This window comes from Tsukamurella sp. PLM1, from assembly GCF_023168325.1.
Classification (GTDB): Bacteria; Actinomycetota; Actinomycetes; order Mycobacteriales; family Mycobacteriaceae; genus Tsukamurella.
This window is the reverse complement of sequence record NZ_AP025688.1, coordinates 2,046,532-2,104,202: the sequence shown is the minus strand read 5'-3', so window position 1 is coordinate 2,104,202 and position 57,671 is coordinate 2,046,532. Positions and strand designations below refer to the sequence as shown.

General features: G+C 69.9%; 44 protein-coding genes and 11 pseudogenes (2 of these 55 only partly in view). 27 read left to right on the top strand and 28 right to left on the bottom strand.

Annotated elements, in window-relative coordinates:
* From MTP03_RS10890 to MTP03_RS10880, 3 genes are all read right to left on the bottom strand, one after another.
* On the bottom strand, positions 1-506 hold the beginning of the coding sequence (locus tag MTP03_RS10890; RefSeq protein WP_248491913.1) for a MoxR family ATPase. 583 nt of this gene lie to the left of the window's left edge; the window shows 506 of its 1,089 coding nt (coding positions 1-506); its start codon is at positions 504-506; the stop codon falls past the left edge of the window.
* A gap of 72 nt (positions 507-578) precedes the next feature.
* Entirely contained in the window at positions 579-2,066 is a 1,488-nt protein-coding gene (locus MTP03_RS10885; protein ID WP_248491912.1) for a C40 family peptidase, read from the bottom strand.
* 242 nt (positions 2,067-2,308) lie between these two features.
* Positions 2,309-2,938, bottom strand: a complete 630-nt coding sequence (locus MTP03_RS10880) for a DUF6676 family protein (RefSeq protein ID WP_248491911.1) — start codon at positions 2,936-2,938, stop codon at positions 2,309-2,311.
* Between the two features lie 168 nt (positions 2,939-3,106).
* Here MTP03_RS10880 and acnA point away from each other — a divergent pair.
* Both acnA and MTP03_RS10870 read left to right on the top strand, forming a co-directional pair.
* Positions 3,107-5,932 (top strand): annotated as a pseudogene (gene acnA, locus MTP03_RS10875) (aconitate hydratase AcnA).
* Positions 5,933-6,037: 105 nt separating this feature from the next.
* Positions 6,038-6,604 carry a TetR/AcrR family transcriptional regulator gene (locus MTP03_RS10870; protein ID WP_248491910.1) on the top strand — a complete coding sequence of 189 codons (567 nt, stop codon included), beginning with the start codon at positions 6,038-6,040 and terminating at the stop codon, positions 6,602-6,604.
* A gap of 5 nt (positions 6,605-6,609) precedes the next feature.
* Here the strand turns inward: MTP03_RS10870 and MTP03_RS10865 are convergent, their stop codons facing one another.
* Positions 6,610-7,191: a VOC family protein gene (locus tag MTP03_RS10865; protein WP_248491909.1), complete on the bottom strand. Its 582-nt coding sequence runs from the start codon at positions 7,189-7,191 to the stop codon at positions 6,610-6,612.
* Between the two features lie 3 nt (positions 7,192-7,194).
* On the bottom strand, positions 7,195-7,944 hold the full coding sequence (locus tag MTP03_RS10860) for a YdcF family protein (RefSeq protein WP_248491908.1): 750 nt from the start codon (positions 7,942-7,944) through the stop codon (positions 7,195-7,197).
* Between the two features lie 205 nt (positions 7,945-8,149).
* On the opposite strand from MTP03_RS10860, the gene MTP03_RS10855 reads away from it, so the two are divergent.
* From MTP03_RS10855 to MTP03_RS10830, 6 genes and pseudogenes are all read left to right on the top strand, one after another.
* On the top strand, positions 8,150-8,506 hold the full coding sequence (locus MTP03_RS10855) for an SWIM zinc finger family protein (RefSeq protein ID WP_248491907.1): 357 nt from the start codon (positions 8,150-8,152) through the stop codon (positions 8,504-8,506).
* A complete protein-coding gene (locus MTP03_RS10850; RefSeq protein WP_248491906.1) occupies positions 8,503-9,360 on the top strand; it encodes a hypothetical protein in 858 nt (285 codons plus the stop codon). The genes MTP03_RS10855 and MTP03_RS10850 overlap by 4 nt, the downstream gene beginning before the upstream one ends.
* A gap of 313 nt (positions 9,361-9,673) precedes the next feature.
* A pseudogene (locus MTP03_RS23635) lies at positions 9,674-10,135 on the top strand (DUF5691 domain-containing protein); the annotation flags it as partial.
* Between the two features lie 546 nt (positions 10,136-10,681).
* Positions 10,682-11,781, top strand: a pseudogene (locus MTP03_RS10840) (AAA family ATPase).
* A gap of 8 nt (positions 11,782-11,789) precedes the next feature.
* Positions 11,790-14,014: pseudogene (locus tag MTP03_RS10835) on the top strand (DUF5682 family protein).
* A pseudogene (locus tag MTP03_RS10830) lies at positions 14,011-15,154 on the top strand (VWA domain-containing protein). The pseudogenes MTP03_RS10835 and MTP03_RS10830 overlap by 4 nt, the downstream one beginning before the upstream one ends.
* 40 nt (positions 15,155-15,194) lie before the next feature.
* Here the strand turns inward: MTP03_RS10830 and MTP03_RS10825 are convergent.
* From MTP03_RS10825 to MTP03_RS10775, 12 genes and pseudogenes are all read right to left on the bottom strand, one after another.
* Complete coding sequence (locus MTP03_RS10825; protein ID WP_248491904.1) at positions 15,195-15,716, bottom strand: DUF4333 domain-containing protein; 522 nt, start codon at positions 15,714-15,716, stop codon at positions 15,195-15,197.
* 55 nt (positions 15,717-15,771) lie between these two features.
* Positions 15,772-15,966 carry a glycerophosphodiester phosphodiesterase gene (locus MTP03_RS23630; RefSeq protein WP_371820943.1) on the bottom strand — a complete coding sequence of 65 codons (195 nt, stop codon included), beginning with the start codon at positions 15,964-15,966 and terminating at the stop codon, positions 15,772-15,774.
* On the bottom strand, positions 15,942-16,778 hold the full coding sequence (locus MTP03_RS10820; RefSeq protein WP_371820942.1) for a glycerophosphodiester phosphodiesterase family protein: 837 nt from the start codon (positions 16,776-16,778) through the stop codon (positions 15,942-15,944). Before MTP03_RS10820 ends, MTP03_RS23630 begins: the two co-directional genes overlap by 25 nt.
* Before the next feature lie 183 nt (positions 16,779-16,961).
* A complete protein-coding gene (locus MTP03_RS10815; RefSeq protein ID WP_248491903.1) occupies positions 16,962-17,393 on the bottom strand; it encodes an MIT C-terminal domain-containing protein in 432 nt (143 codons plus the stop codon).
* Positions 17,375-18,901: pseudogene (gene brxL, locus MTP03_RS10810) on the bottom strand (BREX system Lon protease-like protein BrxL); the annotation flags it as partial. The pseudogene brxL and the gene MTP03_RS10815, both read right to left, overlap by 19 nt.
* Positions 18,902-19,114: 213 nt before the next feature.
* A complete protein-coding gene (locus tag MTP03_RS10805; protein ID WP_248491902.1) occupies positions 19,115-19,804 on the bottom strand; it encodes a hypothetical protein in 690 nt (229 codons plus the stop codon).
* On the bottom strand, positions 19,738-21,651 hold the full coding sequence (pglZ, locus tag MTP03_RS10800) for a BREX-1 system phosphatase PglZ type A (protein ID WP_248491901.1): 1,914 nt from the start codon (positions 21,649-21,651) through the stop codon (positions 19,738-19,740). Before pglZ ends, MTP03_RS10805 begins: the two co-directional genes overlap by 67 nt.
* Positions 21,648-23,993 carry a BREX-1 system adenine-specific DNA-methyltransferase PglX gene (gene pglX, locus MTP03_RS10795; protein WP_248492125.1) on the bottom strand — a complete coding sequence of 782 codons (2,346 nt, stop codon included), beginning with the start codon at positions 23,991-23,993 and terminating at the stop codon, positions 21,648-21,650. The genes pglZ and pglX overlap by 4 nt, the downstream gene beginning before the upstream one ends.
* Complete coding sequence (locus tag MTP03_RS10790) at positions 23,909-25,195, bottom strand: BREX-1 system adenine-specific DNA-methyltransferase PglX (protein WP_248491900.1); 1,287 nt, start codon at positions 25,193-25,195, stop codon at positions 23,909-23,911. Before MTP03_RS10790 ends, pglX begins: the two co-directional genes overlap by 85 nt.
* The gene (gene brxC / locus MTP03_RS10785) at positions 25,195-28,737 is read right to left on the bottom strand and encodes a BREX system P-loop protein BrxC (protein WP_248491899.1); all 3,543 of its coding nucleotides are present in this window, start codon (positions 28,735-28,737) and stop codon (positions 25,195-25,197) included. The genes MTP03_RS10790 and brxC overlap by 1 nt, the downstream gene beginning before the upstream one ends.
* Positions 28,734-29,354 (bottom strand): DUF1788 domain-containing protein, encoded by a 621-nt coding sequence (locus MTP03_RS10780; RefSeq protein WP_248491898.1) that lies wholly within the window; start codon positions 29,352-29,354, stop codon positions 28,734-28,736. The genes brxC and MTP03_RS10780 overlap by 4 nt, the downstream gene beginning before the upstream one ends.
* Positions 29,351-29,986 (bottom strand): DUF1819 family protein, encoded by a 636-nt coding sequence (locus MTP03_RS10775; protein ID WP_248491897.1) that lies wholly within the window; start codon positions 29,984-29,986, stop codon positions 29,351-29,353. Before MTP03_RS10775 ends, MTP03_RS10780 begins: the two co-directional genes overlap by 4 nt.
* A 45-nt stretch (positions 29,987-30,031) precedes the next feature.
* Between MTP03_RS10775 and MTP03_RS10770 the strand changes: the two genes are divergently transcribed.
* The 14 genes and pseudogenes from MTP03_RS10770 (at position 30,032) to MTP03_RS10705 (ending at position 43,079) form a co-directional block, all read left to right on the top strand.
* Entirely contained in the window at positions 30,032-30,346 is a 315-nt protein-coding gene (locus MTP03_RS10770; RefSeq protein WP_248491896.1) for a helix-turn-helix domain-containing protein, read from the top strand.
* A gap of 44 nt (positions 30,347-30,390) precedes the next feature.
* Positions 30,391-30,651, top strand: a complete 261-nt coding sequence (locus tag MTP03_RS10765) for a helix-turn-helix transcriptional regulator (protein WP_248491895.1) — start codon at positions 30,391-30,393, stop codon at positions 30,649-30,651.
* A 9-nt stretch (positions 30,652-30,660) separates the two neighbouring features.
* Positions 30,661-30,984 (top strand): HipA N-terminal domain-containing protein, encoded by a 324-nt coding sequence (locus MTP03_RS10760; RefSeq protein WP_248491894.1) that lies wholly within the window; start codon positions 30,661-30,663, stop codon positions 30,982-30,984.
* A 34-nt stretch (positions 30,985-31,018) separates the two neighbouring features.
* Entirely contained in the window at positions 31,019-31,831 is an 813-nt protein-coding gene (locus MTP03_RS10755; RefSeq protein WP_248491893.1) for a HipA domain-containing protein, read from the top strand.
* Positions 31,832-31,984: 153 nt separating this feature from the next.
* Positions 31,985-33,397 carry a DUF3375 domain-containing protein gene (locus tag MTP03_RS10750; RefSeq protein WP_248491892.1) on the top strand — a complete coding sequence of 471 codons (1,413 nt, stop codon included), beginning with the start codon at positions 31,985-31,987 and terminating at the stop codon, positions 33,395-33,397.
* Positions 33,398-33,488: 91 nt separating this feature from the next.
* Positions 33,489-34,268, top strand: a complete 780-nt coding sequence (locus MTP03_RS10745) for a DUF4194 domain-containing protein (protein WP_248491891.1) — start codon at positions 33,489-33,491, stop codon at positions 34,266-34,268.
* Positions 34,265-35,914: an ATP-binding protein gene (locus tag MTP03_RS10740; RefSeq protein WP_248491890.1), complete on the top strand. Its 1,650-nt coding sequence runs from the start codon at positions 34,265-34,267 to the stop codon at positions 35,912-35,914. The genes MTP03_RS10745 and MTP03_RS10740 overlap by 4 nt, the downstream gene beginning before the upstream one ends.
* Positions 35,915-36,003: 89 nt before the next feature.
* Entirely contained in the window at positions 36,004-37,626 is a 1,623-nt protein-coding gene (locus tag MTP03_RS10735; RefSeq protein WP_248491889.1) for an SbcC/MukB-like Walker B domain-containing protein, read from the top strand.
* A 12-nt stretch (positions 37,627-37,638) separates the two neighbouring features.
* Positions 37,639-38,319: a PIG-L deacetylase family protein gene (locus tag MTP03_RS10730; protein WP_248491888.1), complete on the top strand. Its 681-nt coding sequence runs from the start codon at positions 37,639-37,641 to the stop codon at positions 38,317-38,319.
* Between the two features lie 160 nt (positions 38,320-38,479).
* A complete protein-coding gene (locus MTP03_RS10725; RefSeq protein WP_248491887.1) occupies positions 38,480-39,094 on the top strand; it encodes a TetR/AcrR family transcriptional regulator in 615 nt (204 codons plus the stop codon).
* A 20-nt stretch (positions 39,095-39,114) separates the two neighbouring features.
* Positions 39,115-41,304 (top strand): glycosyltransferase, encoded by a 2,190-nt coding sequence (locus MTP03_RS10720; protein WP_248491886.1) that lies wholly within the window; start codon positions 39,115-39,117, stop codon positions 41,302-41,304.
* Positions 41,301-41,669 carry a prealbumin-like fold domain-containing protein gene (locus tag MTP03_RS10715; RefSeq protein WP_248491885.1) on the top strand — a complete coding sequence of 123 codons (369 nt, stop codon included), beginning with the start codon at positions 41,301-41,303 and terminating at the stop codon, positions 41,667-41,669. Before MTP03_RS10720 ends, MTP03_RS10715 begins: the two co-directional genes overlap by 4 nt.
* A complete protein-coding gene (locus MTP03_RS10710; protein ID WP_248491884.1) occupies positions 41,669-42,259 on the top strand; it encodes a class F sortase in 591 nt (196 codons plus the stop codon). The genes MTP03_RS10715 and MTP03_RS10710 overlap by 1 nt, the downstream gene beginning before the upstream one ends.
* Positions 42,260-42,285: 26 nt before the next feature.
* Positions 42,286-43,079, top strand: a pseudogene (locus MTP03_RS10705) (SDR family NAD(P)-dependent oxidoreductase).
* Between the two features lie 3 nt (positions 43,080-43,082).
* Here the strand turns inward: MTP03_RS10705 and MTP03_RS10700 are convergent.
* The 3 genes and pseudogenes from MTP03_RS10700 to trpB all read right to left on the bottom strand — a co-directional run bounded on the left by MTP03_RS10700 (position 43,083) and on the right by trpB (position 47,052).
* Positions 43,083-44,711, bottom strand: a complete 1,629-nt coding sequence (locus MTP03_RS10700) for an ABC-F family ATP-binding cassette domain-containing protein (RefSeq protein WP_248491883.1) — start codon at positions 44,709-44,711, stop codon at positions 43,083-43,085.
* A 245-nt stretch (positions 44,712-44,956) separates the two neighbouring features.
* Positions 44,957-45,734, bottom strand: a pseudogene (trpA, locus tag MTP03_RS10695) (tryptophan synthase subunit alpha).
* Positions 45,731-47,052: pseudogene (trpB, locus tag MTP03_RS10690) on the bottom strand (tryptophan synthase subunit beta). The pseudogenes trpA and trpB overlap by 4 nt, the downstream one beginning before the upstream one ends.
* Positions 47,053-47,188: 136 nt before the next feature.
* Between trpB and MTP03_RS10685 the strand changes: the two are divergent.
* Both MTP03_RS10685 and MTP03_RS10680 read left to right on the top strand, forming a co-directional pair.
* Positions 47,189-47,974, top strand: coding sequence for a hypothetical protein (locus tag MTP03_RS10685; protein WP_248491882.1), 786 nt, complete (start codon positions 47,189-47,191; stop codon positions 47,972-47,974).
* Positions 47,975-48,049: 75 nt separating this feature from the next.
* Positions 48,050-48,742: a hypothetical protein gene (locus MTP03_RS10680; RefSeq protein WP_248491881.1), complete on the top strand. Its 693-nt coding sequence runs from the start codon at positions 48,050-48,052 to the stop codon at positions 48,740-48,742.
* Here the strand turns inward: MTP03_RS10680 and MTP03_RS10675 are convergent.
* A complete protein-coding gene (locus MTP03_RS10675; RefSeq protein WP_248492124.1) occupies positions 48,675-49,382 on the bottom strand; it encodes a GntR family transcriptional regulator in 708 nt (235 codons plus the stop codon). The genes MTP03_RS10680 and MTP03_RS10675 overlap by 68 nt on opposite strands.
* A gap of 160 nt (positions 49,383-49,542) precedes the next feature.
* Here MTP03_RS10675 and MTP03_RS10670 point away from each other — a divergent pair, with 160 nt between their 5' ends.
* Entirely contained in the window at positions 49,543-50,979 is a 1,437-nt protein-coding gene (locus tag MTP03_RS10670; protein ID WP_248491880.1) for a sugar porter family MFS transporter, read from the top strand.
* On the top strand, positions 50,976-51,872 hold the full coding sequence (locus MTP03_RS10665; RefSeq protein ID WP_248491879.1) for an N-acetylglucosamine kinase: 897 nt from the start codon (positions 50,976-50,978) through the stop codon (positions 51,870-51,872). The genes MTP03_RS10670 and MTP03_RS10665 overlap by 4 nt, the downstream gene beginning before the upstream one ends.
* Positions 51,873-51,874: 2 nt before the next feature.
* Here the strand turns inward: MTP03_RS10665 and trpC are convergent, their stop codons facing one another.
* The 3 genes and pseudogenes from trpC to MTP03_RS10650 all read right to left on the bottom strand — a co-directional run bounded on the left by trpC (position 51,875) and on the right by MTP03_RS10650 (position 54,932).
* Positions 51,875-52,693, bottom strand: coding sequence for an indole-3-glycerol phosphate synthase TrpC (gene trpC / locus MTP03_RS10660; RefSeq protein ID WP_248491878.1), 819 nt, complete (start codon positions 52,691-52,693; stop codon positions 51,875-51,877).
* A gap of 40 nt (positions 52,694-52,733) precedes the next feature.
* Complete coding sequence (locus MTP03_RS10655; protein WP_248491877.1) at positions 52,734-53,381, bottom strand: TIGR02234 family membrane protein; 648 nt, start codon at positions 53,379-53,381, stop codon at positions 52,734-52,736.
* Positions 53,378-54,932, bottom strand: a pseudogene (locus MTP03_RS10650) (anthranilate synthase component I). Before MTP03_RS10650 ends, MTP03_RS10655 begins: the two are co-directional and overlap by 4 nt.
* A 37-nt stretch (positions 54,933-54,969) precedes the next feature.
* Between MTP03_RS10650 and MTP03_RS10645 the strand changes: the two are divergent.
* Positions 54,970-55,428, top strand: a complete 459-nt coding sequence (locus tag MTP03_RS10645) for a peroxiredoxin (RefSeq protein ID WP_248491876.1) — start codon at positions 54,970-54,972, stop codon at positions 55,426-55,428.
* A gap of 3 nt (positions 55,429-55,431) precedes the next feature.
* Here MTP03_RS10645 and hisI read toward each other — a convergent pair whose 3' ends face one another.
* The 4 genes and pseudogenes from hisI to priA form a co-directional block, all read right to left on the bottom strand.
* Entirely contained in the window at positions 55,432-55,782 is a 351-nt protein-coding gene (gene hisI, locus MTP03_RS10640; RefSeq protein WP_248491875.1) for a phosphoribosyl-AMP cyclohydrolase, read from the bottom strand.
* Positions 55,779-56,554: pseudogene (gene hisF / locus MTP03_RS10635) on the bottom strand (imidazole glycerol phosphate synthase subunit HisF). The gene hisI and the pseudogene hisF overlap by 4 nt, the downstream one beginning before the upstream one ends.
* A gap of 25 nt (positions 56,555-56,579) precedes the next feature.
* On the bottom strand, positions 56,580-57,443 hold the full coding sequence (locus MTP03_RS10630; RefSeq protein WP_248491874.1) for an inositol monophosphatase: 864 nt from the start codon (positions 57,441-57,443) through the stop codon (positions 56,580-56,582).
* Positions 57,443-57,671, bottom strand: partial view of a bifunctional 1-(5-phosphoribosyl)-5-((5-phosphoribosylamino)methylideneamino)imidazole-4-carboxamide isomerase/phosphoribosylanthranilate isomerase PriA gene (gene priA / locus MTP03_RS10625; RefSeq protein ID WP_248491873.1) — the 3' portion only. It continues 506 nt past the right edge of the window; only the last 229 of its 735 coding nucleotides appear in the window; its start codon lies off the right edge, out of view — the gene reads right to left on this strand; its stop codon occupies positions 57,443-57,445. The genes MTP03_RS10630 and priA overlap by 1 nt, the downstream gene beginning before the upstream one ends.

Sequence of the window (57,671 nt, the reverse complement as noted above, 5' to 3'; positions counted from 1 at the left end):
GGCAGCGGGTAGACGCCCTCGTTCTCGATCGGGTTCTGCGTCGCGAGGACCAGGAAGGGGTCGGGCATCGGATACGTCTGGCCGCCGATGGAGACCTTCCGCTCGGCCATGACCTCCAGTAGCGCCGACTGCACCTTGGCGGGTGCGCGGTTGATCTCGTCGGCGAGCAGGAAGTTCGCGGAGACCGGGCCGATCTCGGTGTCGAACTGCTCCTTGCCCTGCCGGTAGATGCGCGTGCCGACGAGGTCGGAAGGCACCAGGTCCGGCGTGAACTGGATGCGGGAGAACGAGCCGCCGACCACGGTGGCGAACGTCTCGACCGCGAGGGTCTTGGCGACACCCGGGACGCCTTCGAGCAGCACGTGGCCCTTCGCGAGCATGCCCACGAGGATCCGTTCGACCAGTTGGTCCTGGCCGACGATCACGCGCTTGACCTCGTAGACCGCCCGCTCGAGCAGCTTCACCTCGTCTTTCGAGGCGATCTGTGGTCCCTGCGAGTGCGTCACGTGAAGTCCCCTTCGTCGTCGTTTCCCCGGCCTGCCGGCCCGCTCTCACCGAGAGTACTGAATCCCCGCGGGTCAGCTGTTGATGACGCGGACGGCCTGCGACAGGAACGTCGACGAGTCGAACGGGGCGATCCGGACCGCGCCACCCGACTGCGGCGCCTCGAGGATCTGGTTGTTGCCCAGGTACATGGCCACGTGCTGGGTGCCGCCGGGACCGCGGAAGACCATGTCACCGCGCTTGAGCTGGCTGATCGGCACCTTGTTCCCGGTGGTGAACTGGTAGCCCGAGTACTTCGGCAGCGCGATGCCGACGGCCGCGTACATGTACGCCATCAGGCCCGAGCAGTCGAAGCCGACGCGGTTGAAGTCGCCGTAGCTGTCGGCGACGCCGCCGTCGCGGACGCCCTTCGTCGCACCCCAGGCGTTGCCGCCGCCCCAGGCGTACTGCACGCCGATGACCGACATGCCGCGCTGGATGACGGTCTCGATCATCTGCGCTCCGGACATGCCGGAGGTGCTCGTCGCGGCCTGCCCGGCGGGCGCCGCGGGCTGCGGGGCCGGGTTGGCCTGGCCGGTCACCGCGGCGAACGGGTTGGTGAACAGCGAGGAGGCCTGGCCGACGATGCCCTGCGCGAAGGTCCGTGCCGCGGCCAACGGGTCCGCCTGGTCGACGGTGCCGCCCGTCGCGGGCGCGGCCGGAGCTGCGGCCTGCGCGGTCGGGGCGGCGGCGGCCCCGGCGGCGGGCGCGGCGGGTGCCGCGATCTGCTGGGTCTGCTGCTCGTCCACCACGTACTGGGCGTAGATCCGCTGCTGCGCGGCGCGGTCCTCCGCCTTCTTGGCGTCGTCGAGGGCCTTCTGCGCGAGCTCGCGTTGCGCCACCAGCCTGGTCTGCTCCTGCTCCTGGGTGGTGAGGGCCGCGACGGTCGTCGTGATCGAATCCTCGGCGAGCTTCTTGCGGTCGGCGGCGGCCGCAGCGGCCGCGTCCGCCTGCACCTTGGCCGCGCGGGCGGCGGTCTGCGATGCCTCGGCGCGCTTCTTCGCCGCCTGCAGGTCGCCGAGGGCGACCCGCTGCTTGTCGGCGACGATGCGCAGCGCGGTGGCGCGATCGATCGCGTCGCCGGGGTCGTTGCCGCCGAGCGTGTTGACCAGCGCTCCGGCGCTGTTCCCCTGCTGGTAGGCGGCGCGGACGACCTGGTCGAACGCGTCCTGCGCCGTCTTGATCTTGGCGTTGGACTGGGTGACTGCGGTGTCGGAGACCTTGACCGCGCCGGCGGCGGCGGTCGCGGCGTTGCGCGCGGACTGCAGGTCCACGACCGCGCGGTTGACGGACTGGCGCTTGGCCGCGACGTCTCCCCGCAGGTCGGCGATCCGCTGATCGGCCTGGGCCAGCCGGTCGACGAGGGCGGCGACGACGTTCGCGGGGTTCGAGGAACCGCCCGCGGGCTCGGCGAGCGCCTGACCGGCGGTCGCTACGGTGCCGGCCAGCAACGAGCCCGTGGCCACCACCGCGAGCAACGACCGCGCAGCGTGATTCGTGGCGGTGGGTGCTGTACGCCTCAAGGTGTCTCCCTCACTCAAGACTGCGTTCACGCCGGATGAGTACGCGACTGCCCCACGCACAACATTGGCTTCAGACGTACCGTACGGCACTCCCACAACAATGGAAAACAGTAATCACAAATTACACCCTTGTGAGTAGCATGAGAACCGACCGCGACCTGCGTGAACACCGAAACGATCGACGCATTCGAAATCGGACACCGAATCGAAATCACACAGCTGGAATTTCGAATGAATGTGCGTTATTCCCTGTTCGAGACGGCGGAGACGCCATTCTCTTCGACGGGCTTCTCGTCGGCGGACTCCGCCGATCCGCGCAGGCCCGCAGCCCGACGGGCCGCGTCCACCTCGCGGCTGCGCCGGCGGGTCACGACGCGCGCCACACCGGCGAGTGCCGCGACCAGGAGGACGAGGAAGACGGTGAACGCCGCGAACGGGAAGGTCGCCCCGTGTGCGACGTCGACGAAGTCCTGAGTCGCCTTGGGCGGGTCGTTCAGGGCTAACCGGCCCGTGTGGCCGTCCTGACCCTTCTCGACCTGGAAGCGGGTCAGCTGGGTCGAGTACCCGGCCACCTGGCTGGGCGACATCACGAGCACCGTCATCGTCTCCTCGCCCTGCGCCGCGAGATCCCTGCCCAGTTGCGTGCCGAGGTCGCGTAGCGACGTGTCGGGGTTGTAGTCGTGCGCCAGCACGACCACCTTGAAGTTCTCGATGCCCTTGTCGCGCGCGTCGCGCACGACCTGCGCCAGTTGGGGCGCGGTTCCGGCGTGCGCGGGGTTCAGCACGGCGACGCCGTCGTCCGCGAGGTCCGCCTGCAGCGCGGACATGTCCACGTCGGTCGGCACTTCGGTCAGAATCGGCAGCGGCCCCATGGCCTCACAGTACGACACACCCACGGCGCCGCCAGGAACGAGGCAGAATGAGCAGCGTCCGACGAGTGTCAGCCCGATGACCCCTCACAGGACAAGCGTACTGTATTATGGACTTCAGGCACCGACACAGCCCGTCGGTGCACACCACAAACGTTGAGTGGAGCTGACGTGAGCAAGAGCATCGATTCCTTCTCGTCGCGCGGCACGCTCGAGGTGGGCGATCAGTCGTACGAGATCTTCCGCCTCAGCGCCGTGCCCGGCACCGAGAAGTTGCCCTACGCCTTGAAGGTCCTCGCGGAGAACCTGCTGCGGACCGAGGACGGCGCGAACATCACAACCGATCACATCAACGCCCTGGCGAACTGGGACCCTCGGCACAGCCGAGCGTCGAGATCCAGTTCACTCCGGCGCGTGTGATCATGCAGGACTTCACGGGCGTGCCCTGCGTCGTCGACCTCGCCACCATGCGCGAGGCCGTCACTGCGCTGGGCGGCGATCCGAACAAGGTCAACCCGCTCTCCCCCGCCGAGATGGTGATCGACCACTCGGTGATCCTCGACGTCTTCGGCACGGCCGACGCGTTCACCCGCAACGTCGACCTCGAGTACCAGCGCAACGGTGAGCGCTACCAGTTCCTGCGCTGGGGCCGGGCGCGTTCGACGACTTCAAGGTCGTCCCCCCGGGCACCGGCATCGTCCACCAGGTGAACATCGAGTACCTCGCCCGCGTCGTCATGGTCCGCGACGGCCAGGCCTACCCGGACACCTGCGTCGGTACCGACTCGCACACCACGATGGAGAACGGCCTGGGCGTCCTGGGCTGGGGCGTCGGCGGCATCGAGGCCGAGGCGGCCATGCTGGGTCAGCCCGTCTCCATGCTCATCCCGCGCGTCGTCGGTTTCAAGCTCACCGGCGAGATCAAGCCGGGCGTGACCGCGACCGACGTGGTGCTCACCGTGACCGACATGCTGCGTCAGCACGGCGTCGTCGGCAAGTTCGTCGAGTTCTACGGCAAGGGCGTCGCCGAGGTGCCGCTGGCGAACCGCGCCACCCTGGGCAACATGAGCCCCGAGTTCGGCTCGACCTGCGCGATCTTCCCGATCGACGAGGAGACCATCAACTACCTGCGCCTCACCGGCCGTACCGACGAGCAGCTCGCGCTCGTCGAGGCCTACGCCAAGGAGCAGGGCATGTGGCACGATCCGGCGCACGAGCCCGCCTACTCGGAATACCTGGAGTTGGACCTCGGCACCGTCGTCCCGTCGATCGCCGGCCCGAAGCGCCCGCAGGACCGCATCCTGCTCTCGGAGTCGAAGGTCGCATTCCGCAAGGACATCCACAACTACGTGGAGGAGCAGCACCCCGCCGAGCACACCCAGCTCGACGAGGCGGTCGAGGAGTCGTTCCCCGCGTCCGACCCCGCCGCCCTGTCGTTCGCGGACGACGGTGCCGTGCGCGTCGAGTCCGCAGCGAACGGCGCCGAGGGCCGTCCCAGCAAGCCGGTCACCGTCACCGGCGAGCGCGGCACCTTCGTGCTCGACCACGGCGCGGTCGCGGTCGCGGGCATCACGTCGTGCACCAACACGTCGAACCCGTCGGTCATGATCGGCGCGGGCCTGCTGGCGCGCAACGCCGTCGAGAAGGGCCTCGCCAGCAAGCCGTGGGTCAAGACCAACATGGCGCCGGGCTCGCAGGTCGTCACCGACTACTACGAGAAGGCCGGGCTGTGGCCCTACCTCGAGAAGCTCGGCTTCTACCTGGGCGGTTACGGCTGCACCACCTGCATCGGTAACACCGGTCCCCTCGAGGACCCGATCTCGAAGGCGGTCAACGAGGAGGACCTCACCGTCACGGCCGTCCTCTCGGGCAACCGCAACTTCGAGGGCCGCATCTCCCCCGACGTCAAGATGAACTACCTGGCCTCGCCGCCGCTGGTCATCGCGTACGCGCTCGCGGGCACGATGGACTTCGACTTCGAGACGGACGCGCTGGGCGAGGACAAGGACGGCAACGACGTCTTCCTCAAGGACATCTGGCCGTCGGCGCAGGAGATCGACGACACCATCAAGAACGCGATCAACCAGGACATGTTCCGCAAGTCCTACGCCGACGTGTTCAAGGGCGACGAGAACTGGCAGAACCTCTCCACCCCCGAGGGCGAGACCTTCACCTGGGACGAGAACTCCACCTACGTCCGCAAGGCTCCGTACTTCGACGGCATGGAGCTCGAGCCCTCGCCGGTCAGCGACATCAAGGGCGCCCGCGTCATGGCGCTGCTGGGCGATTCGGTCACCACCGACCACATCAGCCCCGCCGGCCCGATCAAGCCCGGCACCCTGCGGCGCAGTACCTCGACTCCCACGGCGTGGCCCGCAAGGACTACAACTCGCTGGGTTCGCGACGCGGTAACCACGAGGTGATGATCCGCGGCACGTTCGCGAACATCCGCCTGCAGAACCGCGTGCTCGACACCATCGGGCTCGAGGGCACCCAGGGCGGCTACACCCGCGACTTCACCCAGGAGGGCGGCCCGCAGTCGTTCATCTACGACGCCTGCGAGAACTACAAGAAGGCGGGCACCCCGCTGGTCGTCTTCGGCGGCAAGGAGTACGGCTCCGGCTCGTCGCGCGACTGGGCCGCGAAGGGCACCGTGCTGCTGGGCGTCAAGGCCGTCGTCACCGAGTCGTTCGAGCGCATCCACCGCTCGAACCTGATCGGCATGGGCGTCGTCCCGCTGCAGTTCCCGGAGGGCGAGTCGGCCAAGAGCCTCGGCCTCGACGGCACGGAGATCGTGGACATCGAGGGCATCGAGAAGCTCAACGAGGGCGTCACGCCGAAGACGGTCCACGTGACCGCCACCAAGACCGAGGGCGACAAGGCCGGCGAGAAGATCGAGTTCGACGCCGTGGTCCGGATCGACACCCCCGGCGAGGCGGACTACTACCGCAACGGCGGCATCCTGCAGTACGTGCTGCGGAACATGATCAACAACTGATCCAGTTCCTCGAGCACTCGTGACGGCGGGTCCGGCCCCTCGGGCCGGGCCCGCCGTTCGCGCAGGTGGACACCGATTCAGTCCCCCGTAGATCAGGAGAAGACCTTGCCCAAGGTCAGCGACGACCATCTCGCCGCCCGCCGCCGCCAGATCCTCGACGGTGCGCGGACCTGTTTCGCCGAATACGGCTACGACGGTGCCACCGTGCGCCGCCTGGAAGCCTCGACCGGCCTGTCGCGGGGTGCGATCTTCCACCACTTCCGCGACAAGGACGCGCTGTTCCTCGCCCTGGCCCGCGAGGACGCGGAGCGGATGGCCGACATCGCGGCCGAGGAGGGGCTCGTCCAGGTCATGCGCGACATGCTCAGCCATCCGGAGCGGTTCGACTGGTTGGGCACCCGGCTGGAGATCGCCCGGCGCTTGAAGAACGACGCCGATTTCCGCGGCGAATGGACCGAGCGCAGCGCCGAGCTCACCGACGCCACGCTGCGCCGACTGGAGCGGCAGAAGCAGCGCGGCCGGCTGCGCGAGGACCTGCCGACGGACGTGATCCTCAGCTACCTCGACCTCGTCCTCGACGGGCTCGTCACCCACCTCGCGTCCGGCCGCTCGACCGCGGGCATGGAGGCCGTCCTCGATCTCGTCGAGGCGAGCGTCCGCCGACCGGACTGAAGCGCCTACATCCCCGCGGGCGGGGTCGCGTAGAGGAAGACCGCGCCGCCGGGGTCCTGCGCCGAGCCGAGGGTCCCCCACGGGGTCTTCTCAGCGGGCCGGAGGATCTCCCCGCCGGCCTCGACGATCCGCCGCGCCGCGGCGCCGGTGTCCTCGACCGTGATGTACACCTGCCAGAACGACGGCGTACCGTCGCCGAACACGCCGGAGGCGAACAGCGGTGCCGCGTCCATGATCCCGGCCACGCCGTCGCGTTCCGCATCGGAGCCGACGAGCACCTGGCTGTACCGGTCCGGACCGAATGAGCCCTCCTTGCCGCCGCTGCCGATCTCCTCGAGCGTCCACCCGAAGACGCCGCGGTAGAACGCGCAGGACGCGTCGTAACTGCGGCTCATGCAGTCGAACCAGTACGGCGTGCCGGGCGCGCCCCGCTCGACGAATCCGGGGTGCGATCCCGGCTCCCAGATCCCGATCGCGGCGCCCACCGGGTCGATCAGGAACGCGAACCGGCCCGTTTCACCCACCGAGGCGACCGGGACCACCACGGACGCACCCGCATCCGTCGCCGCGCGCAGCGAGGCCGACAACTGCTACAGCTTCGCCACGCCGCGGGCATCGCGGTAGACACCCGCGACCCCGGACGCCGACATCGGGGCGGACTGGATCTTCGCGTCGGAGGCCACCACGGCCTGCAGCGTCACGCCCGCGACCAGGAAGTCGGCGACGGAGCGGCGCGTGTGATCCGCCGACGTCACCAGCACGGCACCGTTCGTGAATCCGTTCTGCCGCATGAGCTCCGCCGTGTTGATGGCGTTGCCCTGCGTGGATCCGGCCTTCTCCTCGGTGTAGATCCGCGTACCGGAAACGCCCTGGGCGAGCAGCCACTCCTTCATCGCGGCGGCCTCGGTCTTGCCCGCCTTGGGTGCGCCGCCCGTCACGACGATCGGGAACGCCGGGTAGGCCTGGGCCACCGCGAGGCCCTTCGTCAGCCGCTCCACGAGAATCGGCCGCATCGCCCCGTTGTTCTCGAGCCCGAAGCCCAGGATCACGATCGCGGTGCCCGCGGCCACGCCACCCGGCACCTGATCGGTCAGCGGGAAGGTCAGCGCCTTGTTCACGTTCGTCATCAGAGCGACCACCTTCTGAGCCTGGTCGATCGGCATCTGGTTGATCGCCGCCTGCGCGCCCGCGGTGTCACCCGCCGCCTGGCGCTCGAACGCCTCGTTCGTCAGGGACGAGGTCGACGGTGCCGCTCCCGCGGTGCCGACGGCGAGGGTCGTCGCGACGGCGACGGCCGCCGTGAGCGAAACGACGGAACGAAAGAAACCAGAGACACGCATGTTGCCCTCCGTGACAAATGAGTCTATCGATGGAAAACTACACCACTGATTCCTGTGTTGCACACGTGACTGCAACTTCCGGGCGTTCCGCCAGGTTCACCGATGATGTGCTTTAGTGGATCCGTGGGGGTCGGACGGTGGACGCGGGAGCAGGTGCTCGGGCTCGCGCCGGACGCCGCCTCGGCCAAGGCCGGCACGAAACTCGGTGCCGGCGCCCTGGTCGAACAGTGGCGCGACCGACCTCGCGATCTGGGGCGCCTGCCAGGGCAGCGGGTCGCGGCCGTATCAGACGATCGTCGAACTGGCCGGCCCCGCGTACAAGTGCTCCTGCCCGTCCCGCAAGTTCCCGTGCAAGCACGCCCTCGGCCTGCTGCTCCTCTGGGCCGACGGTGGGGTCCCCGACGCGGACGCGCCCGCCGACTTCGCGGCCGAGTGGCTCGCCGCCCGCGTGCAGCGCGCGGATCGCTCCGCGCAGCGGACGGAACAGCCCCGCGACCCGGAACGTGCCGCCCGCACCGCGGCGCAGCGCACGGACGCGGTCGCCGGGGCGTCGCGGAGTTGACCCTGTGGCTCACCGACCAGATCCACGCCGGGCTCGCCGGTATCGATGCCGCGGCCTACGAGCGCGTGGATCCCCTGGCCCGGCGGCTCATCGACGCGAAGGCCCCGGGCCTCGCGGGCCGGGTCCGTGCGCTCCCCGCCGCGGTGATCGGCGCCGGGTGGCCCGAACGCCTCGTCCGTGAGCTCGGCCTGCTCTGGCTGCTGGCCCGCGCGCACGATCGCATGGACGCGCTCGACGCCCCGGTCGCGGCCGCGGTGCGCAGGCACGTCGGCTACCCGACGGCCACCGCCGACGTCCTGGCCGGGCCCACGCAGGCGGACGACTGGACCGTGCTGGGCAGCACCGAGTCCGAGGAGGACCGGATCACCACGCGCACCACCTGGCTCCGCGGCGCCGCCTCCACGCGGTGGGCCGCCATCTTCGACTTCAAGGCCCCGGGCGGCCCGCCGCTGCCGATGCGGCCGCCGGTGGGCGCGACGGTCCGCGGAGCCCTCGCCTTCTACCCCGACGGTCGCCGCGCGCTCCCGACCGGCGATCTGACCCCGACGGACCCGGCCGGGGCACCGGCACCGTCGGGCTGCGCGGCCGCGCGGGCCGACCGGGCCGCGCGCTGCGCGATCGACCCCTGGCACGTCCACCACCCCGTCCTCGTGACCGGCCGGCCGGCGCAGGCGCCGACCCCGCACCTCGTCGACGCCGACGGCGCGGCCGTGCCCGTGCGCCTGAGCGACGACGCGTGGTGGCTCCTCCTCGCGGCATCCGGCGGCGCCGAGGTCACCGTCGCGGGGCTGATGGGCGCCGACGCGCTGGAACCGCTCTCGGTGATCGCCGGCGGGGAGGTGATCGCGCTGTGACCGAACCGTCGCCGCTCTGGCCGCGGATCGTCTCCGCGGCGCTGCTCGGGACGGCCACCCGGCCGGTCCCCTCCGGCGGGGCGGATCCCGTGCTCATCGAGTACCTCGAGAGCCTTTCTCCCGGAACCCCTCCCGCCGAGCGCGTGCTCCACGTCGCGGCGCTCACGGCCGTCGCGGCGAACGTCTCGGGGCCGACGCCCGTGGCAGGGCTCGAGCCGGTGCCGTGCGCCGATGACGATGCGCGTCCCCTGATGTCGCCGTACCTCGCCGGGGTCGTGCTCGCGGCGCTGCCGTATCCGCACGCGGACCGCTGGTGCCTGCATCCGGTGGCGGCGGCGGGGCTGCGCGCCCCGTCCGGCTCATCCCGCCCCTGCTGCGCCACACGGTCGCCCACCCCGAGGCCGGCCCGGCCGTCGCCGCGCTCACCGGGCCGCGCGGCGCGTGGCTGGCCGGGGTCGCGCCCGGCATCGGCGCGCGCCTCACCGGCCCCGACGGTGCCGCCGGCCCCGTTCCCGCGCAGGCCGACTGGGACGCGCTCCGCGCGGCGGACCGCGCAACCGCCCTGCAGGACCTCGGTGCGTTCCCCGCGGGCGGCGCCGCCGAGGCGCTGTGCGAGCGCGGTCTCGACGACCGCACGGCGACGGTCCGCGCGGCCGCGGTGCACGCGCTGCGCGGCACCGTCGGGACGGCGTACGAGGGCCGGATGCGGGCCCGCGCCGCCGCCCTGGTGCGCAGGCGCCGCGCCCTGCTCGGCGACAAGCTCGACATCGCGCCCCTGGGCGAGCCGGATGCCGCGGCGCTGCGCGACGGCGTCGCCTGGCCGCCGCCGCAGGATCTCGCCCTCCGCGTACTGGGTGGAACAGCTGTCCGCAGCCCTGCCGCTGGCCGCCTGGGAGGAGATCCTCGACGCGCCGCCCGAGCGCCTCGTCGGGGCGTCCGGCGAGTTCGGCACCGAGTTCCGGACCGGGTGGCGCGTCCGCGCCGCCCGCGAGCGGGAGCCCCGCTGGGCCGCCGCGCTGGCCCGCAGCGGCGAACCGGCCGACCTCGCGCTGGTCCCGGGGCCGTGGAGCGACGCGTTGTCCGAGAACGTGATCCGCGCGTTCTCCACGATGCTCAGGTCCGACGACTGGCATCCCCTCCCGGCGGGCGACACCGCGCTGATCGACGCGGCCGCGAGGAACCTGCCGGTCGGCCGGCGGTCGCCGTGGCCGCACCGCGTCGGGGTGCTCATGGCCCAGAGCCCCGGCCCGCGCGCCCAGTACTTCGCCCCGCTCACCGAGATCCTTCGTCTCCGCACCGCCATCGCAGAGGAGCTGCCCCAGTGACCCGAAACCCGACCGAGACCACCGACCTGCTGCGCCCGCACGCCGAGCAGGTGTACGCCGCCGAGCTCGCCGCGCTCGCAGAGCAGGACCGCGGCAGCCGGCCCACCCGCTGGCGGCTCTCCCCCGCCGCGGTCGTCGACTACCTCTGCGGCACGACGCTCGCCGACGGCACGGTCGTCGCGCCCAAGTACATCGGCCCGCGCCGGCTGATGGAGGTGGCCGTGGCGACGCTGGCCACCGACCGGGCGCTGCTCCTGCTGGGCGTGCCGGGCACCGCGAAGACCTGGGTGTCCGAGCACCTGGCCGCCGCGATCAGCGGCGATTCGACGCTGCTGGTGCAGGGCACGGCCGGCACGCCGGAAGAGGCCATCCGCTACGGCTGGAACTACGCGCGCCTCATCGCCGAGGGGCCGAGCCGGGAGGCGCTGGTGCCCTCGCCGATCATGACGGCGATGGCCGAGGCCGCGTGGCGCGGCTCGAGGAACTCACGCGCATCCCGTCCGACGTGCAGGACGCGCTCATCACCGTCCTGTCGGAGAAGACGCTGCCCGTGCCGGAACTGGGTGTCGAGGTGCAGGCGGCCAAGGGGTTCACCCTGATCGCCACGGCCAACGACCGGGACCGCGGCGTCAACGAACTCTCCTCGGCGCTGCGCCGCCGCTTCAACACCGTGGTGCTGCCGCTACCCGCGACCGCCGACGACGAGGTGCGCATCGTCTCCGACCGCGTCGCCTCCCTGGGCCGGGCGCTGGAACTGCCGGAGCTCCCCGCCGCGGCGGAGGAGATCCGCCGCGTGGTCACGGTGTTCCGCGAGCTCCGCTCCGGGGTCACCGAGGACGGCCGCACCAAGGTCAAGCAGCCCAGCGGCACCCTCTCGACCGCGGAGGCGATCTCGGTGCTCACCCACGGCACGGCGATGGCGGCGCACTTCGGCGACGGGACGCTGCGAGCCCGCGACGTCGCGGCGTCGATCCGGGGCGCGGTGGTCAAGGATCCGGTGTCCGACGGCGTCGCCTGGACCGAGTACCTGGAGTCGGTGGTGCGGGAGCGACCGGGCTGGCAGGACTTCTACCGCGCCGCCCGCGACGCCGGTTAGGACCGACGGTGACCGCTGTCCACGTGCTCGGGATCCGGCACCACGGGCCGGGTTCGGCCCGCGCGGTGGTGGCGGAGCTGGAGCGGCTGCGCCCGCAGGTCGTGCTCATCGAGGGTCCCGCCGACGCGACCGAGCTGCTCGCGCACGTCGCCGAGCCCGACCTGCAGCCGCCCGTCGCGCTGCTGGGCTACGCCGCGAACGACCCGTCGACGTCCGCGTTCTGGCCGTTCGGGGTGTTCTCCCCCGAGTGGCAGGCCGCGCGCTGGGCCGTCGAGCACGACGTCCCGGCCGAGTTCATCGACCTGCCCGTGGCCCAGACGCTCGCGCGCGAGGACGAGGCACCGTCGGACCGCGGACCGGAGGATCCCGCCCGGGCCGACCCCATCGCGGCGCTCGCCGCGGCCGCCGGCTACGACGATCCCGAGCGCTGGTGGGACGACGTGATCGAATCCCGGGGCGAGCACGACGTTTTCGACTCGCTCGGCGAGGCGATGCGCGCCGTGCGCGAGGCCGTCACAGCGGCACCGTCGGCCGACGGTGCCCCGCCCTCGCGCGAGGAGCGGCGCGAGGCGCACATGCGCAAGTGCCTGCGCGCCGCGATGAAGCGGGACGGCGTCGAGACGGTGGTCGTCGTGTGCGGCGCCTGGCACGTGCCGGCGCTCACCGGCAAGCTGCCCAGCGCCGCCGCCGACAACAAGCTCCTCGCCGGCGCCGCGAAGGTGAAATCCCGTGCGGCGTGGGTGCCGTGGACGTACTCGCGGCTGTCGTCGGAGTCCGGCTACGGTGCGGGCGTCACGTCGCCGGGGTGGTACCACCACCTGTTCACGACCGAGCCGGGCGAGGTGGTGGTGCGCTGGCTCACCGCGGTCGCGGAGCTGTTGCGTTCGGAGGATGTGCCGGTCTCGTCGGCGCACATCATCGAGGCCACGCGGCTCGCGGAGGGCCTCGCGGCGCTGCGCCGCCGGCCGCTGGCCGGGCTCGCCGAGGTCGACGAGGCCACGCTCGCCGTGCTGTGCGACGGGTCCGCCGAACAGGCCGCGCTCGTGCGCCGACGGGCCGTGGTCGGCGAACGGCTGGGCACCGTGCCCGAACACCTGCCGGTGGTGCCGCTGCAGGCCGATATCGACGCGACCGCGCGGTCCCTGCGGTTCTCGCCGTCGGCCGCGGTCAAGCAGGTGGTCCTGGACCTGCGCAAGCCCGGCGACGTCGAGAAGTCGCGGCTGCTGCACCGGCTCCGCGTGCTCGGGGTCGAGTGGGGCGACCCCGCGGCGACGAGCGGCAAGGGAACGTTCAAGGAGGGCTGGGCCGTGCAGTGGCGGCCGGAGCTGTCGGTGGACGTGGTCGTCGCGTCGGTGTGGGGAACCACGGTGCCCGCGGCGGCCACCCGGCGGCTGGAGGCGATCGCCGAGGAGTCGACGTCGCTCGCCGAGGTCACCGGCGCGCTCGACGTCGCGCTGGTGGCGGATCTCCCCGACGCGGTGACGGTGCTGCTGCGCGCCATCGAGGACCGGGCCGCGGTCGCGCACGACGTCGACGCGCTCATGGCCGCACTGCCCGCGCTCGGCCGCACCCAGCGCTACGGCGACACCCGCGGCACCGACACGGCCGCGCTCGCCCGGGTGGCGTCCGGCCTGCTCGTGCGCGTCTGCGTGGGCCTGCCCGCGGCGGTCACCGGGCTCGGCGACGAGGCCGCGTCCCAACTGGTCGGGCGGGTGGACGCCGTGGAGGACACCGTCGGGCTGCTGCCCGACGACGACCGCGACCGCTGGTACGAGGCGCTGCGAGTAGTCGCAGACCGGCCGGACGTGCACGGCTCCCCGTGGGGCGCACCACCCGGTTGCTGTTGGACGCGGGGCTGATCGACGGTGCCGACGCCGCGCTGCGGCTGCACCGCGCGCTGTCGGCGGGTGCGAGCGCCGACGCGAAGGCGGCGTGGATCACGGGATTCCTGGGTCGCAGCGGCATCGTGCTCGTGCACGATCCAGCGGTGCTCGGCGTGCTCGACGAGTGGCTGGTGGGGCTCGGCGAACAGGAGTTCATCGACGTGCTGCCGCTGCTGCGTCGGACGTTCGCGGAGTTCGATCCGGGGGTGCGGCGCAACATCGGCGATCGGGTGACCCGGATCGACTCCGGCGGCCCGGTCGAAGTCTCGGTCGCGTTCGATCCGGCTCTCACGGGTCCCGCCGTCGCGACGGCCGCGCGGCTGCTCGGTATCGGGGAGGTGGCGTCGTGACGGAACGGGACCGACGGTGGCGGTTGCTGCTCGGCAAGTCGGCTGAGGGGATGCCCCCGTTGACGGGCGCCGACGTGAAGATCGACAAGGCCCTCGCCGCGCTCTACGAGGGGTCGGGGCGGCGCGGCGCCGGGCTGGCGCGTCCGCGCCGTCGGTGGTGCGGTGGCTGGGCGACATCCGCGAGTACTTCCCCTCGACGGTGGTGCAGGTGATGCAGCACGACGCGGTGGAACGGCTGGGCCTGCACCAGCTGCTGCTCGAACCCGAGCTGATGGAGGCCGTGGAGCCGAACATCGAGCTGGTGACGACGCTCATCTCGCTGGGACGCGCGATCCCCGAGACCTCGAAGGCGACGGCGCGGGTGGTCGTGCGGAAGGTGGTCGAGGAGGTGGAGCGCCGGATCGCCGACCGGACCCGGGCCACCGTCACCGGCGCCCTGAACCGGGCGTCGCGCACGCACCGGCCCCGGCTGCGCGACGTGGACTGGAACCGGACCATCGCCGCGAACTTGAAGAACTACCTGCCGGAGCAGCGGACCGTCGTGCCCGAGCGGCTCGTGGGCTACGGCCGGCGGTCGCAGAGCGTGTCGAAGGACATCGTGCTGGCGATCGACCAGTCGGGGTCGATGGCCGCGTCCGTGGTGTACTCGGCCGTGTTCGGCGCCGTGCTCGCGACGATGCGGTCCGTGCGGACCTCGCTCGTGGTGTTCGACACCGAGGTCGTGGACCTGACCGAGCAACTCGACGATCCCGTGGACGTGCTGTTCGGCACCCAGCTGGGCGGCGGCACGGACATCAACCGGGCGATCGCCTACTGCCAGACACTGATCACCCGGCCGCAGGACAGCATCTTCGTGCTGATCTCCGACCTCTACGAGGGCGGCGTCCGCGAGGAGATGCTGACCCGCGTCGCGCAGCTGCAGGCCGCCGGCGTGCAGGTGGTCGTGCTACTCGCGCTGTCAGACGAGGGAGCGCCCTCGTTCGACCGCGACATCGCGGCGGCGTTGGCGGACATGGGGATCCCCGCCTTCGCCTGCACCCCGACGCCTTCCCGGACCTGCTGGCCGTCGCCCTGAGCCGCGGCGACATCGTCGGCTGGGCCGACCGCACCGAGCTCAGCAAACGCGGCATGGCGGACTGAGTCCGCACGCGCCGCGCGTCGGCCGGGCGTCGGTCCGGCGTCAGTCGGGCTTGACCTCCCAGCTGTCCTGGCCGTCCATCGGGCCGACCTTGTAGGTGAGAGTGCCCTTGGCGCCGGACGAGTCGGTCACCTTGCACGTGTAGGACTTGTCCGGCTCGACGGCCTTGAGGCCGTTGCCGCAGTCGACGGTGACCTTGTCGTTGAGCTTCGCCGAGACCTCGGGCTCGAGCTGGGTGCCCGACTTGGCGAGGTCGTAGAGCTTCGCGGTCGTGATGAAGTCGACGTTCATGTCCTTGTCGCGGACGGTGACCTTCACCGGGACCACCGCGTCCTTGACCTTCGCGTCGCAGGTGAAGACGGCCCCGGGCTTCGGCTTGGACTCCGACTTGTCGCACGAGACCGAATCGACCTTGTAACCGGCCTTCGAGTACTCCGCGTCCAGCTTGTCGCTGATCTGCGACTCCAGCTTGTCGAAGTCCAGCTTCGTGTCGAACAGTCCGCACGCGGACGTGAGCGGAACGAGCGAGACCAGAGCGGCGATTCCCGCGATCTTCATCTTCATGAAGAAAGACCATAGCCGACATGAATGCGACGGTGAAGCCCTTCCCGTGCCGCGTTCAGGACGGAGCGGGCAGCGCGATCCCCAGCTCCCGGAACACGGCTCGGGCGCGGTCCGGGTAGTCGGTGATCAGCCCGTCGACGCCGTCTTTCAGCAGCGCCCGCATGGTCGTGGGATCGTTCACCGTCCACGGGATCACCGTGAGCCCCAGGGCATGCGCCCGCCCGATCAGCGCCGGCGTCGCGAACCGCACGAAGTCGGGATCGCCGATCCCGCCGTCCTGCGGGTCGCCCTGCACCGGTGAGATCGCGGTGAGCCCGGGATCGTCTCCTTCGCGGCCCGCACCCAGTCGCCGCCGAAGGAGTCCACGTCGAGCCCGAGCCACGGCGACGCGCCGGGCTTCCCGGTCTGCAGGAACTGCTCGCCGTTGGTGAGCGCGATCAGCCCGACGCCCGGGAGCAGCGGCCCGATCTCCCGCAGGGCCGTCCAGTCGAAACTCTGGATCGTCACCTGCCGGGCGAGCCCGGACCGCGTGATCTCCCCCGCCACCGCCCGCACGAACTCCCCGCGCGGCGCCGTCTCCGACGGTGCCCCCGCCTCCACCTTGGTCTCGATGTTCATCCGCACGGGCGAGCGTCGCGCGCGGACGAGCTCGAAGAGCTCGTGCAGCTCCGGCATCCGCGCGCCCTCGACCACCTTCTGCGTGGCGTTGACCTTCTCGTACCCGCAGTTCATGGTGCGGATCTGCGCGTAGGTCAGGTCGCGCACGTACCTGCCGACGTACGGGAACTGCGGGTCACCCGGCACGACCGGCTTGGTATCCGCGCACTTCTTCGAGTCCACCTTCCGGTCGTGCGTGATCACGACCTTCCGGTCCTTCGTCACCTGCGTGTCCAGCTCCAGTGTGGTCACCCCCAGCCGCATCGCCGCACTGAAACCCTCCAGCGTCGACTCCGTCTGCAGGCCCAGCCCTCCCCGGTGCGCCTGCAGGTCGACGGTGCGCGGTACCGCTCCGGCAGGAGCCGCCGAGAGGGCTCCCACCATCAACGCAAGACACGTGGACACGACGGCGACACGACGCGGAATCATGGACCGTACGCTAGGCCGCCCCGGTGAACCCGACCTGTCCGCGATGTGACGTCACGGATCATCCCATCGCCTCCCACACAGGATCGGTTCTTCAGCCGTCGAACGCGATCCCCGGACGCACCGCGATCGAGGAGCTGAGGTTGCTTCGTCCTGAGCGCGTCATTCGACCTTGACGTACGTGACCGTGGTCGCCCTCGCCCGCCGGAACTGCTGGAAACGGTGCCGGAGGTCGTACCTGCCGGAGCCGGTAAACGGATGGAAGATGTCGAGCCCGCGGCCGAGCATGATCCGCCAACCGGTATCCGTCGTGATCTGACGGTCGTGCAGACCGGTGCGAAACTCGACATCGAGGTCGACTCCACCCTCGGCCATCGCGTTCTTGATCTCGACCAACCCGATCAATTGGGCCTGATTCCAGTCCTCGCGGGTCTTCTCCTCGCTCGTCACCAGCTTGACCGATACCGTGCTCTCCGGCGCCTTGGCACCAACGATCTCGAGCAGGAGGTCGTAGAAGTTGCGCAGCTGATGCGGCGCACGGATGTACGGATCGACGACCTCGATCTCGGTTGCTCCTACGAGATGCGGAAGCAAGAGCGTCGCGTACGAGTGCCCGATCGAATCGTCAGGAACGTCGATGACCCCGGTGAAGAGTTCCTCGACGTACGGGCCGTCCGCAGCGAGGACTGTGGTACCGCCGGCGGGCACGCCTGAGCCGTCGGGAACCGGCGGCGCAGCCCTCCGCCGGAGTCTTCCTCGTCGGCGTCACCTTCTTCGCCACGGTGGTAGAGGCGTGGGTAGTCGAGTTCCTCGCGCGTGGCGACGTCGTGCCACGTCCCCGCCGCATCGGTGTATCCGAACGTGACGGCGTCCATCGTCGAATCGATCCGGAGGATCTGATCCTTGACGCGCTTCCGCCCCTCGATGGCGAAGCGCAGCAAGGCTTCCACCTCATCCGGCGTCGCCGACCCACCCGGGTGCAACAGCTTCATCAGACCGGAGAAGGTCTTGCGCACGCCATCGCGGTCGCGCTGAGAGATCTGCTCGCTCAGTGTGAAGTCCGCTGCGTAGCGGTCGGAGAAGTCGAGACCCCGAAGGTGCCGCAGCGCCTCGGCGAGGTAGTCCACCACGAACCCGTAGCCGTTGGTGAACAGCTCTCGCCGGATGATCTCCACCTCCCAGCCGGGCAGGTAGTGATGGATCCGGTCGAGGTAGGCGGCGTCGTGGTACGACTCGGGCAGTGCTTCAAACAGGTCGGAATGCGCGAGCATCGTGGGGACGGGCCGAGAGGTGTTGCCGATGAAGACCATCGACGCTTCGGCGGTCTGCGTCTGCGTTCCGCGAGAGAACGACTTGTTCGCCATGTAGTTCTTCATGATGTCGACCAGCGTCTTGTCGACGCGCTTCTGGCCGGCGAACTCGTCGAACGCGACAACGTCCCAGTAGCCGACGAGGCCGATCCCGCCACTCGCGTTGTTGACGAACAGCTTGGCCGCAGTCACTTCACCACCCGAGATCAACGTCCCGTGCGGTGAGAACTCGGAGTAGACGTGAGACTTGCCGGTCCCCTTCGGACCGAGCTCGACGAGGTTGTAATTGCGCTCGACGAACGGGACGAGCCGCACTAACTGCAGCAGCTTCGCCCGCGGCGACAATTTGTTCGGATCGAACCCGATCGTGCTGACGAGGAGGTCGATCCACTCGTCTGTGGAGAACTCCTGGCGCGCGGCGACGTAGCGTGCGGAGTCGAACTGCCCCAGCTGAATCGGACGGAGCGCGGAGATGATCCACGGGTCCTCGCTGACATCACCCGCCGAGTACTCGACGTCGACCATGCACCAGACTCCGCCGGTGAGCAGCTTCTCGTTCGCCTTCACCGTGCGGTCGTCGATCGGGACGTGCTTGAGCCCGAGATTCGAGAACGACGCAGTGTGCATGTCCCGTTTCACGTCCAGCACGACCGAGATCTTGTCGATCACGCGGTGTCTACCGCGGTCACGAATGGTCGACTTGATCAGCTCCGCCTCGCCGCGATGCACGTAGTGCTTGGCGAGAATGTCGCGGACGGACTCGATGCCCGCCTCGATCGTCGCGGGATCGTCGGTCGCGCAGTACTGCGCAAGAAGGAATTCGAGTACGTAACCGGGAACAACAGCGTTTCCTTGATCCGCCCGACAAGATCCTTCCGCACCACGAAGCCGGGAAACTGCGCGTTGGCTTTCGCATCCAACGCACTCGAATCAGTGTTATCGACAACAGGTTCCGCCATCGAACCGTCCTCGATCAGGTCGTCGCTCACGGATCCGAGTCCACCCTCAGAATGCGTCATTGAATCCTCCGAAGCCGCGCTGCAATGTTGCCGTAGTGCTTTGGTACGGGGTCAACTGACCGTTGACCCGTTCCGCCGCCCGAATCGTGATCACCTGGCCGTTGTAGCGCTCGGCCTCCTCGTTCAGCACCAGTTCGACGGTGCGCCCCCGGTCACGGATGTCCTCCGCTTCGCTCGCCACGTCGACGGTGCGCTCCCCGGAGAGCAGCACTCCGTCGGGCGCATACGCGCCGATCACGAGCTCGCGTCCACGCTTCTTTCCCCGCACCGGATCCCGCTGCAGCAGCGTCACCATGACGGTGCTCGTCGTGATCGTGGGCGTACTGACGTTGACGTCGACCGTCACCTTGCTCGCTGCGGTACTGCGCCCGCGGGTGAGCGTCACGAGTGGGACCACCACCTCTTGCAACGAGGCTCCGCCGTGCACGTACTGGTACCCCGCGCCCTGCTTGCGGAGTCGGTGCAGTCCGCGCGGGATCTGGACCTCGTCGCCGCCGTCGTAGCCGAGCGCTTGAGGCGTCCACGTGGTGAACGCGGACTGGTCCTTCAATCCTTCGCCGATCACATGCCGGCGGCCGAACACGACTGCGTCGCCCTGGGGCGTCTCGCTCAGGTACTCGGCGGGTTCGAGATCGGAACGCTGATAGAGGAATCCGTGGTCTGCTGTGACAAGCACCGGCTCGCGCGCATCTTCCCGCTGCCGAAGGTCTTGATGATCCGAAGCAGATCGCCGATCGCGCGGTCGGCGGCCTCAGGCACCTGGTGCGGCGCCTCGTGCCCGGCCGTGTCGATGGTGTCGTGGTACACGATGAGCGCTTCGTTGCTCTGCCACAACGCATACCTGTCCGCCGGGCCCATGGACATGACCTCGTCGAATTTGATCGCCGTGGCGTGCGCCTTGGCCCATAGCGCGTTCCTGGCTGGTAGCCCGGAGGTCGAGGCACCGTCGGCCCGGACGGACTCGCCGTGGAGGCTCAGCCGGGTGTGAGGGAGCATCGCGGCCATGCCGGCGAAGGTCAGCGAGGGCAGGGGCGACAGGCGCGGTTCGACGGTGGCGTCGAACCAATCGTCGTCCCGGTTGACCCGCTGCGCGAGTTCGAGGCCGACCTCATAGCGGAAGGCGTCCGAAATGACGACGAGGGTCTTCGCCTTGGCGGGCAGGTCGTGTGCGGCAAACCCGCGCAACGGCTCGATTCCGGGAACGCGCCACTCGTCGAGGCTGTCCACGTGCGCCTGCCACTCAACGGCGAGCGGACGCTGGTACGCCTGGAGATACTGCTTCTCGACCTTGTCTGCGAGCTCGGCGGGCAGTTCGGGATCCGCTGTCGCGAAGTACCGCCGGAAGCGGCGGTAGGCACCGTCGATGGGAGCCCACGAGGCAGCGTAGCTGCGGATGCCGTCGGTTGCGTCCGCCATCACCGGGAGAAACGCCTCGATCCGGGTGAGGCATTCGGCTGCGGCCTCGAGCGCGACGTAGGAGTGCTCCTGGTCCAAGAACCACGTGGTGCTGCGCCGCATGGCGAGAATCTCGCGGACCGCGTCCGGAGCGAGCTCGCGCCGGTACACGGCTGCGGCCAGCTTGGTGATGACGGCGTGGTCCACGACGGGGAAGACATCGGTGCCGGCCAGCTCCGCGACGGGCTGGTCGTCCGCACGCAGCCGGTCCGCGATGTTGAGGTCGCGCTCCGCCGTTTCTGCGAGACGCTTGAACAAGGGGCCGTATCGCCGGCCGTCGCGCAGCCGTTCGAAGTCGATCCGGGCGGGATTGCGGGCGTCGGGCCAGTGCTTCCACGCCTGGTCGAACATCCAGGTCACCAGCCCGGCGACGGTCGGATCCTGGGACTCGAAGCCGTAGATCCGTGCACACCCCTGCCAGAGGAAGTCGGCAAGGCCGGCGTCCACGAGGGACGGGTAGCGCGCGTCGTCCTCGTCGGCGTAGTCCTCGAAGAGCGCGGTGACGATCTCCTGCAGCCGGTGACTGTCCTGTCCGTCGAGACCCAACACCTCCGCCGAGAGGAACGCCAGTACGGTCTCCGCGAGCTTGACGGGCGGGAGCTGGGGATCGAGCTCGGTCAGTCGCGCGCGGATGGCTTCGGCACGGCCGGGGGCCGCGAACGCCGGCGCGTGCGCCTGCACGACGTGATCGACACCCCGGTCCGTGAGCCCGAGTTCGTGCACCAGAATCGCCGCGGTGTCCGCGGTGAACAGACCGTAACCGACCTCCAGATCGAGGAGCCAGTTGTCCGGCTTCGCCGGCCGCTCGCCGGTGCGATACACCAGGTGGCGATGCTTCTCGTCCCTCGACGGGTCGTCCACATCCGCGTACACCCGCGTCTTGATGCCGAGTTCGTTGTTCTCGACGCGATGCACGGACACCTCGTAGCCGGAGCGTCCGAGCGCACCGACGATCTCGTCGAGGCTATCCGCGTACTCTCCCGGGCCGTCGTTCCAGTTGATCACGGGGCTGCTGGCGTACCGTTCCGCCAGCAGCTCGGCGATCCGGTTCGACGGTGCCGCCGTCACGACAGGCCCTTCACGTACTTCAATACCGCGCCGAGCTTCGGATAGTTCTGCTTGACGCCGTCGTCGAGGTCGAGCTCGATCTCCGCGGTGGAAAGCGGGAACAGCGTCGTCGTCACCCAGTCCTGGATCTCGCGCTGCATCTGAGTCAAGGTGGCCTGCTCCTTACGGAGCTTGGTCGCCTCGGCCTTATCCGCGGTATCCAGGGCATGCGCGATAGTGGTGAGCCGGGCTTCCTGCTTGTCCAACATGTCGTTCGCGTAGTTCTCACGGACGATCCCGAGCGTCGCCGGCGTGTACCGGTGCAGGTAGATCAGCGCGTTGAAGCCCTTGCTGGGCTGCTTCGAGTTCGACGACACCTGCCAGTAGATCGGCCGGTTCGAGTACATCTTGAGATGGTCAGAGTAGAAGTCTTTGAGGAAGTACTGCCGCAGGTCCTTGCGTTTTCCCGACCCGAGGGCGTGTTCGATCCAACTGACGTTCGCAGTGACGTTCTCCTCGCCGAATGCTACTGCCAAGAAGTCACGAACGCGAGAGACGATATCGTCTGGGAAATATTCGTTCTCCGTAATCGGCACAATCCCGTCGTCATCCGGACGGAACCGCGCATTCGGCACCTGCGCCTCGTAATCCGCCATCGTCGACCCCGCATCCGCGAGGATCAGGCCGGGTTCATCCAGGCTGTACCGCCCCATGATGCAACCGACCGCATACGACAGCAGTTCCCGCGCGAGATCCAGGTCGAAGAGCGCCCGATATTCATCCTCCGTACGCGCTGCCCCCTTCTTCGGCATATACCGAAATCGAGGATTACCAGTGAGCGTCACTCGGTCGATCGAGACATCGGAATTGACCTCTTTCGACACTCCGTACAGCCCAGAGAAATACGAGTTGTTTGCCCGCTCAATTTCCTGAGCGCGACAGGCTGCTTGGATCCCGGAAAACAATTTGTGTGCCGAAGCCGCATCCAGTTGCCCGAATCCGAGCACCACGAGAGGGTTCCTTTCGAACTCCCAAGATGTTTCGTAGTCGTTCCAGTCTGCGCGCGCAATATTGACCAGCTCGTCAACAGCAGGACCGATTTCGTGGAAATCACCATCGATCACCGGCAGATTCGCGATGTGACCTACTTCGAAATGCAGCGCCGGAGAAAGTATTTCCAGAAGTCTTTCACTGACCGAAGAATTTAGGAATCCGAGCAACCAAGTGAGGTCTTCGTCATTTTCGGCGAACACCGCCTGTCCGACATGGCTAAATATTGAGTTTGCCGGGTACGACCGAAATGAAGGCGCACCGCTCGATACGTTCGACCAAGATACACAAGGACGGAAATAGAATTCGGTGTTCTGTGGACGTGAACGTTGCTTGCCTGTCGCAGGGTCGACGTATCCGAGCACGTCCGATCCATCAGCCTCCCAGTTGACAACATAGTCCTGATTTCCCCACCATTTTCGGAAGGCTCCCCCTTTGTTGAACGGGAACCATTTCCTGTTCGACCTGGTGGCCTCGTCACGGTTCGACACGTCGTAGCTTGTTCGATCGCTCGACACCTCGAACCATTGTCGAATAAACCGATCATTATCGGCTGTCGCCAATCCTTGTCGAGGCGATGATACCTCACCTAATCGAGTTCCGTCTCTGAATACTTTACGCATGGAGTCGGAAAGCCAATACACGATAGGAGACTCCGGTATGTTTGAGAATTCAGATTGACGCGCGAAAAAAACTCCCGATTGCCCGTCGAGAAAGAGTTGCTCAATCGCGTCCACAGCCCGCACCTCTACGTGCCGCTCGAATAGCCTTCTGAATTCTGCTTTGCGCTGCGGCAGAGCCGCGCAATTCGTCACAACGAATGCGCACGATCCGAAGTCGGCACCAAAGACTCCGCGACCGAGGTGAAGGAATGAATCGATCTGGGAATACGCGAGAAAATTCGCCCGAAAATCCGTGAACGTCTTCAAGAACATCCATGACGGTAGAACAATCATTCCCCAATTCCCAGATTGTACACAAATTTCGGCAGCGCGCGCCATGAAACCCGTGATGAGATCATTCTTTGCAGAGGGGTACGCGTGTTTCATCCAGGATTTCAGCAGGTCGCCCATGTTGCCGCTGCCAAGGTACGGCGGGTTGGCGACGACCACGTGGTACTGGTCGTCCTCGAGTGCATTCGCCTGCCGATACAGTCGTCGCGCTCGCGCGAGCACTTCCCGACGCGCCTCGACCGTGGTGTCGCCACCCTCGTTCTGTTCGGCGTCGATCAGGATCCGGCGGAGAACCGCCATGCCCACCGCGTCCACGCGGATGAGTGAGCCGAAGGTATCGGCGTAGACGAACGACTGCAGCAGTGCTTCCAGCGCCGCACGGTCGTCGCGGTCCGGCCCCGCGCCAACAGCTCGATGTCGTCGCCGTCGAATGCCAGCGGCTCGATCCGCACGATGTCCGGCCGGACGGGCGCACCGCTCTTGGGGGTGAAGAATCTGCGGTCCTTCTCCCTCGCTTTCATCGCCAGCGCGAACGAGGCGAGCTGCGCGGCGCGCGAGTCGATCTCGAGACCGCGCAGGTTGTGCGTGAGGATCTTCTGTGGGATCTCGGTGCGCGCGTACCCGGCCTCCTCATAGATGTGGAAGAGCAGGTCGAAGGCGTACGTGAGCATGTGTCCGGAGCCGCACGCGGGGTCGACCACGCGGATCTCCTCGGGCGACTCGACGGTGACGCCAGTGTCCGGCTGCCCCTCGATCGGCTCCACGAAGTACGGCATGTGCTCGCGCAGGCCGCTGGTCGGCCTGGATCGAAGCCAGAGTCGCCCCAGCGAGTTCTCGACCAGGTACCGCACGATCCAGTGCGGTGTGAACAGCTGCGTGACGGCCGGGAGCTCCGCGGCGTCGATCGGCACCTTCGCCTTGTTGATCTCGTCCTTGAGGTCGGAGTTGTAGAACTGATACAGCCAGCCGACCACCTCGACGGTCTCGCAGGCATCGTCGTCCATCACGGCGACGGCACGCTCCCGGACGGACGTCGGCGCGAGCAGATCGGCCGGCACCAGCAGGCGGATCCAGTCGGCCGGCCCGGTGAAGACCTCCGGCATCGACGGATACCAGGCCACGAACATCGCGCGCAGCAGTAGTGCATACGCCTCGAGCTGCGCGTTCGCGGAAGTTCGGCGACCGCTGAGCAGCGCGGAGACCTCAGAACGCGTGCGCTCGGGAACCTCATCGCCGAACTCTCCGGACTGCGCACGCAGCAGGATTTCGGGCAGGTTCGACGCGGAACCTCCAGCCGGCGACACCACGCGGTACGGACCGGAGAACCCGCGCACATCCATGAACCGCGCCGCCGTCAGGCGGTTGAACCAGGTGTGGGCGGCGGTGTCCGCGACCCAGGTCTCGCCGTGCTCCGCGACCGCGGCACGCAATCCCGCGACATCGTTCGGGTACTCGGCCGCGATCTTCGGATCGCTCAGGGCCTGGGTCACCAGGCCCGCCATCTGATCGAGCAGGGTCACTCGTGCCGCCGTGGCGAACTTCTCGAGCTTCGAGGAATCCATTACAGGAGCACCGTCTTCCCTGCTTCGATTGCCGCCAGCAGGCTCGCGCGCAGCTCCACCACGTACTGGTCGACGTCTGCGTTGGTCCGCAACGTCGCAGGCACGTTCGACACGGCGATCTTCGAGATACGAACGGAGACGGTCTGAGTCGGTGTCCCAACGCCGTCCCGATCCGAGTCGCCCTTCTCACCTACGGTTCCGACGTCAGTGGCAGCGGCGGTGGCCTGCCCCGCCACGAGTACATTCACCGCATCGCTGTACGCCGCATCGAAGGACTTTGCGGCCAGTGCGACAGCGCCCCGCGTCGCGTGCGCCGCCACTGCGTTGCGCGAGTTCTGTAGCGCGGTCACGGCGCGCTCTCGCGCTGCTGGGTTCGCCTCGAGGTACTCCCGCTTCGATCGAAGCGCAACGATCGTCTCGTCGATGTGCGCCGCGAGCGCATCGCGGTCCCGCGCCACGGCATCGTCGACGTGCGCGAGCAGACGCTCGTGCACACGCTTGATCCGCGGCACCACGTCCCCACGCAGGAACCCCGGATCGGCAAGGTCGGCACGGAGCTGCGCAAGATCAGCAGCATCGGCGTCGTGCAGATCGGCGTCCCTGTCCTGCAGGAACTTCCGAGCCGCGGTGATCACGGCCGGCTGCTGTCCGTTGAGGAACCCGCGGATCGGATCGAGCTCGTCGTCCTTGAGGTCGAGCAGATCGTCGGCGTCGTCGAGGAACTCACCCAGATACCACTCCGCCGCGCGGCCGTCCACGACCGCGCGCAGCCGCTTCGCCAGCGCCTCCACCTGATCTGTGAACGGGTACGGCTCCCCCGCCCACCGAGCAACCTCGTCGGCGGTGCCGGCCAGCTCTGACCGGACCTTCTCGATGAGATCGTCGGTGTTCGGGAAAGTCTCACCGTTGTTGGCGAAGTCCGCGAGGAACCGCTGCAGCTTGCGCACCTTGGCCGGGTCATGCGCGCGGACCTCGTCCACGTGGATCTGACGGTGCTTGTGGCGATTCGTCAGCTCACCCGCGATCTCGGTACGCACGAGAATGCGCGAGTCGAGGCGGAGGCGCAACTGTCCGGCGACGACCGCGTGCGCGAGGATCCCCAACACCGTCGGGGTGGACCACCCGAACGGCGGCTTCGCGAAGTGCTCCACGAGGTGGCCCACAGTGGCGTCCACCTGGCGCGACTTCGCGTACTGCACCTCATTGATGACGGTGCGCGCGAGTTCATCCAGAGAGGAGGTCACGTCGAGATCGAGCGTGTTCTCGTCGCGCAGAATGCGGCTGACGTCTCCATCCGTGAGGCTCGACGCCGCGCGTGCCTCATTGATACGCAGGTACAGCGACTCGATCGCCACCTGCAGGCCGGCGTTCACCCGATCCTTCGCAGTGCCCCCGCCTACCTGCACGATCGTCCCGTTGTGCACCAGGTCGGCGTTCGCGACCGCACGCGCCACCTCCGCGCGCACGGCGCGACCTCGTTCGACGTTGGCCCGCCCGTGCGATGCCAGGATCCGCTGCTTCGACTCGGGCAGCGTCGACTTCATCTGCAATTGCACGTAGCTCGCGGTACGGACGAACAGTTCGATGTCGTCCCTGGTGCGGTCGGTGAGGTCCAGCACGACGTACAGCGCACCCGCCGCGCCGATCGACTGCTGCTTCACATCCTCGACGGTGCGGTACCCGTACGGAGTGATGAACCGGACACTCAGTGGTTCCGCCCGGCCCTGTCGCTCGTCATCGAGCCAACGCTCGAGCCCGAGGTCGACGCCCGTGGCATCGTGGCGGACCTTGCCACCCACGCCAGTGGTCGCCACGATCTCATCGTTGAGCAGCTTCTTCACGTCGGCGTCATTGCGGGCGTGGTTCTTGATCGCCTTCTCGACGTCCTGTTCCTCGTTCGTCAGATACGAGTACGTATTGCCCGAGCGTTGCACGTAGGTCGCGCGCTCGAGTTCCTTGAGCGCCCGCTCGACATCGGTGTGCAGCGCCGAGACATTCGCGCCGATCTCGTGGGTGAGAAGCACCGACAGGGCCTGCGGAGTGGCCTCGAACCAGTCGACGTACTTCGTCATCAGCAGCGCCTTGAGCAACCGCAGCTGCAGGTCGCGATCGGTCCCGCTGATGTTGCGCCCGGCACTGATCACGTTCGCCTTGATGTCCGAGTTCAGCGACTTCTCGATGCCGTCGTAGAACATGTCGAACGTCGCGAGCGCGCCGATACCCGACGCCTTCATCGACGAACCGATGTCTTTCGTGACCCCGAGCAGCGAGCGCTCGCCGACCGACGAGTGCTTACCGGTGAACGCGTTGAAATCCGAGAGACCACGCATCGCGTCGTGGAACAGCTCGAACTGGTAGTCCACGAAGGGGTAGGTGGCCACGAAGTCGCTCTCACTCGCGTAACTGCTGAGCGGGCGCTGATTCTGCAGCGCGAACAGCGACCGGAACCTCTCGTGCTTGGACTCGTAAATGCCCGACAGGAGCCCCACACCCTCCGGCGTCTTCTCCAGCAAGCGCCGCGAGACCACGTCTTTGACGTTGCGCGAGTCCAGCTTGAGGGCAACGGCGAAGCGCGCCTGGATCTTCGAGAAGTCCTGCTGCTGCTCCTTAGTGCGGTCGCCGAGGATCGATTCGAGCACCTCCTGCGAGGTCACGAAAACCCACGCACGGCCGCGGCACCTGGTGTGCAGCGATTCGGTGATCGTCTGCAGGCTCAGCATGAGCTGGGTGTTCTGACCGATGAACTGACCGATCTCGTCCACGAAGAACGCCAGACGGTGCCCGGCCGGTTGTGCGTCGAGCCACTGCGCCACCTCGTCGGTGAAGGCCTCGATCGACGTGGCGCTGTGCGTCTGCCGGTAGGTGGCGAGCGGCGCGGTGATGGAGTGCCCGGTCACCTCCGCGTAAGCCTTCTCGGCAGCGGAGTCGGCGAAGATCGCGAGCTCACGCCCCTGCTCCCACGGCTTCCCGTAGTGGCGCTCGAACGCTGCCTTGAACTCCTCGAGGACGCCCTGCGCAGCGAGGTCACGCTCGAACCGGGCGATGTACGGGCTCTTGCCGAACAACCCGGCGGCCTCGTAGAAGACCTGCACGAACACGTCGAGCAGCGCGCTCGGCTGATCCTTGTTGTTCTTGTCGACCTTCTCGTCGATGTTGAACAGCAGGGACGTGGCCGGCGTGGCGGCCGCGCGCCCGAGGGCGCCTCGGAGGATTGCATCGTCGACGGGCAGCTTCGAAGTGAACTCGGCCACGACGTCCGCGCGGGGGACTTCCGACCCGGGCACGTCGCCGAGCAGGTACGCGAGCATCTTGAGCAAGTGCGACTTGCCGGAGCCGAAGAACCCGGCGATCCACACCCCGTTCGACGGCGGCTCGCCCGGGAACGTGTACGCGTCCAGGAGGTCCCGCAGATGATCCGCGACCTCCGCGGTGATCACGTACTCCTGCACCTCGGTGCGGAGCCGCCCCGAGCTGGATGCCTTGACCACACCGTCGAGCGGGCGGTCGATGTCCTTGGCGAGGATCTGTTCCAGGTTCGTCACGGGTTCCCCAGTTTCAGCAGGTCGAATGCGCGGTAGTAGTCGTCGTCGAGGAGTTGGCCGAACAGCACGAGCGATGCCCCTTGCGTCGGCGATTGCCGGTACTCGCCCGGGAACACCAGCACCACGGGGAGGTCGGATAAGAGCGGCTGCAGAGTGTTGAGGACTGCGTGCGCACGGACCAGCGGATACAGCCGGCCGACGTGCGTCAGTAGCACCACCTGAGGTGCCGGTTCCTGTTCTCGCACGACGGACGTGATTCGCGGCGAGAGGTACTTCTCCGGGGAGATCACGTTCCCCACGTCCGCGAATGCCTCCTTGGGGAGAGCGGACTCCTGCTCGAGGATCTGATCCCATTGGCCGGTCTCGTCCCACATCGCGCGGGCGAGGGCCCAGAGGTCGACCTCGCAGACCTCGATGCCATCCGCGCGCAACCGGCCCACCAGGCGCTTGATCTGCTGGCCCACCTCGGGTTCGTCTGCGGGGGGATGCCCGAGGATGAAGTACGGCACCTCGCCGAGCTGGCCCCGCATATGGAGGAAGTCATCTGAGCGCATCACCGAGTACGCCAGATCGAACCGCTCGGCGGGCAGCATGCTCTCTCGGATCGGTTCCGTCATGACCGCCGCCCCTCAGCGCTCGCCCCGATGCCCGCGAATTGGGATTCGTACAGCGGCAGACTCAGCGCGACGGCGGGATCCATCTGGCTCAACACGTCCACGACAGCCGGCGACGGGACTACGGCGACAACACGACCACCATCGGCCACGAATCCCGCCTCGCGCGCCATTCGGAACGTGCTCTGGCGCAACTTCACCCGTGTCGACGGTGCCGCGTCCCGCAGCTCGTCGACCCACGCGGCCTGCACGTTCCAGAACGTCTCGAAATCGTCCGGCTGAACCAGCGGGCGCTCGGTGAGCAAGCGTTCTCTGAGCACCTCCCGGCCGAAATCGCGGAGCAACCGGTAGCGCGCACACGCCGCTACCCAGAGCAGGATTCGCGCCTGCGCGCCCGGGCCCGCCGCGAGAACACGGAGCCCGCTGGACGGAAGTAGGACAAGACGCTGAACTGCCTCGCTCGTGAGGCGCACCGTCGACCGACGGGACCGCTGCTGCACGACATTGCGTTCGACCCCGAGCGACCATGCGCGCGACGCATCGCCTTCTTCAAGCAGCAACGCCGCAACCGCAGCGGACTCCTCCACCAGCAGCCCCCCGGCGGTGAACGACAGGCGATAGGGCTCGATCGTCACCACGGCCTCCCCGCTGATCTCGATCGGACATTTCCCCATGTATACATGGTGGCTCCGACAGGTTCGGGCCCAGACCCTTGTCAGGTGCCCGAGTCCGAAGTCGAAGCCGCACTCGCTCAGCGGCTCGGCGTCGAGATAGGTCGCCTACGCGTCGATCGAGGGTTCAGTCAGGAAGCCCTTGCCGCAGAGGTCGGCATCAGCACGAACCACCTCCAACTCCTGGAGAGCGGCCTATCGGATCGCCGCAAGGGAACACCCGCGAATCCGCGATTCACCACCCTCGTCGCACTGAGCAGGGCGCTCGAGGTCGATCTATCCGACCTCATCCGCCGCATCGCCGAGCAGGTCGACGACCACTGAAGGAATTGTTCCCGTACGGGAACATCGTCGGTACGGTGGGAGCTGTGGAACGCTTTCTCAACACACCGGACGCCGTCGCCGCGGCAGTCCGCGACGGCAGGACGGCGCAGGGCCTCGCGCAGGCGGAACTGGCCCGTCGTGCCGGCGTCGGGCGACGCTTCGTCGTCGACCTGGAGGCCGGGCATCCCCGTGCCGAGCTCGGCAAGGTGCTCGCAGTGCTCTCTGCCCTCGGGATCCACGCCACCGCACTTCCCGCACCCCGGTCGAGGCGGCGTCCATGCACGATGTGGACCTTCAAGCCGTGATCGCCCGCCATGCGTGAACTGTTCGCCTTCTTCGGACGCGAGCTCGTCGGCACGTTCCGCGACGCCGACGGCGTGGTGTCCTTCGATTACGTCGACGACTACGCCGGCCCACCGTTGTCGCTGTCGTTGCCGCTCGGCGAACGACCGCCGGCGGCGGACGTGCACGCCTACCTCGACAACCTGCTGCCCGATCACCAACAGCTCCGCGCCCGCTGGGCCCGCGAGCGAGGTCTGTCCTCCGCGGATTGGTGCTCGCCAACGGAGTCCCGCCACCGTCATCCAGTCTACGGACGACGATATCGCCGCCCGGATCGCCAGCCTGGCGATCGATGACACGAGCTGGACCGATCCTCGCGTGCGCCCACGCATGTCCCTGGCCGGAGCGCAGGGAAAGTTCACTCTGGCCCGCGTCGGTGACCGCTGGTTCTGGCCCACGTACGAGGTCCCGTCGACGCACATTCTGAAGCCTCCGCCCGCACGGAAGTTCCGCGGCCTCGATGCGCTCGCGCATGCGGGTCTCGAGCTTGCACGGCGGGTCGGAGTCCCGGCCACCCGCTCGTCGGTCGACGACTTCCTCGGACAGTCGGTGTTCATCGCGGAGCGTTGGGACCGATCCGGCGGGACGCGGCTCCATGCTGAAGACATGAACCAGGCGCTCGGACGTCCCACCGCGGACAAATACACCGTGCCCGCCGGCGACATCGCACGCTTGCTCGACCGTCACGGCCAGGCGTACTCCTTCATCGACCAGCTCGCGTTCAACACGGCGCTCGGGAACTGCGACGCGCACGCCAAGAACTACTCCGTCCTCCTCGCCGGCGATCGCGTCGCCGTGGCTCCGATCTACGACACCGTGACCACTTTCCTGTGGCCCCACCTCGGCACTCGCTTCGCGATGTCCGTGGGCCGCGCGAGCCACACCGCCGAGCTGACGGAGAAGAACTGGCGGAGGCTCGCCGTCAGCGCGGCTCTCGACGCAGATGCGGTGTGCGATCACGCGTTCACGGCGATGGCGGCCGTGCACGCGGCCTACGGAGACCTCGTCAGCCCGCTGCTCGACGGCGATCCTGCCCGCACACAACTGCTCGACGATCAGCTGAGCGCACTCGCGCGCGCCCTTCCGCCGCACTGCAACAGCGCCCCGACGCCACCTGGCCCGAGTGACGGCCTCCCACCCTGAGCACCGTGTCCAGTGCTTACCCGCGACCACCAGTGTCCGGTTTGTCACTGGCGGTCACGATTTCATAGCCGCTGGATCGACATGACGGTCCAGCGCGCCCGCGCCGCCGCCCCCGATACACTGGACCGTCGCATACGCAAGGGGAGGTACAGGATGGCGCAGTCGGCCGCGCAGCTGTACGCCGCGTTCACGGACAACGCGGACAACGATGTCGCGCTCCGCCTCCTCCGCTCCCCCAACGCCGTCGCCTACCTGGCGCTTATGGCCGCCCGGCTGGGTACGGGCCCCGTCGACGCGGAGGAGCTGGGGGACGCGCTCACCGTCGACCTGCAGTCCCTCGCGCACCACTTCACCGAACGCGCGCGTCCGGTCCCCGCCGGCCCGGACGTGCTGGACCAGTGGGTCAAGCACGGCTTCGTCTCCCGGACCCTGGACGAGACGGACCGCGAGGTCGTCCAACTCACCCGCGGCGCCACCACCGCGCTCGGGCAAGTGCAGGCCGTCTCGCTCGACCGCAACGTCGCCACCGAGACGGCCCTCGAACTCATCACCGCCCGCCTGTCCGCGGTCGCCGTCACCGTCAGCGACGATCCCGACGATCACCTGCGCGCCCTCGACGACCAGATCGCCGAGCTCACCCGCCGCCGCGAGGCCCTGCGCGCAGGCCTCATCCCCGAGTACGACCGCGACAAGGTGGTCGACGACCTCAAGATCGTCAGCTCGCTCGCCGAACGCATGCCCGCCGACATCCTCGGCTACGGCGAAAAGCTGCGCGAGCACACCCGCGCGCTCCTCACCCACGGCCTGGACGCCTCCGACTCCGGCGAGGCGGAGGCCTACGCCAGAACCCTCCAGCGCCTCTTCGACGGCCACGATGAGCTCGCGAACACCCCCGAGGGCAAGGCCTTCGACGCCTTCTACACCCTGCTCTCCGACCACCGCCTGCGTCGCCAGCTCGAAACCTCGGTGGCGCAGGTGGTCGGCGAAGTCCACCTCCCGGACGACCTCAGGGACTCCCTCACCGGTTTCCTCGACCGCATGTGGATGCAGGTCCAGCGCGTCGACGAGATCCGCGGCCAGGTCTATCGCCGCATCAACACGTTCGTCAAGGACGGCGACTTCCTGCAGTACCAGTCGCTCCGCGCCCGCATCACCGAGGCGCAGCGCGCGGCCGTCGACGCCTTCGACACCGCGTCCGCCGGGCGCGACACGGGCCTCGCCGTCCCCATGTCGGCCGTCGACACCAGCTCCGTCGGCGCCCTGCGCTTCCACGACGGCGTCGTCACGCTCCCGCCCGAAGTGCGCGAGACCTCCGGCGAGTTCACCATCGACCCGGCCCGGCTCGTCGGCCGGGAGGCCATCGACTGGGACGTGCTCACGTCCGCGATCAACACGCAGGTCGGCACGTCCGACGGTGCTTCCCTCACGCAGGTACTCCAGGCGATCGACGCGCCCCGCGCCGGCGACGTGGTGGGCGTGTGGTCGCTCGGCGCGCGGTACGGCACCGTCGACGAGGACCGCCTGGTGACGGTCGTCGCCCACACGGCCCGCGGCCCCGGGAGATGACGGTGCCGCACGTCGAGTTCGCCGCCGCGCTCCCGCCCCTGACCCCCGCCTCGGCCGCGCCCGAGCCCACGACCCTGTTCGAGGAGTGAGAGTGACCGACGAGACCGTGGACGACTCCCTGGACATCGCCGCCGGCGAGGGTCTGCCCGAGATCGACCTCGCCGACTTCAGCATCGCCGACGACGAGGCCGTGAAGTCGCTGCGCGGCGCCGACACGGCGCCCCGGTTCGACGGCGACACCTCACAATTGCCCAACTCGGTCTGCTACGCCCTGCAGGAACTCATCGCGGCGCCGCACGTCTCGTCGAGGTCCAAGAACTGGGCCGTGATCGAGGCCGAGGAGACGCTGCTCCGCAGCCGGCTCTCCGAGCTGAACCTGCTGCTGGAGATCAACCGCGAGACCAAGCACGCCTTCACCCGGCAGGTCAGCGAGAACGATCCGCGGCAGCGGAACCTGCTGCGCGCGCAGAGTCTTTCGCTCGCGGCCTCGGTGCTGGCCCTGTTCCTGCGCCTCAAGCACCTGTCCAGCCCGGACGAGACCGCGGTCGTGGAGCGGCAGGAGATGATCGACCACCTGCTGACCTTCCGCCCCGCGCGCGACACCGACGAGGCCGGGTTCGTCAAGAAGGCCGACGCCGCGATCAACCAGCTGGAGACGCGGCGCCTGATCCGCCGCGTCGGCACATCCGACCGGTACGCCGTGCACTCGGTGATCGCGTCGCTGCTCACCCCCGAGCAGGTGGACCTGTACACCGCCGCGTACCGCGACCTGGCCAGCACCGATCAGGATCTGGGCGAGTCCGCAGCGCCGGTCGATGACGGCGAGGACAGCACCGTCGAACCCGAGAACGAGACGCAGGAGCCCCAGTGACCCGCAAGCATCTCGGCCAGTACCGCCTCACCCGCCTGCAGGTGGTCAACTGGGGAACCTTCGACGGCTACAAGGACTTCCCCATCGACGATCGGGGCGTGATCCTCACCGGCCCTTCCGGTTCCGGCAAGTCGTCGCTGATGGACGCGCACTCGGTGGTGCTGCTGCCCACTTACGACCAGTCGTTCAACGCCTCGGCGGACATGAGCGCGAAGGGCGCCAAGCGCGCCGCGCGGTCCATGGCCGACTACGTGCGCGGCGCGTGGTCGGTCAATGACGACGAGCACCAGCAGTCCAAAGTCCAGTACCTGCGCGGGGATTCGGCCACCTGGTCCGCCGTCGCCGCGACCTACGACAACGGCGCGGGCAACGTGACCACCGCCGTCGCCGTGAAGTGGTTCCCGGGCAGCGGGACCGACGGTGCCTCGCTCAAGTCGTGGTTCCAGCTGCACACCGGCGCGTTCGACCTGCTGGATCTGCAGGACTGGGCCGCAGCGGGCTTCGACACCCGCGGCTGGCGCTCGCGGCACAGCGGCGTGGAGTTCTTCGACACCCAGGCCGCGTACCAGGACGCGCTGCGTCGCCGCGTGGGCATCGGCACCTCGAGCGCCGCGCTGGCGCTGCTGGGCAAGGCCAAGGCGATGAAGAACGTCGGCGATCTCGACGCGTTCATCCGCACCTATATGCTGGACCGCCCGCAGACCTACGCGCGCGCGGAACGCCTGGTGGAGAACTTCACCCAGCTCGACGAGGCGTACCGGGCCGCGGCCCGCGCCGAGGCGCAGGAGAAGGTGCTCCGGCCCATGCCGGAGGCCTACGAGAAGTACCGCTCCGCCACCGTCGGGACCACGCGCGCGGCCGACCTGCTCGGCGCGCCCGTGCGCTCGTACCTGCGCGGGCACAAGCTGCGGTTGCTGCAGGAGCAGATGGACCGGATCGAGGGCGAGCGCGCCGCGACGGACGCGCAGATCGCGCGCTGGGAGGACCGGGCCGAGGAGCGCAAGATGCGCTACAACGACCTGCTGCACCGGCTCCGGCAGGAGCAGGGCGAGGTCGGCGTGCTCGAGGCGGAGCTCGGCTCGCGGGAGCTGCAGGTCCAGGCCCGGCAGCGCGCGTACGAGCGCTTCGCCGCGGCCGTGGAGAAGCTGGGCGAGCGCGCGCCGGAGTCGGCGGAGGAGTTCGCGGCGCTGCGCGAACAGGTCCCGGGCATTCGCGACCGCGCGACGGAGGCGGCCGAAGCCCTTGCGGGGCGGGTGCATTCGGCGTACACCGACGAGTCGGATGCGCGCCGCGCCGTCGAATCCATCGACGACGAGCTGTCCGTGCTCGACCGCCGCGCCTCGCTGCTGCCGCCCGCGCTGCTCGACCAGCGCGACGCGATCGCCCGCGCGACCGGCGTTCCCGCCGAAGACCTTCCGTACGCCGCGGAGCTGATCGACGTGCGGCCCGCGGAGCAGGCGACGTGGGCCGGCGCCGCCGAACGCGTCCTGCGGCCGCTGGCGACGACACTGCTCGTGCCCGCCGAACACCAGCGGGCGGTCGCGGACCACGTCAACGCCACGCGCGTACAGGGTGTGCTCACCTACCAGGTGGTCGACGGTGCCGCCGGCCCCGTCCGGAGCCGGGGTCGCTGGCCGAGAAGCTGACCGTCGACACCTCGTCGGAGGCCGGACGGTGGCTGGCCGGCGCGGTCGCGCGGGCCGCGCGGCACACCTGTGTTGACTCCCCCGCGGAGTTGGAGCGCCACGAGCAGGCCGTCACCGCCGAGGGTCTGGTGAAGAATGCGGGCGGACGGTTCCGCAAGGACGACCGCCGCTCCGTCGCCGACCGCTCGCAGTGGGTGTTGGGCACCAACACCGGCAGCAAGCGCGAAGCGCTGCAGCGCCGCCGCGACGAGCTGGCCGCCGTGCACGCCAAGGCCGCCGAGGCGTCGGCGTCGCTGCGCGACGACCTCGCCGAGCACAAGGCCGTTGCCGACAGCGCCGCGGGCGTGTTGGGCTACACGTCGTGGGCCGAGCTGGACCACTGGGCGGCAAAGGCGGAGGCGGAGGAGCTGGCCGACCGGATCTCCGACGCCCGCTCCGGCAACGCCGACCTCGGCGAGCTGGAGCTGCAGGCCGACAACGCCTACGGCGAGCTGGCCGAGGCGCAGACCCGCATCGGCGCGCTGACGGAGACCTTGAACCGCGCCGGCACCGAGTTCGACGATCTCCTCGCCGAGTTCGAGAAGATCGACGCCGAGAGCGCGCCGAAGCTGTCGGAACCGGACGAGGACTTCCTCGCCACGGCGTTGTGGCACCTGCTCACCGCCGACGAGGCGAAACCGCGCCGGCTCACGCTCGACACCTTCGGCGAGGTCCGCGCTGACCTCCGCGCCGAGCTGGAGCGCCAGCAGGCCGCGGCGACGGCGGAACGGGACGCCGCCGAGGCCCGGATCGTCCGCACCGCCGAGCAGTTCCTGCGCGAGTGGCCGGAGGCGTCCACGGAACTGTCCGCGGACGTGCAGTCGGCCCCGGACTTCGTCGCCGTGCACGAGAACCTCGTCGCGCACGGGCTCGCCGCCGCGACCGAGAAGTTCCGCCGCCTCATCACCACCGACGTCAGCCACTCGGTGTCGAACCTGTTCAAGGAGGTCGACGACACCCATCGGGCCATCACCCGCGGCATCGCCGACGTCAACGCCGGCCTGCGCCGCGTGGAGTTCAACGAGGGCACCTACCTGCAGATCGCGTACGCCGCCCGGCCGACGCCGGAGGCGCAGGAGTTCGCCAAGCTGGTCGACGAGATGGTCCGCGACGCCCCCGCCGCGAAGCGGGCCGAACCGGCGGCGATGGCCGCGCAGTTCAAGCGGATCCGCGGCCTGGTGCTGCGGCTGACGGGCGACGATCCGGAGTCGCGCCGGTGGACCGAGAACGTCCTGGACGTGCGCACCGGCTACTCGTTCTACGGCAGGGAGAACGCCGTCGGCGCCGACCCGGACGCCCCCGCCGTGGTCACCTATCGCAACACCGCCACCAACTCGGGCGGCGAGCAGGAGAAGCTGGTCGCCTTCTGCCTCGCGGCGGCGCTCAGCTTCGCGCTCGGGTCGCACGGCATCGACGGATCGAACGAGCCGGCCTTCGCGCCGCTCATGCTCGACGAGGCCTTCAGCAAGTCCGACGAGCGCTTCTCCGCGCAGTCGCTGCGGGCGTTCGAGCAATTCGGCTTCCAGCTGATCATCGCCGCGCCGATCCGCATGGTCGGCATCGTGGAGCCGTTCATCGGGCAGGTCATCCTGGTCGACAAACAATCCGGTCCCGACGGTGCCCGCTCGGACGCCCGGTACGCCACGTTCGGCGAACTCACGACCACCCGCTGATATACAGGAGGCATGGCCACCGTCGTCGCGCTCAACGCGCACCCCGACGACGAGACCCTCATCATGGGCGGCACGCTGGCGAAACTCGCCGCCGCCGGGCATCACGTCGTCCTCGTCGTGGCCACCGACGGGATGATGCACGGCGACGACGAGCCGAACCCGGACCAGCGCCTGGACGAATTGCGCACCGCCGCAGCCGCGCTGGGGGCCGCGGACGCCCGCTGGCTGGGCTACGCCGACAGCGGCATGGGCGCCGAGCTGTACCCCGATCCGCCCGGCCGCGTCCGCCTGGCGCGGGCGGGCGTCGACGAGGCCGCGCAGCGGGTGGCCGCGATCCTGCGGGAGGAGCGCGCCGACCTCCTGGTGGGGTACGACGCCGCGGGTGGTTACCTGCACCGCGACCACCTGGCGGTCCACGCGATCGCCCGTCGGGCGGCGGCGCTCGCAGGCGTCCGCCTGGTGGAGGCGACGCTGCCGCGCGAGGCCCCGTGCGCGTGGTTCGCGCCCTGGGCCGACTGCGCCTCTGCTCGCCGTCGGCCGTGGCCGCCTCACGCTCCTGGTACACGCCGGCGCGGCAGATCACGCACCGGATCGACGTCCGGGACCAGATCCCGGCGAAGAAGCAAGCCCTCGCGGCGCACCGCACCGAACTCGCGAAGAAGAATCTCCTCGCGCGTGCACTGCGGGTGCTGATCCGCACTCCCACCCGCGTTCTCCGCCCCCTGGTGGGGACCGAGTACTTCGTCGACCCGTCGGCCACCGGCCGGTCCGACCACCTGTTCTGACCTGGCCGTTCCTCATTCGGCGGTGACTCCCGTTACCACCTATAGATCAACTGATCTATATTTAGATCATGCGATCTACGGAGACGTTCACCGAACAGGCCAGGCGTGAGCAGATCGTGGGCTGCGCCATCGAGACGATCGCCGAACTCGGCTACCCGCAGGCCTCGGTCCGCAAGATCGCCGACCGCGCCGGCGTCGCCATGAGCGTGGTGCTCTACCACTTCGGCGACAAGAACAGCCTCATCGAGGCCGTGTTCTCCGAGTGCTACCGCACGCTGATCGCGACCATGCTGCCCGCCGTCCAGGCGGCACCGTCGGCCTCCGCGAAGCTCGAGGCGCACATCCGGGCCCACCTCGGGTACCTGCGCACCCACCGGGCGCACCAGATCGCGATCACGGAGATCGGCACTGGGTTCCGCGGCAAGAACGGAGAGCGGGCCTGGGACCTGGCGGTCGATCCCGCGCACGCCGCGGCGCGGGCGGAGGTCGAACTCGACGTCATCCTGCGCGCCGGGATCGACGGCGGCGAGTTCCGCCCGGTCAACCCCGCGTCGCTTGCGTCCGCGATCCGCGGGGCGATCGGCGCCGCGATCCTCGGCGGCCTCGCCGACCCCGGCTTCGACCTCGACGGCTACGCCGACGACCTGGTCGACGCGTTCCTCCGCGCCGTCCAAGCGCCCTGACACCACCGGAAGTCAGCCACATGTCCCACGTCCTCATCGCCACGTACGGTTCCCGCGGCGACACCATGCCGCTCGCCGGCGTCGGCCTGCGCCTCCAGCAGGCCGGGCACACCGTCACCATCACCACCAACCACGAGCTCGACGCGGAGACCGCCGCCCTGGGCCTCGATGCGCGGCCCGTCGTCATCGACCTGGGAGAGGGCAGCGGGGAACCCTCACTCGCGGACGCCCTGGCGCTGGTCAAGCCCGCCGGCATCGAGCACCTCAGCCGCAACCTGCTCGATGCCGTCGACGACGTGCCCGCCGACATCGTCCTCGTCCACCCGTTCGCCGAGCCCGCCATGTACGCGTTCGCGGAGGCGCGCGGCATCCCGGCCATCGCCACGCGCCTGCAGCCGATCTCCGCCACCCGCGACCACCCGCCCAGCCTGATGGGCGCGTGGTCGGCCGGTGGGGCGATCAACCGCGGCACCGGCCGGCTCGCCGAGCGCACCGTCGACGCGCTGTACGGCGGCGTCGTCGCGGGCCTGCGCCGCGATCTGGGGCTGCCGAAGCGCTCCGCGCGCCGGCTCCGCGCGGACCGCTCGGCCGCGAACTCGCCCATCCTGCACGGCTATTCGCCAGCCGTCCTCCCTCGTCCGCGGGACTGGCGCCCCGGCATGGACGTCGTCGGGTACTGGTGGTCCCCCGTCCCCTCGAGGTGGGAGGCGCCGCCGGACCTCGAGGCGTTCCTGTCCGACGGTCCGCCGCCGGTCGTGATCGGCCTGGGCTCGCTCATGGTCTCCGCGCAGGAACGCGACCGCCTCTCGTCGGTGATCGACGAGGCGCTCGCCCGGGCCGGCGTGCGCGGCATCGTCCAGTCCGGCGGCGCGGGCCTGCGCGTCCCCGACCGCGACCGAGTCCTGAACATCGGCGCGGTCCCCTACGAGCACCTCCTGCCCCGCGCCGCGGCGCTCGTCCACTCGTGCGGGGCGGGCACGTCCGGGGCCGCCCTCCGCTCGGGCGTCCCGACGGTGCCCCTTCCCTCGCCCGGCGGCGACCAACTGTTCTGGGCGCGCCGCCTGCATGCGCTGGGCGCGGCCACCCCCGCTGCCGCGGACGAAGGTCACGGTTTCCACGCTGACGATGGCGATACAGGACGCCCTGTCCGACCCGTCGTATGGCGCCGCCGCGGCGGCCCTGAGCAGCGCGATCGTCGCCGAGGACGGTGCCGGGAAGGTGGCCGACGCGGTGCGCCGGGCCATAACGATCGAGTAACACGGCTAACGAACCGCGTTCCGCCGCGCGATCTCCCCCACGTAGGCCCTCGGGCCCCGACACGAGGAGGACGCATGCGAAACGCGACCCGCACCAACCGGATCCGTCGCGCGCTGGTGATACCGGCCGCGCTCGTTCCGATGCTCGGGCTGCTGCCCGCCGTGGCGTCGGCCGAGCCGACGAACCCCGCGCCGGCACCGTCGGCGCCCGCGACGACGACCACGACCACCCCGAAGCCGGCCACCCCGACCACGAAGCCGCCGGTGACGCTGCCGACGGAGACGAGCCCGACGAAGCCGACGACCACGCCGTCGCCCACGGTCACGTTGCCCACCGCACCCCACCGCCCGCCGACGACGGTCACGCCGCCGCCCCGTCCGGACCGGCTCACCACGGCCTCGGTCCAGATCATCGACGCCAAGACGCAGGGCGTCGGCGTGCCCGGTGCCACGGTCCGCGTCCAGGGATGCACCGGAGGCCCCGCGGCGACGTTGAGCCACGGCGGTGCGGCCACGGTGACGGGGACCTGTGTTCGCGCCACCATGGAGCGCATCCCCACCAACTGGCACCTGTCCGGGTCGTCCGTGCAGGTCAAGAACGCGAGCGACGGACGCGTCTTCTTCATCTTCTCCCTTGAGCGCGGCGGGATCGTGCCGCCGCCGACCACCACGCCGCCGCCGAACAAGAACGTCCGCTTCACGCTGTCCGCGCGCGATCAGGACGGGCGCGGCGTCGCGTCGGAGTACGCGGTCGCCGAGTGCGACACCTGGCGGCCGCTCGGCGGCGCCAGGACCGACAGCGCCGGGAACGGGGCGGGGTCTTCCCGCGCGACTGCGTCAGCGTCGTCCCGGTCGCGTGGCCGTCGTCGTGCGTGCTGCTCGGCCCCAACGCGTACTCGCGCGTCGAGGGCAACGGGACCAACCGGCTCGCCTTCCGGTTCCGCTGCGGCGTGACGATCCCGCCCGGCGAGGTCGAGACCGAGGGCACGCTGGTCAAGACCGACCGGATCACCGGCGCCCCGCTCGCGGGCGCGTCGTTCGTCATCTCGCGCTGCGGGTCCGACGAGGCGGTCCGCGCGGTCACCACGGGCGCGAACGGCGTGGCGGCGTTCGCCCTCCCGTCGGGCTGCTACAAGGCGACCGAGACGGCGGCGCCCGCCGGGTACCTCCGCGACACGGCGGCGGTCGCCTTCGAGGTCAAGCTCACGCCCCGGTTCGAGGTCCGCGTGACGAACTCGAAGATCGACGCGGGGCCGGTGGTGCGGAATCCAGATGTACGCGTGCCGATCGCGTCGGTCCCGTCCGGGCGGACGTTCTGATGCGGCGCGCAGCAGGCCTCGCCGTTGCCGCGGCGGCGCTCATCGCCCTCACGGGGTGCGGCAGCGTCGACGGGACGGCGGTGGCACCGTCATCGAACCCGAGCGCCCAGTCCGACCTGCGCCCGCCCGTGAGCGCGACGGCCACCGAGTCCAGCGCACCGGCCACGGTCACCGTCGGCGGCACGGACGCTCCGGTCGACGCGGTCGCGACCGACGCGCAGGGCGCGCTGTACCCGCCCACCGACGTCGCGCGCGTCGGGTGGTGGGTCGACTCCGCGCTCCCCGGCTCCGGCGCGGGCTCGATCGTGATCACCGGCCACGTCGACGACGCGCGGCAGGGCGACGGCTTCGCCAAACGCTTTTCGGCGCTCGCGCAGGGCGATCGGGTCACGCTGCGGGGCAAGGACGGTGCCACCGTCTCCTACCGCGTGACACGGACCGCCTCGGTCACCAAGGGGGCACTGCCGACCGACGACCTCAACCGGCTCGACGGCCCCGAGACGCTGATCCTGGTGACCTGCGGCGGCAGGTTCATCGGGCCGCCGCTGGGCTACGAGAACAACGACCTCGTGTACGCCGAGCGCGCCTGATCGACAGGACCGCTAGGGTCGTGAGTATGCGCATCGACCTCAGCGGGCGAACCGCTCTCGTGACCGGATCCACCCAGGGCATCGGCCTCGCCATCGCCGTCGGACTCGCTCGGGCGGGGCCCGGGTCGGGATCAACGGCCGCTCGGCGGAGCGGGTCGACGGTGCCATCGCCGCAGTCCGGGAGCAGGTGCCGGGCGCGGAGTTCGTGCCGGTCGTCGCGGACGTCACCGTCGAAGTCGAGGCCGAGCACGCGGTATCCGACCTCGGCGCGGTCGACGTCCTGGTCAACAACCTCGGCGTCTTCGGCGCCGAGGACCCGCTCGAGGTCTCCGACGACGAGTGGCGGCGCTACTTCGACGTGAATGTGCTCGCCGCGGTGCGCCTGACCCGGCTGCTGCTGCCCGGAATGATGGACCGCGGTTTCGGCCGGGTCCTCAACATCGCGAGCGACTCGGCGGTCGTGATCCCGGCCGAGATGATCCACTACGGCGTGTCCAAGACCGCGCTGCTCGGTGTGTCCCGCGGCTTCGCGAAGGCGGCCGCCGGTACCGGCGTCACCGTGAACTCCGTGATCGCCGGCCCGACGCACACGGGCGGCGTGGAGGACTTCGTCTACCAGCTCGTCGACGAGAAGCTTCCGTGGGACGAGGCGCAGCGCGAATTCATGCGGCTGCACCGTCCGCAGTCGCTGATCCAGCGCCTCATCGAACCCGAGGAGATCGCCAACATGGTCGTCTACCTCAGCTCGCCGCTCGCCTCGGCCACCACCGGCGGCGCCGTGCGGGTCGACGGCGGTTACGTGGACTCGATCCTCCCCTGAGTCTCAGGCCAGCTCGATGAGCTCCTGGTACTCCTCGTTCCAGTGGTCCTCGGTGCCGTCGGGCAGCAGGATGACCCGCTCGGGATTGAGCGCCTCCGCGGCGCCCGGATCGTGCGTCACCAGGACGACGGCGCCCTCGTAGGACCGCAGTGCCTCGAGCACCTGCTCGCGACTGACGGGGTCGAGGTTGTTCGTGGGCTCGTCGAGCAGCAGCACGTTCGCCGCCGACGACACGAGGCCGGCGAGCGCGAGGCGAGTCTTCTCACCGCCGGACAGGGTGCCCGCGGGCTGCTCCAGCTGCGGGCCGGTGAACATGAACGCGCCGAGCAGGCCGCGCAGGTCCTGCTCCCCCGCGTCGGGCGAGGCGTGCCGGATGTTGTCCCACACCGAGGCCTCGTCGTCGAGGGTGTCGTGCTCCTGCGCGAAGTAGCCGATCTTCAGGCCGCGGCCGGGTTCAAGTCCGCCCGTGTCCGGCGTCTCGACGCCCGCCAGCAGCTTGAGCAGCGTCGTCTTGCCCGCGCCGTTGAGGCCGAGCACCACGACGCGGGAGCCCTTGTCAATGGCGAAGTCGACGCCTGTGAAGATCTCCAGCGAGCCGTAGGTCTTGGTGAGGTTCTTGACCATCAGCGGCGTCTTACTGCACGCCGCGGGCGCGGGGAACTTGATCCGCGCCGTCTTGTCCTCGACGCGCACGTCGTCGAGCTCGCTCATCATCCGCTCGGCGCGGCGCAGCATGTTCTGCGCGGCCACGGCCTTGGTCGCCTTGGCGCCCATCTTGGCGGCCTGCACCCGCAGCGCACCCGCCTTCTTCTCGGCGTTGGCACGCTCGCGGCGGCGGCGCTGCTCGTCGGTGGCGCGGGCGTCGACGTACTTCTTCCAGCCCATGTTGTAAACGTCGGCCTCGCCGCGCACCGCGTCGAGGAACCAGACACGGTTCACCACGTCGGCGAGCAGGTCCACGTCGTGGCTGATCACGATGAGGCCGCCGTCGTGGTTCAGCAGGAACGTGCGGAGCCAGCCGATGGAGTCGGCGTCGAGGTGGTTGGTGGGCTCGTCGAGCAGCAGGGTCGTGTCGGACTTGCCGCCGGAACCGTCGGAGGCGGCGAACAGGATGCGGGCCAGCTCGACACGGCGGCGCTGGCCGCCCGAGAGCGTGCGCAGCGGCTGCTCGAGCACCCGGTCGGGCAGGGCGAGGCTGTTACAGATCCGCGCGGCCTCGGACTCGGCCGCGTAGCCGCCGAGGGACGAGAAGCGCTCCTCGAGGTTGCCGTACTTGCGCACCGCCGTATCGAGCTCGTCGCCGACCAGCTCCGCCATCCGGACCTGCTGCTTCGCCATCTGCGCCACGATCTGGTCGAGCCCTCTGGCGGAGAGCACGCGGTCCTTCGCGAGCACGTCGAGATCACCCTCGCGGGGGTCCTGTGGGAGGTAACCGACGTCGCCGCTCGAGATGATCCGGCCGGCGTAGGGTTCGCCCTCGCCCGCCAGAATGCGCATCGTCGTCGTCTTCCCGGCGCCGTTCCGGCCGACGAGCTCGATCCGGTCGCCCGCCTGCACGCGCAGATGGTCGCCCGGTGCGGTCAGCAGAGTGCGGACGCCGGCGCGCACTTCGAGGTCGGTCGCGGTGATCACAACGGTCCAGCTTACCGGTGCGACGGTCCGCTTCTCACCTCCGTTTCCGCCGTGGTGACAGTCGTCACCACACCGCCGGGTGCGGCACCCGCCGCGCCTCCGGAAACAGCACCCCGATTCTCGGAAACGCCGGCGCGGCGCCACGCGGCGCGGTCGGAGAGTGCGTCGAGCAGCGCTCGCATGCGGCTCATCCCGCGCCCGGCGTGAGGTCCCGGATCACCACCGCGACCGCGGAGGAGCGCGGATCAGGATCCACGGACACCGGCGGCGAGCTCCGCGGTCAGCGAACGGACGGCGTCGAGCGATTCCCCGGCGGCACTGACCAGGGCGGATCCGACGATCACGGCGTCGGCGTAGGCGGCGATCTCGGCGGCCTGCTCGGGAGCGCACCCCCAGGCCGACCCCGACGGGGATGTCGGACACCTCGCGCACGCGCTTCACGAGCGCGGGCGCGACGTTGTCGACCACGTCGCGCGCCCCGGTCACGCCCATCGTCGACGCCGCGTAGAGGAACCCCGACGACGCCTCCGCCGTCATCGCGAGACGCTCCGGGGTGGACGACGGTGCCGCGAGGAAGATCTTGTCCAGGCCATGACGATCGGCGGCCTCGATCCAGTCACCTGCCTCGTCCGGGATCAGATTCGGCGTGATCAGACCCTTGCCTCCCGCGGCGGCCAGATCCCGCGCGAACGCCTCGACTCCGTACTTGAGCACGGGGTTCCAGTACGCCATCACGACCGGGGCGCCGCCTGCCGAGGCGACGGCCTCCGCGTACGCGAAGACGTCGCGCACCCGGATGCCTCCGCGCAGCGCATCGTCCGCGGCCCGCTGGATGACGGGGCCGTCCATCACGGGATCGCTGTACGCGACCCCGATCTCGACGATGTCCGCGCCCGCCTCGACCATTGCAACGACGGTATCGATCCCGCCCTGCTTCGACGGATACCCGCACGGGAGGTAGGTCACCAGGGCCGCGCGGTCCTCCGCCCGGCACTGCTCGAAGACCGGTGCCAATGCGCTCACTTGTTCTCCCCCTCGGCGTTGCGGAACTCGGTGTTCAGCTCGGCGCCGACGATCTTCTGGCCCGTCACGGCGCCCTGGTCGTCGAGCAGTCCGAACCACTTGCCGGCGGTGTCCACATCCTTGTCGCCCCGGCCGGACAGGTTCACCACCACCACGGCGTCGGGGCCCAGCTCCGCCCCACCTTGAGTGCCCCCGCCACCGCGTGCGCCGACTCGATCGCGGGGATGATGCCCTCGGTGCGGCACAGCAGCGCGAAGGCGTCCATCGCCTCGACGTCGGTGATCGGGATGTACTCGGCCCGGCCGGACTCCTTGAGCCGCGCGTGCTCCGGTCCGACGCCCGGGTAGTCCAGCCCCGCCGAGATCGAGTGCGACTCGATCGTCTGCCCGTCCTCGTCCTGCAGCAGGTACGAGTAGGCGCCCTGGAACGCGCCGGGTGAGCCGCCGGTGAAGGTCGCGGCGTGCCGGCCGGTCTCGACCCCGTCGCCCGCGGCCTCGCACCCGACCAGGCGCACACCGTCGTCCCCGATGAACGGGTGGAAGATGCCGATCGCGTTGGAACCGCCGCCCACGCACGCGACCACGGCGTCGGGCAGGCGTCCGGCCTGGTCGAGCACCTGCGCACGCGCCTCCATCCCCACGATCCGCTGCAGGTCGCGGACCATGAGCGGGAACGGGTGCGGACCGGCGGCGGTGCCGAAGCAGTAGTAGGTGGTGTCGGCGTTGCTGACCCAGTCGCGCAGCGCCTCGTTGATCGCGTCCTTGAGCGACGCCGAGCCCGACGCCACCGCGATCACCTCGGCGCCCAGCAGCCGCATGCGGGCCACGTTGAGCGCCTGCCGGTCGGTGTCCACCTTGCCCATGAAGATCACGCACTCGATGCCGAGCAGCGCGCAGGCCGTGGCGGTCGCGACGCCGTGCTGGCCGGCCCCGGTCTCCGCGATCACGCGCGGCTTGCCCATGCGCTTGGCCAACAGCACCTGGCCCAGCACGTTGTTGATCTTGTGGCTGCCGGTGTGGTTGAGGTCCTCGCGCTTGAGGTAGACCTTCGCCCCACCGGCGTGCTCGTTCAGTCGCACGCACGGATACAGCGGGGACGGGCGCCCGGTGTACTGCCGCTGCAGCCGGTCGAGTTCATCGAGGAACTCACGGTCGCTGCGGACCTTCTCGAACTCGGCCGTGACCTCCTCGATGACGGCCATCAGCGCCTCCGGCACGTGCCGTCCGCCCCAGGGACCCCAATGGCCGGTCCCGTCCGGCTCGAAGGCCGATCGTTCGGACAGTCCGGTACTGGCGTTAGGCAGGCTCACACCGGCAATTATCCCCACACCGTCAAAGCGGATTCACGGCGCCGTCCGCACCGATGCGAAACCGCCCTCCCCGACGGCCGCATCGGCCACGCCCCGCCCCACCCAGCGGCGCCGCGCGCCTGAGCCCGGCTGCGATGATGAGCCCGTGCCCGACTGGACGTACCACCCCGTCGCCCCACTCGCCTCTCGCGTGCTGGGCAGGCGGCGAACCCGCCTCTGGGCACTCCGGTTCCTCGCGGTCCTCGTCAGCGGATTCGGCGGAAGCCGCTGGATCCCGGTCGTGTTCGACCATCCGGCGGTGCCGCCGCAGTGGCGCGGCCGATTCGGTGCGACCGTCCCGCTCGCCGTCGCCCGCGACGCGATCGCCGTGCTCCCGGTGCAGGGCGCCACTGTGATCGAGGTCTGCCCCGTCGCACTGGGCGACCTGGGAGCCCTGGCCTCGGCCACGGCCGCCCGACGGTGCGCCGTCGTCGCCCGGGTGCCGGCCGACGCGCCGCCGGAGCTGCTGACGGGCGTTGCCCCGCTCGTCGACCGGGTGATCGTGGGGACCGATCCCGGCGTGCGGTACCTCGTCCAGCAGGACGTCGCGGCGGCGGTGACGGCGCTCGCGGAGCCGGGCACCGTCGTGCTCGCGCGGCCGAGCGTGCTGCTCGACGCGGGGCCCGCGTGGTTCAACCGGGTGATCGAGGCGGCCACCCGACGACGCCCGCGCAGCGGATCGCCGAGGTGCCGCCGAATCCGCTCCGCTGGCCGGGCTGGGCCTGGGCCTGCTCGCGGCCGCGATCCTGATCGTGGCGGGCCTCGGCGCGGCGGCGATCGCCCTCGGGCCGGTCCTGCTGGGGTACGACCGGGACTACCTCGGCGTCGGCATCGACGCACTGCGCGAACCGAGCCCGAGCCTGGTCGAGTTCCTGCAGCACGACCGGATTAGCATGGCCGGCAACATGATCGGACTCGGAATCCTGTACGCCGGGATCTGCCACGGCGCCCTTCGCCGCGGGCGGGCATGGGCCAAGAAGGCGCTCGACTCTCGGCGTTCGTCGCACTGGGCACCCTGTTCTACTTCGTCGCCACCGGCTTCGTGGAGCCGCTGCACACCGCGGTCGTGGTGGTCCTGGGACCGATGATCGCCGCGACTCTGGCCCTGCCCACCCCGCCGCCGTCCTGGCAGTCCGTTCCCGACGGTGCCGAACGCGAACGCCGCGCCGCCCTCTGGGCCCAGCTCATCCTCATCGCGGCGGGCGTGGGACTGACCGTGGCCGGATGCACCATCTCCGTCGTCGGCCTGACCGACGTGTTCGTCCACACCGACCTGCACTACCTGGGCACGACCGCCGACGCCCTCCGCGATGCGAATCCGCGTCTCGTGCCGTTCATCGCGCACGATCGCGCCGGCTTCGGAGGAGCCCTGATCGGCTCCGGGATCGCCGTGACCACGGTGGCGATGTGGGGATTCAGGCGCGGCGAGGCCTGGGCGTGGTGGACGCTCCTCGGCGGCTTCGTCGCCGGAACCGCGCCCGCGATCGCGATCCACCTCGGCATCGGCTACACGACGTTCCTCCACCTGGCCCCGGTCTACCTCCTCGTAGCGGCCACCGTGCTGGCCTTCGCGCTGTGCCGCCCGTACCTCGTCAACGCGCGACCGAAGGCCGCTCCCCGGTCGCCGGCTGGTTCGCGGTCGCGCGGGCCACGAACTTGAACCGGTCACCGCGGTAGACGCTGCGCGTCCACTCCAGCGCGGCCCCCGCACCGTCGCGCCCCAGGCGGTGCACCATCAGCAGCGGGTGGCCGGTCGTGACGCCGAGCAGTTCGGCCTCGTTGGGCGAGGCGAGCGCCGTCTCCACCGTGTCCTCCACGGAGACGATCTCCCGCGAGTAGTGCACGCGCAGCGCCTCGTACAGCGACGCATGCTCGTCGAGCCGCGCGGCCAGCCCACGCAGCGGCCCTCGCAGGTGCGCCACTTCGATCGCGAGCGGCTCATCGTCGACGATGCGCAGCCGGGTGACGCGGTACACGCGAGCACCCCGGGTCAGTTCCAGCGCCGCCTGGGTATCGGCGTCGGCCGGGACGTGGTCGCAGGAGAGCACGCGCGAGGCGACCGTCCTCCCGTCGACCCCGAAGTCCTCGCTCAGGGACGTCAGTTGGCGCACCCGGACGACCTTGGGCGGCGCGACGTACGTGCCGCTGCCATGCTCACGACGCAGCACTCCCTCGGCGGACAACTCCGCCAGTGCCTTACGCAGCGTGGTGCGCGAGACGCCCAATTGGTCGGCGAGCCGGCGCTCGGCCGGCAGCGTATCGCCGTGCCCCAGCTCCTCGATCCGACGCTGGACCTCGATCTTCGCCCGGAAGTAGCGCGGGGTTCGGCGCGGCGCGCACCCGGAAGCGTCATATCCACCATGTGTTCCACATTACTCCTTGACGGTGCAAGTGGTCTATGCCACTCTTGTATCCACTCGATTGGTATAGACCAATCAGTGCCTGACCATAGGAGAGAACATGAGCAGTACGCAGGCTGCCGAGTCGAAAGCGGGCCTCGGTGTGCTCGTCGGTGTCGCCGCCGCGAGCCTCGGCGTCATCTACGGGTACGACACGTCCAACATCGCTGCGGCGAAGGACTTCATCCGGGACGACTTCGGCCTGGGCGACGGGATGACCCAGGCGCTGGCCACCGTCGTCGTGGTGGGCGAGATCCTCGGCGCCATCGTCGGCGGGTGGTTCGCCAACAAGGTCGGCCGCCGCAAGGCCATGATCTCGGTGGGGCTGGGCTACACGCTCTTCGCGCTGTTCGGCGCCCTCGCGCCGTCGGTCCCGCTCCTGCTGGTGGCGCGGTTCCTGCTCGGGCTCACCGTCGGCGTCTCGGTGGTCGTCGTCCCCGTGTTCGTCGCCGAGTCGGCACCGGCGAAACGGCGAGGCGCGATGCTGGTGGCCTACCAGTTCGCCACCATCGTCGGCATCATCCTCGGGTACGTCCTCGGCTACATGCTCGCGGGCCTGGGCACGACGTCCTGGAAGTGGATGCTCGGCGTCGCCGCGGTGCCCGCGATCATCGTCACCCTGCTGCTGCTCCGCCTGCCCGACACGGCCCGCTGGTACATGACCCGCGGTCGCGAGGGTGAGGCCCGCGCCGCCCTCGCCGCCGTCGAGCCCGATGCGAGCCCCGCCGAGATCGACTCCGAAATCGCCGAGATGCGTGCCCAACTCTCCGACGAGGCCGGCGGCAAGCTCGGCCAGCTGTTCCGCCAGCCCTACCTGCGCGCCACCTTCTTCGTGGTGGTGCTCGGCTTCTTCATCCAGATCACCGGCATCAACGCGATCATCTACTACAGCCCGGACATCTTCGCCTCGATGGGCTACGAGGGCAACTTCGGCAAGTACATGCTCCCGGCGTTCGTCCAGCTCTTCGGCCTACTCGCCGTGATCATCTCGATCTTCACCGTGGACAAGTTCGGCCGCCGCCCCATCCTGCTCGGCGGCATCGGCACCATGGTCCTCGCGTTCGCGGTGATGATCACGGCGTACCAGATGGCGGACGGCGACTTCAAGAGTCACGAGACCGCCGGAGTCGTCGGCTTCGCCGGCCTGGTGCTCGTCGTGATCGGCTTCTCGTTCGGCTTCGGCTCGCTGGTCTGGGTGTACGCCGGCGAGGCCTTCCCGGCCCGGCTCCGCGCGTACGGCTCGTCCGCGATGCTGACCTCCGACCTCGTCGCGAACGCCATCGTCGCGCAGCTCACACTCACGATGCTCAACAGCAGCCTGCTGGGCGGCACCGGCACGTTCGCGGTGTTCGGCGGCCTCACGGTGCTGGCCTTCCTCTTCGTGCTCAAGTTCGCGCCCGAGACCAAGGGCCGCAAGCTGGAGGACATCCAGCACTACTGGCAGAACAACGGCACCTGGCCGGTCGAGACCGGGAAGACGGGAGCGGTGTCGCAGTGAGCACGGCGGTGATCGGCCTCGACATCGGGGGCTCCAAGACGCAGGCGGTCCGCGCGGAGAACGGCGTGGTCGTGGCCGAGGCCCTCGCAGGCAGCGCGAACATCGCGTCCGTCGGCCAGGCAGAGGCCGGTCGCCAACTGGACATCGCGCTCGGCCGGCTCGGGATCGAGGACGTGGGCGCGGTGTGCGCGGGCGCGGCGGGCGTGGAGACGCCGGCGGGCGCGGCCACGCTGACCCGGTTGCTGGCCGACCGGATCCCCGGCGCCCGCATCCGCGTGGTGCACGACAGCCAGCTGATCCTGGCCGCCGCCGGCGTGCGCGACGGCATCGCCGTCATCTCCGGCACCGGGGCCGTGGCCTGGGGCCGCGCGGGCGAGAAACACGCCCGCGCCGGCGGCTGGGGTTACCTACTCGGCGACGAGGGCAGCGGTTACTGGGTGGCGAAGGAGGCGGTGCGCCGCACCCTCATCCGCCTGGACCGCGAGGAGCCCTCCGATCACCTCGGGCAGCAGCTCGCCGCGGACTGCGGCCTGCAGGCCACCGACGAACTGCTCGACCACTTCTACACCCAGCCGGAACGGCGGTACTGGGCCGGTCGGGCCCGGGTCGTGTTCGAACTGGCGCAGTCGGGCGACCCGGTGAGCACCGACATCGTCGATCAGGCGGCCATCGCGCTGACCGAGATCGCGAAGTCGGTGGCCGAACGGATCGAATCCACGGGCCCCGTCGTCCTGGCGGGCGGTCTCGCGGTGCATCAGCCCGCACTGCAGCGGCGCGTCCGGCACCACCTCGGTATGCGGGGTATCTCGGACCTGCGGGTGCTCACCGTGGACCCGGTGCGCGGCGCCATCCAGATAGCGCTCCGCGAACTGGAGCGGAAGACCGCGAAGTAGAACTAGCGCGCGGGGCGGGGGCAGCTGGGGTGCGACCCGGCGGTGACCAGATCGGCGACCGCGGAGCGCGGATCGCCGGCCGTCACCAGGCCCTCGCCCACGAGCACGGCGTCGGCTCCCTGGCCGGCGTAGGTCAGCAGGTCGTGGCTGTCGCGCACGCCGGACTCGGCGATCTTCACCACCGACGACGGCAGGCCGGGTGCGATCCTGCCGAACGTATCGGGGTCCACATCGAGGGTCTTGAGGTTGCGGGCGTTGACGCCGATGACGGACGCCCCCGCCTCGAGGGCGCGGTCCGCTTCGACCTCGGTGTGGACCTCGACCAGCGCCGTCATGCCGAGCGACTCGATCCGGTCCAGGAGCGAGACCAGCACCGCCTGCTCCAGCGCCGCCACGATCAGGAGCACCAGGTCGGCTCCGTGCGCCCGCGCCTCATGGATCTGGTAGGGCGAGACGATGAAGTCCTTGCGCAGCACCGGAATCCGGACCTTCGCGCGGACGGCGTCCAGATCGGCCAGGGAACCCTTGAACCTGCGCTGTTCGGTGAGCACGCTGATCGCGCGCGCGCCCCCGGCCTCGTACTCGGCCGCCAGGGCGGCGGGGTCGACGATGCCCGCCAGATCGCCCTTCGACGGGCTGGCGCGCTTCACCTCGGCGATGACGGCGATGCCGGGTTCGCGGAGAGCGGCGGCGGCGTCCAGCGCCGGGGTGGCGGCCTGGGCGGCGGCCTTCACGGCGGCCAGATCCAGCACGGCTTCCCGGGCTGCCACGTCCGCGCGCACACCCTCGATGATCGAGTCGAGAACAGTGGGTGAAGTCACGGCAGCGGGCCTTTCGTGGAGCGTGCGGCGTGCTCCAAGGTTATCCCTCCGGCCCCGGGCGGTCGGGCGCGGCCCCCTCACCGGTCCCGGTCGTCGGGTCGCCGCCGCCGTCGAGCGCGTCCCACAGTTCTCGCTCCGACGCCGGTTCGGCCGCCGCGCCGTCGAAGACCCGCTGCTCGAGCTCCGCGCGCCGGGCGGCCGGAGACTGGTACTTCGAGCCCATCCCGCCGCCCCGCGTTCCCCGCATGAGCAGCGCCGCCGCGACGACGGCCACGGCCGCACCGGCGACCGCCAGCAGCGGACCGGCGAGCACCTTGTCGGTCTCGCCGAGATAGTCCTTGCGCGCCAGATCGAGGATCGTCTCGATGTACCGCACATCGGGCTCCTGCGTCAGCACCTGCAGCGCGGGATAGCCCGTACCCACCGCCGACGCGGCGACGACGACGGCGACGACCGCCCGCGCCCACCCCTTCAGCGCGAGAGCGGCCGGGATCGCGGCCAGGAACACCAGCGGCAGGGCGTTGAGCGCCGGCGCCCAGGTGTGGCCAGCCACGTCCATCGTGCGCTCGGGCGAGAGACCGTCCGCGACGATCACGTGCATCCAGCTCATCCGGCTCGCGCCCCAGACCGCGCCGGCGGCGATGGCCAGCAGGACGCAGGCCACGGCGAGGTTGCGCTTCGCGTTCACGCTCGCACCTCCCCGACGCCCCGCAACGTGTTGGCGGCGGCGACCGCCTTGAGGGCCGCCAGCGCCTTGTTCCGCGACTCGTTGTACTCGTACTCGCCCACGGAGTCCGCCACCACGCCACCACCGGCCTGGACGTACGCCGTGCCGTCCTTGAGCACGGCGGTGCGGATCGCGATCGCCGTGTCGGCGTCCCCGGCGAAATCCAGGTAGCCGACGATGCCGCCGTACAGGCCTCGTCGGGTGATCTCGGCCTCGTCGATGAGCTCCATCGCGCGCACCTTCGGCGCGCCGGTGAGGGTGCCCGCGGGGAAGCACGCCGCGACGGCGTCGAGGGCCTGTTTGCCGTCGGCCAGGTCACCCGACACCGTCGACACCAGGTGCATCACGTGGCTGTACCGTTCGATCCTGCGGTAGTCGGTCACCCGGACGGTGCCCGGCGCGCACACCCGCCCGAGGTCGTTGCGGCCGAGATCGACGAGCATCAGGTGCTCGCTGTTCTCCTTCTCGTCGGCCCGCAGGTCCTTCTCGAGCAGCAGGTCCTCCTCCGGGGAGACGCCGCGCCACCGGGTGCCCGCGATCGGATGCGTCGTGGCGGTGCCGTCCGAGACCGTCACCAGTGCCTCGGGGCTCGATCCGACGATCGAGAACGCCAGCGAGCCGTCCGGCGCCGGGACCTGGAGCAGGTACATGTACGGGCTCGGGTTCGAGGCCCGCAGCACCCGGTACACATCGATCGGGTCCGCCTCGCTGGGTACGGAGAAGCGCTGGCTGGGCACCACCTGGAACGCCTCGCCGGCCTCGATGTCACCGACCAGCTTCTCGACGATCGCGCTGTACTCCTCGACGGTCCGCTGCGCCGTCACCGCCGGTTCGGGCCGGGTGAACGACGCGACGGACGACGCGAGCGGCGCGGCCAGGGCCGCCTCCATCCCGTCGAGCCGGGCGACGGCGTCGGCGTACGCCTCGTCGACCCGGTCGGCGGAGCCGTCCCAGTTCACCGCGTTCGCGATCAGGGTGATGGTGCCCTCGTGGTGGTCGATCGCGGCGAGGTCGGCCGCGAGCAGCCACACCATCTCGGGCAAGTGCAGATCATCCACGGTCGTGTCGGGGAGCCGCTCCAGGCGCCGCACGGCATCGTAGGCCAGGTATCCCACCATGCCGCCGTTGAGCGGCGGCAGCCCCTCGATCCGTTCGGAGCTCAGCAGGCGCAGCACGTCGCCGAGCGCCTCGATCGGATCCCCGCCCGACGGCGCGCCGGCGGGCGCCTTCCCGATCCAGGTGGCGGCACCGTCGACAACGGTGAGCGCGGCCGGTGCCGGGGCCCCGACGAACGACCATCGGCTCCAGGACTGGCCCGCGGCCGCGGACTCCAGCAGGAAGGTGCCCGGCCGCCCCGGCGAGCTTGCGGTACGCCGAGAGCGGCGTCTCGGCGTCCGCCAGCACGGTACGGATGACGGGGACCACGCGGTGCCGGTCCGCGAGCGCGCGGAACTCGTCTTCGCTGGTGGTGGCACCGTCGGGCGGCAGGTTCGGCTGGTGTGCGGTACTCATCGCGCTCCATTATCGCCATGCCGGTAGGTTCACAGCCATGCGCATCGGCCAGCAGGCCCCAGACTTCGCACTCCCCGACCAGACCGGCACCGTCCGGACCCTGTCCGAGCTCCGCGGCGACGGCCGGGCCGCGGTCTTCTTCTACCTGACCGCAGGGCTGCCGGTGTGCGTCGCCGAGGTCGGACGGTTCCGCGATGCGGCCGACGAGTTCGACCTCCGCGACACCGCCCGCATCGGCATCAGCGTCGATCCACTGCCCCGCACCGGCGCGTTCGCCTCGGTCATGGAGCCGGGGTTCCCGCTCCTCGCCGACGCCGGCGGCGCAGTCGCCGAGAGCTACGGCGTCAAGCGCGGACGGTTCGCGGTGGCCCGGGTCAGGCGGCAGACCTTCCTCATCGACACCGACGGTGCCGTCCTGCACATCGTGGTCGGCGAACTGCGCGCGGTGGCCCACGTCGAGGAGACGCTGGCGTTCCTACGCACCCTCAGCGCGTGAGAGTCACCGCTCGCGGGCGAGCAACACATCACTGTCGAAGCACGTGTGCGTGCCGGTGTGGCAGGCGGGCCCGGTCTGCCGGACGGTGAGAAGGACGGTGTCGCCGTCGCAGTCGAGGCGCACGTCGAGCACCTCCTGCACGTGCCCGGACGTCTCGCCCTTGACCCATAGCTGCTGCCGGGACCGCGAGTAGTACGTGCCCTTCCGGGTGGCGAGCGTGCGCGCGAGGGCCTCGTCGTTCATCCACGCCATCATCAGCACGTCGCCGGTGCCCTCCTCCTGCGCGATGGCGGCGACGAGACCGTCGGCGTTGCGCTTGAGCCGGGCGGCGATCCGCTCGTCGAGGCCGGTCATCGTCGCACCACCAGACCGTGCACGGCCATCTCGTCCTTGACCTGGCGGATCGTCATGTCCCCGAAGTGGAACACGCTGGCTGCGAGGACGGCGTCGGCGCCGGCCTCGACGGCGGGCGCGAAGTGGTCCACGCTGCCCGCGCCGCCGGACGCGATCACGGGGATGCCGACGGCGGCGCGGGCCGCGCCGATCATCCGCAGGTCGAACCCGGCCTTGGTGCCGTCGGCGTCCATGGAGTTGAGCAGGATCTCGCCCACCCCCAGTTCTTCACCGCGACAGGCCCATTCGATGGCGTCGAGGCCCGTGCCGCGGCGTCCGCCGTGCGTGGTCACCTCCACCCCGACGGTGTCGGCTCCTCCCCCTCGGGGACGGTGCGGGCGTCGACGGAGAGCACGATGCATTGGCTGCCGAACCTGTTGGACAGCTCGCGGAGCAGTTCCGGGCGACTGATCGCGGCGGTGTTCACGGACACCTTGTCGGCACCGGCGCGCAGCAGGGTGTCGACGTCCTCGACCGAGCGCACTCCGCCGCCGACGGTGAGCGGGATGAACACCTGCTCGGCGGTGCGGCGCACCACCTCCAACATGGTGCCTCGTCCGGAGCTCGACGCGGTGACGTCCAGGAACGTCAGTTCGTCGGCGCCCTGGGCGTCGTACGCCGCCGCGAGCTCGACGGGATCGCCCGCGTCGCGCAGGTTCTGGAAGTTGACGCCCTTGACGACGCGCCCGTCGTCGACGTCCAGGCACGGGATCACACGCACGGCCACCGTCATCGGCTGCGTCCTCCTTCGAAGGGGTCTAGTAGCTCAGGGTTCCGGAGTGGCCCGGGTCGCCACGGTAGTCCGACGGCGCGCCCACGGACCGAACGATAGCGAGCAGTTCGTCGTAGACGCCGGGGGCGCCCGCGAGCACCGAATCGGAGCCGACGTGCCAGTCCTCGCCGGCGAGGTCGGTGACCTGCCCGCCCGCGGCGATGACCAGCGCCGCGCCCGCGGCGTTGTCCCAGGCGTGGTGACCGAACACGACGGCGCCGCCCAGCGCGCCGGACGCGGTGTACGCCAGGTCGACGCCGGTCGACCCGAACTGCCGCACCCGCGCCACGCGCCGCGAGACCTCGCCGAGGATCGCGTAGCGGTAGTCGCCGGGGAAGTGCCCGTTGCTGCCGCGGCTGAAGCTGCCGACGGCGATCATGGCGTCGTCGAGCCCGGCGTCGCCGAGCGGCGGCAACGCCTCGCCGCGGTTGCGGACGGGGCCCGCCACGTGGCCCGCGAACGCGTCTCCGACGAGCGGGAACCACGCGAGGCCGGCGACGGGCCTGCCGTCGTGCAGGAGGCCGAGGAGGGTGCCGGTGGCCGGGTATCCGGCGGAGTAGTTGAAGGTGCCGTCGATGGGGTCCAGGACCCAGACGGTGCCCTCGTCGACGGCGGGCCCGCCGTACTCCTCGCCGTGCACGGGGACGCCGGTGGCCTCCGCGACGGCGGCGGTGATCCGCCGCTCCAGTTCGAGGTCCAGGTCGGTGGCGAAGTCGGCCGGCCCCTTGGCGACGGACGCGGGTGCACCGACGCCCTCGACGAAACGGGGCGCTGCGGCGTCGAGTGCTTCGCCGGCAAGGGCGAGGAGCCGGTCGGGGTCGGCGGTGAAGCCGGCCGGGAGCGAAGCCATCAGCCCGACACCGCCGCCAACGCCTCGGGAAGGGTGAACCTGTTGGCGTACAACGCCTTTCCGATGATCGCGCCCTCCACTCCCTCGTTCACGAGCGATGCGATCGCCGTCAGGTCCGCGAGCGCGGAGATCCCGCCCGAGGCGACGACGGGGGCGTCGGTCGCGGCGGCGACCGCCGAGAGCAGCTCCAGGTTGGGGCCCGTCAGCGTGCCGTCCTTGGAGACGTCG

What these genes read in the sequence shown, in the direction of transcription:
- MTP03_RS10860 (WP_248491908.1), bottom strand. Translation starts at nt 7,944, where the DNA reads ATGCGTGTCTCTGGTTTCTTTCGTTCCGTCGTTTCGCTCACGGCGGCC.
- MTP03_RS10880 (WP_248491911.1), bottom strand. Translation starts at nt 2,938, where the DNA reads ATGGGGCCGCTGCCGATTCTGACCGAAGTGCCGACCGACGTGGACATG.
- MTP03_RS10720 (WP_248491886.1), top strand. Translation starts at nt 39,115, where the DNA reads ATGTCCCACGTCCTCATCGCCACGTACGGTTCCCGCGGCGACACCATG.
- MTP03_RS10825 (WP_248491904.1), bottom strand. Translation starts at nt 15,716, where the DNA reads ATGAAGATGAAGATCGCGGGAATCGCCGCTCTGGTCTCGCTCGTTCCG.
- MTP03_RS10770 (WP_248491896.1), top strand. Translation starts at nt 30,032, where the DNA reads ATGGTGGCTCCGACAGGTTCGGGCCCAGACCCTTGTCAGGTGCCCGAG.
- MTP03_RS10630 (WP_248491874.1), bottom strand. Translation starts at nt 57,443, where the DNA reads ATGGCTTCGCTCCCGGCCGGCTTCACCGCCGACCCCGACCGGCTCCTC.
- hisI (WP_248491875.1), bottom strand. Translation starts at nt 55,782, where the DNA reads ATGACCGGCCTCGACGAGCGGATCGCCGCCCGGCTCAAGCGCAACGCC.
- MTP03_RS10710 (WP_248491884.1), top strand. Translation starts at nt 41,669, where the DNA reads ATGCGGCGCGCAGCAGGCCTCGCCGTTGCCGCGGCGGCGCTCATCGCC.
- MTP03_RS10755 (WP_248491893.1), top strand. Translation starts at nt 31,019, where the DNA reads ATGTCCCTGGCCGGAGCGCAGGGAAAGTTCACTCTGGCCCGCGTCGGT.
- MTP03_RS10750 (WP_248491892.1), top strand. Translation starts at nt 31,985, where the DNA reads ATGGCGCAGTCGGCCGCGCAGCTGTACGCCGCGTTCACGGACAACGCG.
- MTP03_RS10730 (WP_248491888.1), top strand. Translation starts at nt 37,639, where the DNA reads ATGGCCACCGTCGTCGCGCTCAACGCGCACCCCGACGACGAGACCCTC.
- MTP03_RS10725 (WP_248491887.1), top strand. Translation starts at nt 38,480, where the DNA reads ATGCGATCTACGGAGACGTTCACCGAACAGGCCAGGCGTGAGCAGATC.
- MTP03_RS10645 (WP_248491876.1), top strand. Translation starts at nt 54,970, where the DNA reads ATGCGCATCGGCCAGCAGGCCCCAGACTTCGCACTCCCCGACCAGACC.
- MTP03_RS10780 (WP_248491898.1), bottom strand. Translation starts at nt 29,354, where the DNA reads ATGACGGAACCGATCCGAGAGAGCATGCTGCCCGCCGAGCGGTTCGAT.
- MTP03_RS10670 (WP_248491880.1), top strand. Translation starts at nt 49,543, where the DNA reads ATGAGCAGTACGCAGGCTGCCGAGTCGAAAGCGGGCCTCGGTGTGCTC.
- MTP03_RS10760 (WP_248491894.1), top strand. Translation starts at nt 30,661, where the DNA reads ATGCGTGAACTGTTCGCCTTCTTCGGACGCGAGCTCGTCGGCACGTTC.
- MTP03_RS10790 (WP_248491900.1), bottom strand. Translation starts at nt 25,195, where the DNA reads ATGGATTCCTCGAAGCTCGAGAAGTTCGCCACGGCGGCACGAGTGACC.
- MTP03_RS10680 (WP_248491881.1), top strand. Translation starts at nt 48,050, where the DNA reads ATGGGCCAAGAAGGCGCTCGACTCTCGGCGTTCGTCGCACTGGGCACC.